The following is a 40,912-nucleotide window of genomic DNA, read 5'->3' on the forward strand; positions in this document are numbered from 1 at the left end:
TATATTCATTATTACAACAACAAACGTATCAAACAGAAATTGGCTGGCATGAGTCCGGTACAATACCGTCTACACACCAGCCAACTAGCTGCGTAATATAAAACTCTAACTTTTAGGGGTCACTACATTGGAGACCTTTTTTATTTATTTTCAAATCGACAAACTTTTTGCAGACCAATTACGAATATACTTAAGAGACAATGATATGTGGAAAGCATGTGGTGAATCATGGACAGAGAAAAACGCTGGATAAAACAAATACAGACGAACGCTAGTGAATCAGCAGCGAATGAACTCGTTTCCAAGTATTACAAAGAAATCTATGCATTTAGCTATAAACAAACGTTGGACAAGGATCTCTCACTTGATTTGACGCAGGAGATATTCATTAGTGCTTTGCAATCCATTCATACATATGATCGAAAAAAAGCTTCGTTTCGCACATGGCTTTACAGGTTGGCGTCTAATAAAATCGTTGATTACTATCGGTCTAAATCTTATCGATACACGCAAATGGCTAGACAAATTGATGACTATGAGATTATGGACGAGGAAGATATGGTAATTTCATTTGAATACAAAGAGGATGTTAAAAAAGTAACTGCAATTGTAAATGAGTTAGAATCCAGCGCACAATAGATTATCCGACTTAAACTGTTCGGAGAGTACACATTGAGAGAAATTGCTACGATGGAATCCATTCCTTTGTCGACAGTGAAAACAAGATACTATTCATCTTTAAAAAAGATACGTGCAGAAATGGAGGAGAGGAACGATGAATAAGGAAAGATTTAGCGTCCCTGATTTGGATGAACAAACAATTCGGATTCAAATAGATAAGATTGTATCTGTAGGCGTGAAACCTAAACAAAATTTCCCATCGTATTTGAAGTCAATGATGCAGCAAGTCGGCTTACGGCATATATTCTCTGATCGTTTGGAAATCACATTCATTACATTACTAGTTACGATGATGATCGGATTGATTGTCTTTCTTCCATACTATAATGAAATTCATGATATGTATGGCTATATCTTTTTGCTATCACCAATTCTGTTTCTGGTCTTGTCGATCTTCACGTATGTACGGAAAACGCAAAATCATACGTATGACGTGGAAATGTCTTGTAAATATAACGTCTATCAAATTATCGCATTTAGGATGCTCGTTTTCAGTGTGTTTTCCAGTGTGCTAAATACGATTGTCGTAGCAATTCTAGCTATACAATATGAAGAAATTCAATTCATGCGGGCGTTTCTACTTTCGATTACTGCTTTATTTTTGTTTTCCATTATTTTACTATTTGCTTTGATGAAGCGAAGAACGACAGTAATTGTTGTCGGCACAGTTATAGGATGGACAATCGCAAATCTCGTTTTACAGTCGATAAATGTCAACTTATATAATGATTTGCTTATGAAAACACCCATTGTTGTCAATGCAGTAGTTTTACTCGTAATTGTATTTATGTATGTACGGTATTTGAAAAAATTAATACAGTTCAAGCAGACGGAAGGGGTATTTGAATGATTGTTGTAAAAGATGTAAGCAAGCAATATGGGGACTTTACTGCACTACAAAATGTGAATCTCGAGTTCAGTAATGGTCTATATGGTTTACTAGCACCGAATGGGGCTGGAAAGACAACGTTAATAAAAATGTTGGCGACATTGATATCCCCGACCAAAGGAGAAATCTTATATAACGGAAAGAATATTAACGATATGGATGATCAATATCGTGAAATGCTCGGCTATTTACCACAGCAATTCGGCTACTACAAAAACTATTCACCTAAGCAATACTTGCTCTACTTGGCGGCGCTAAAAGGAATTGGTAAAAAAGAAGCCCTTAGTAAGATTGACGAGTTATTACAGAAAGTAGCCTTAAGCGATGTCGTGAATAAAAAGATGAAGAAGTTTTCCGGTGGGATGATTCAACGTGTCGGCATTGCACAAGCGTTACTGAATGATCCGGAAATTCTTATTTTGGACGAGCCGACAGCGGGACTCGACCCGAAAGAACGCGCGCGTTTCAGGCACTTGCTAACGGATTTAGCACGTGAACGACTCGTCATCATCTCAACACATATCGTATCGGATATTGAATCGATTGCAAATGAAATAATTATGATTAGAAATAAACAGTTACTCTATAAAGATTCGGTTGAAGACATATGTGCGACGTTAAATGGGAGTGTTTTTGAAACAACCATCGACTTTGACCAGTTGGAATACTTTCGACAAAAATACATCTTACTTTCCGAAAAGCAGGAATACGGACAAATGACCGTCCGTTTCATTCATAAAGTCCATTCGGAAGATGAATGGACATCTGTTCCTCCGCAACTAGAGGATGTATTCTTATACGAATACCGGGATGAGTTAGAAGGGGAAAACTAATGCGCATTTTCCTTCATGAATGTAAAAAGGCACTAACATCGCCTATTTTAATCACATTACTTATCGTTTTCTCTGCTTTTAATATCTTCATCATCGTCAGTTCATCCGACCATAAAGAAGAATTGAAAATGGTGAATGAAATTATTGATCGATACGGTAGAGAAATAACTGACGAATCGCTGAAGCAGTTCGAAAAAGACATTCAAAGTGACCTCTCGGAGTTAACAGAAATCACCGGTAAGCAATTTGAGAGTATTTATGATTTTTTGGATGGATTACGATTTGAGGAGCAGGAACAATATAGCGACAGAGACTGGGAATTCTTCAATAGCTTACAACTAAAGGAAATGTACTTTGGTATGGCAAATTCGATTGACGCAAGTTATGCGGAAATTGATGTGCAAGATGGGGCACGTGGTGATCTAAATGGTTATGGGATAAGCGGAAAAGCCGCTGAAACTTATTTACGAGAAAATGAAGAATTTGCGAAACGTTTTAAGGAAATGATCAAAAATGAAGAGCATAAAGAGTGGTTTTTTGCAGGTAAGCCGTATTTCATGCATAGTTTTCTCTTCAAGACGGTATTCATGCACATCATAATTGAGTCACTGCTGTTGATTGTCTTGATGACCGCGCTAATTACTTCGTATGAGTTTGAGAACAGGACACAGCTGCTTACATACTCGACACGCCGTGGCAGAAAGTTGATGAAGGACAAGTTGGCTGCATCATTGACAGTTTCTACAGTTATTTCACTATTTTTATTCACGATTACGCTCGGAACATATTTCTTCCTATTCGATTACTCACATGTTTGGAAAACGTCGATTAGCAGTGCGTTGAATTGGGAAAAACCTTTTCCTTATGTCTCCTGGTGGGATCTATCCGTAGGTGAATTTTTAGTGGGAGTACTTGTACTTGTTTTCATCATCCAACTGCTATTTTCAGGTTTGACTTTTGCCTTAGCTGTCATAGTGAAAAACAGTTACATTACATTCTTTCTCGTTGCAACGTTATTTATCCTAGCATGGCTTTTACCAACCTTCATGCCGAAGTCCTCCAACCTGTTTTTCGTATCTTCATATACATTATCAACACTAACGATGGCAATATCGCAATCGTTCATGGGAAGCAGCGGATTGATCCTGTTCAAGAACTTTGAATGGATGACAATTAGCTGCTGGACGATTATTACGATTGTTTTTTGTACCATAACGTATAAACGCTTTAGAAAAATGGACATTCAGTAAGGGGGTAGGGACAATGCGTGTATTATGGAATGAATTGAAAAAGATATTAACGTGGAAGATGCTTGTATTTCTTATTTTTATTAATAGTGTTCTGTATTTTCTGCTCATTGAGTTTGATATTAAATATTTTCCGAATGGTTTGGATGACAGTTCATCTTATACGATAGGAATTGAAATGATCGATAAATATGGAATAACAATGGATGAAGACGAGTTTATTGACTTTAAAAAGACGTATTCTGACCTAGTCGAGGAAGCAGATCATTATTTGCAGTCTAGAGAAGAATTCGTTAATGAAGGACTAGAATCTTATGAAAAGTTTCAGTCCTATGATTGGTGGAATTCTCCGGAAAAAATAAGCAAGCTTCATGATGATTTGTTTTTTCACCAATCAGTTAATCTTTTTTGGGAGTTACAGGAGCGAGAGCAATTGCTTAGTTTTTTTGAGTATAAAGAAATCATCACAGACGAATTCAATAAACAACAGAAAAAACGTTGGGAAGAATTTATTGAACAAGAAAAATTTGGTGTCTATACGGATGTGGCCATTAAGAATTTTAAAACGTTCATTGCTAATGTTGGCATTGCCATACTTTTCAGCGTCGTACTAGTCATCTCTCCAACTATCTTGAAAGATCGTTCGAGACAACTTGTGCCACTACAATATACAACAAAAAAAGGACGAAATCTTTTCAAAACAAAAATTCTCGCAGGTGTCATTGCGACATTCATAGTAATCACAGCATCGTTGTCTGTTTATCTTAGTTTATATTCTTTGAATAACACATCCATGTTTTTTGACGTACGAGTTAATACCTTTATTGGAAATGTATCCTGGTTCGACCCGACATTCTTCCAATTCATATTGCTGTGCATTGCTGGAATCTATACTATCGGGCTAGTCTTTGCATTACTTTCCATGGCATTCTCAAGTCTCGTTCCGAATATGGTTTCATTGATAGGTATTCAAATTCCATTTGTTGTCGGGTTTCTAATCGTTGGGTTATATCCATTGTTGCCTGAGATGATTTCCATATGGAATCCGAAGTGGCTGTCACTGATTTCTTATTGTGCGATGATTATCATTGTGATTATATTTACCGCGATTTTATGGAAACGGGAAAAGAAGTTGGATATTTTATAATGAAAAAACGAGATCCCACAAAGGGTTCTCGTTTTTTGTTTTGATAAAAAATCATTTTTTTAATCGATTCGACTAATTCGTTTAAGAGTTTGATACAATTAACATGAAATGATAATTTATTTAGTTCATCAATCGGGGGCATTTGTTTAATAGTATAAGTCTAATTACTCATTTAAATTAAATGGATTAGGCTTTTATTTTTAATATTCTAAGCGTCGCACCACTGGTAAACTATTTCGACAAGTGGTGAAATCCTTGGCAAAAAGGAAGAGTCCTAATTCATATACACGAATTAGGACTCTTTTGGTGTTTATTTGATTTCTATACCGGTGAACTGAACGGTTTACGCTTTTATAGACGTACGCTTTCTTTATTCCCACTGTTCACGCTGTAAATCCTCAGCAATCAGCTGCAGATCATCAGCGGTAATAGTTAAAAGTTCATAATCTGTTGTTTCAGCTAATTGTGCAGCTATCTGCTTAATGAATTTTGGAGAACCTTCATTCTCTTCATCGTATACAAGCAGCAAAGCATCAGAGTTGCGCAGAAGAAATTTATTCTTCTCTACGAATTGCCAGGGTGCCTCGTAGGGTTTGTTTGTTAGACTCACGGAGTAGTCTGCCATTGCGATGATCTGTTCATACATTTCTTTCTTCTCATCATTCCAGTTGGCCTGCTGATCGAGGAAAGGAGTGATGACTGCATATTGCAGCTCCGGATAATCTTCCTGCAGTTCCCATACGCACTCGACCGCCCAAGTTTCAATTCCGAGCTGTCCACTGACGATCACCCATTCCAATCCTTGATCAAGCAAGGCGAGAAGGTGATCGGTCAATGCTTTTTTTATAATAGCGATACCGGGATGCTGTTCATTGAAAATGCCTAATTCATGAGCTTTGTAGCCGCTGATCAACAGTCGTTTGATCATTGCCGACCGCTGATTGCTGCGTGAGCTAATTTAGTGATTGTCATATCATCCATTGGAGGATTATGAAGACCTGCACGCACATCGCGGTAATAGCGCTGAAGTGGATTTGACAGCTCAAGGCTTTTAGCGCCTACAATGCGCATGGCAAGATTAACGATTTCAATTGCACTGTTCGTGACAATCGACTTCGCAACACCCAACTCATTCTGTAAATGAATCCGGCGCTCCGGGTTATCGTATATACCTGCAATATCATAAAGCAAATGGCGTGCTTTGATCAGTTCTAGATCCATTTTGCCGATTTGTGTCTGGATATTGAAGAGGGAAGAAATCGGTTCATTCATACTGTTTGGCTGATAAGTAGCTGCAAAATGAACCGCATAATCACGTGCTGCCTGTGCAATTCCCAGATAACAGGCTGGGATATGAAGCAGCCAGCCATTTTGAGTGTTTCTAGAGCTACCTGCTTGATCCAATTCAACGAGTTGTTCCGGATCCACATGTACCTGTTCCAAAACTAATGTCTGACTCTCAGTTCCGCGCATGGAAATCGTATGCCAGGTTTCTTTAATGGAAAGTCCAACTGATTCACGCGGAATCAAAAAGAAGCCAGTAGATTGTTTATCCTCCACCCATGCTAAAACTAAAAAGTGGGTGAGAGCAGGAGCCATAGTAGTGAAAGTCTTCTCGCCCGTTATAATCCAGCCGTTTTCTGAACGTTCTGCAGTTGTGTGCGGACGGCCGCCGCGTGTAGGGCTTCCTGTCTGAGCTTCAGTTGCAGAGCGATTGACCAGGGCGCCATTTTGGATAACTTCGCTGAAATGATCGAGTTGTTCAGGAGACCATAATGATTTTTCGAAAATGTTGCCGACAGTTGCCTGATGCCAACCGATTGCCAGTGCACTAGAACTGTCGAATTTTGCAATTGTCTCTTGGAAGAGCACCATATCCGTCACCTTGATTCCGGCTCCGCCGTACTGTTCGGGTAAGATTAACGAAGTATAGCCCATTTCAACAAGTTTTTGTATATTCTCTTTTGGAAATTTGGATAGTCTGTCAGACGGCTCTGAAAAGCTGCTGAAAAACGGACCTGCCTCAGTCAATTCATTGACCCATCGGCGTTGAAAGTCCGTTGTGATAAAAAGTTCTGTTGACAAGAGTAACACGTCCTAACTGCTTCAGTCTTCATTCATTCATTGATTATTTCTATATAGCATGTATGTATAAAAACAAGAAATCCTTGAGCATCTCCGTCAAGGTCATGAAATTATAGTATACTAGAAAATTAAATAAAATACCATTCAGAAGAACAAAAAACTAGCAGGAATTACAGATTACATCATGACTAAATAGAGCACGATCGGTATAGTCACCAGGCTCAATAACGTAGTAGCAAGGGTAGTGAATGATACCAAATCAGGTTCGGTTCCAAACTGCACGGCAAACATCGTCGTATTCGCTGATCCGGGCATTGCCGCCTGGATAATGAGCACAGCTTTCAGCAAATTATCGACTGGAAGGAAAAACAAAATAACAACCGCTAGTAAAGGAGAGAAAACCATCCGGATTAGTGTAGCAGCTGTAACGTAGCGATAAGCAACCCGCTTACGAACAATCATGGCTAACTGCATGCCGAGAACGAGCATCACCACGGGAATGGAAGCGTCTGCTATCAAATCAACCCCCTGCATCATGGAGTCCGACAGGTTAATAGAAGTGTATTGAAAAATAACACCTAGAATGGCAGCATAGATCAACGGCATTCGAATGACGCGCTGCATTGAATCCCGCCATGTTGCCTGTGCTTCTCCGCCCATAGAAGCGAAGAAAATGCCTATGGAATTCATGAGGATCGATTGAAATACCATCATGATGACTCCGTAATCAAAAGCATCAGTACCGAAAGCGAATAATACAACTGGTACACCGTAATTTCCGCTGTTCATAAAAGCCGCACTCAGTATCATTGCTGAACGTTCTGATCGGGAAGCTTTCATTGCGCTAGCTGTCAACCACACTGTTATAAATAGCACAGCCAGCAATATGATAGCGAATGCAGCAATATAGAGATACGTGCTGTCCAACTCATTCTTATAAAATGTACGAAAAGCTAGAAATGGTGACATTAAGTAAAGTGCTGCTGTGGAGAGGGTCTTAATATCGAATGAAAGAAGCTTCTGACCAATGAAGCCGATTAAAAAGATAAATAGTACAGGTGCGATAATACCGATAAGTTCCAAGAAGATTCCGCCCTTTCTGAGCTGTCAATCTATTATAAACATTTTAAGTGAACGGAATCTAGAGATTTACAAGGAAAAGAAAAAAAGGGATCTACTCTTATATAAAACCACATGTATAAGAATGCATGTTACTGTATAGTTAAGTTGCACAGAGTAATGAAGTGGCAATGAAATGGAAGAATATTTTTGATGTGAGTGCAGGTATAATGGAACTAGTTTTAATATGATAAATATTTATATGTGTAGTCTAATTACCTAATTTTAACTACAAATCGATATTAACAGACAAACAATGAGTGTTTGGTTTCATTTTTATGCGTAGAATATACCACACTATATACGCATGTAACATATTACGGTATAATTACGTATAAATGAATGCTTCCGCATAAGTATTCAATTGATTGAATAAAGGGGATGAAATCTTGAAATTCACGGTGGGCAGGAAAATATGGGTTGGATTTTTAAGTGTCAGTATTATATTGATTATTGTTGGAGTTTTAGGATATTTGTCTTTAAAAAATGTTAGTGAAAAGTATCAGTTTTTAATCGACGACAGCATGTATAAAGTAGTTTTACTAGAACAGCAATTGAGTGATCAAAACTATTTGTCGAGCAATATACGAGGCTACATGCTGTATGAAGATAAGACATATATAACTGAAATTGAAGAAAAGCAAGAAAGTAGTCGAGTGCGTTTAGATGAGTTAGATGAGATTATTCACAATAAAGATATGAAAAACGCTATTTTAGAAATTCGTGCAGCAGCAACGAATTACGATGGAGTTATCAAAAATATTATTTCTCAAATAGAAATGGGCGACAATGACAGAGCTTTGCAGACGGGAACTAATGGTGCTATCTATCAAGATATTATCGCCACTAATATTCGAACCATAATTGACTATCAAAATAAGCAGAAGGAAAAAGTGGAGGGGGAAGTAGAAAGCTATACCAATTCCGCCACCTTGCTTTCGGCTGGACTCATAGCCTTTGGAGTAATTGGAAGTATCATCATTACTATCATCATCAGCCGATTAATCAGCAGACCGGTTCAACAAATGACAGAAGCACTTAACGAAGTGTCAGCCGGGAATTTTGCTCTTGAAGAAGTAACAATTAAAAACCGTGATGAAATAGGGGATATGGCAAGTACCTTGAATTCAATGGTTGTAGATTTACGGGGAATCATACAACGGGCAAAAGACTCAGCGATTCAGCTGGCAGTTCAATCAGAAGAATTATCTGCCAGTGCAGAAGAAAGCCTGGCTGCTTCAGAAATGGTAGCAGAAATTTCAGAGAAAAATCTGCAGACAAGTGAGACGCAGGCGCAAATCGTCAATCAGTCAACTGCATCTATGGAAGAAATGATAACGGCAATTGACCAGATCACACAGGATAATGAAGAAATGCTTGGCTCTTCGGAAGATGTCTCCCGTTTGGTGAAGGAAGGTTCTTCACTAATGACCGAAACGACTGATCAAATGAACAATATCAGTCAGACGATTGGTGATTCGATGGTAACGATCAATGAATTGGCCGCGCGTTCAGAAAATATTAGAAATGTAACCGCAATGATCACAAACATAGCAGAACAGACAAATCTTTTGGCATTAAATGCGGCGATTGAAGCGGCTCGTGCAGGTGAGCACGGTAAAGGATTTGCTGTGGTTGCGGATGAAGTGCGAAATTTGGCGGAACAGTCCAAGCAATCTACACAGGAAATCGGGCGGATGATTGATACGATTATCGAAGATGTGACAAAAGTTGTCGCAAGTACCGATGAAGGCCATAGACGTGTAGAAGAAGGTTTAGCATCAACTGAAAAAACCAATGCGATTTTTGCGGATATCGAGCTTGCCACATCAGATGTAAGCGAGAAAGTTTCTACTGTTTCTGCAGCGATTGAAGAGATTCGCGCGATGACAGATGAAGTAGCAGTTGGATCAAAGCGGGTAGAGGAATTAGCAATCCAGGCATCCGCTGAGGCTCAATCAACAAGTGCTGCAACAGAAGAACAGCTGGCAGCAAACGAAGAGATTACATCCAGTTCTCAGACATTAGCAGAGTTGGCTGAACAGCTTCAAAGCGATATGGGACGATTTACTGTGTAACAACATATAAAAAGAGCTGATTTGCGAATAGGCAAATCAGCTCTTTTTTAATGGAAAGTATTCTATCGGCTCGTATGAAGGCTTGATGTTTGGATGGATTTTAAACAGAGTGAAGCCGTTTATTTGAATGTTGACTGGTGTGATCTTTTCTGTTGTCAGCTCCATTTTATCGGTCGTTTTGCGTTTTTTGGCAATCGTTATATGCGGAACAAACGGGTGATCTTTTTCTAATCCAAGTATCTTTTCTGTCCGTCTGGCAATCTGTATTTGCAGATTGCAGAGCGCGTTTACCTTATCAACTGAAAGATAGACGACGCGCGGTCCGGAAGATGATCCAAAAAACTTTAATCCAGTAATAGACGTATTAAAGTTGGTATGATCATTCGCGATTTTATGCAGTGAAGAGATGAGGGTGTCAGTTCGGTTTTCATCCATCTCTCCAATATACCGCATAGTGATATGCAAATCATCTTTATTCGGAAGAACTTTGTATTTTTCATACAGCATATACTTGGCGCGGAACTGTTCTGCCAGTTTAAAAGCAGGGGCGGCAATCGAGATGCCGATAAAATAATGTTGTGCCACTTTCAGTTCACCTCCTGCTTATTAGATTCCCTTCTTCATGATAACTATGCATAGAAGGCAGAACATTTGCATTTACATGATAAAGATGAAGAGCAAACTGACAAACTAGCAGGGGAATGTGTATAATTAGAGATGTATCTAACACAAAAGATAATAAATGAAAGGGGCGGGCGATATGATCAAAACATTGATATTTGATTTGGATGATACGCTAATTTGGGATGCAAAGAGTATTGCCATGGCATTTCAGAAAACATGCGAGTATGCTACGAAAAAAACAGGCGTTAATCCGGTGGAGCTTGAGAAAGCAGTGCGCCAAAAAGCAAGAGAACTGTATGCAGCTTATGAAACGTATCCTCATACACAAAATATTGGCATCAATCCATTTGAAGGACTTTGGGGTGTATTTGATGATCCGGGCGAAGAGTTTCAAAAGATGAAAGAGATTGTTCCAGTTTATCAGCGGGATGCTTGGGTCAAAGGATTGAAGAAGTTAGGCGTGAATAATGAAGCTTTTGGAAGAGAGTTGGCGGAAGTATTTCCTAAAGAAAGGAAAAATCATCCGTATATTTACGAGGAGACTTTTGAAGTGCTCGATCGCTTAAAAGGTAACTATCAGTTGATCTTGCTGACAAATGGTTCTCCGAGTCTGCAGCAGATCAAGTTGACAATCTCTCCGGAGATACCGCCGTATTTCGATCACATCATCGTGTCCGGGGCTTTTGGTAAAGGTAAACCTGATGCGACAATCTTCCAGCATGTCCTAGATACTTGCGGCATAACTGCGGATGAAGGACTGATGATTGGTGATAATCTGATGACTGATATTTTAGGTTCAAGCAGAGTGGGCATGAAAAATGTATGGATCAACCGTGAGAATAAGCCGCCTAGTGACGAAGTGAAACCGACATTTGAAATTGATCATTTAGAAGGTCTGTTTCCTATACTGGCTGAATTTAATAAGTGAATCAAAAGAAAACCAGCTGACTACAATCAGCTGGTTTTTGAGTTCTTATAGATCAATCGCTTTTGCATCGTGTATATTTTGAACTTCTTTAATTCGAGTAATAGATCCAGACTCTACATGGTGATCGACGATAAGCATCATGATTGCATCTCCGCCTTCAGTAGAACGTCCCACTTGCATCGCAGCAATGTTGATGTTTTCTTCCGCAAGCAATGTACCGACACGGCCGATTGCACCTGGCTGGTCCATGTGGCGGATGAACAGCAAATGCCCTTTAGGAATTGCATCCACAACGTAGTCATCAACTTTTACGATACGTGGCCCAAGACCATTCAGGAGGGTACCCGCTACTTTGCGAACGCCTTTTTTTGTAACGATTTCTACAGTGATTAAGTTAAGGAAACCTTTAGCAGTAGTTGTTTTTTGCTCGTTTACTTTGATGCCGTAACGATCAGCCAAAAGCTTCGCATTGACATCGTTGACTGTTTCGCCAAGGTTACGTTTAAGCAATCCCTTTACCGTATTACGTGTTAACGCACGTACATCATAGTTAGCCAATTCGCCTGCATACTGAATGTTAATTTCTTCAATAACAGAGTTTTGAATTTGTGACAAGAACATACCGAGTTTTTCTGTAAGATCGAAGAAAGGCTCAATTTTAGCTAATACGTCACGAGAAACGGACGGCAAGTTTACCGGGTTGCGAACAGAACCGATAGTAAGGAAGTTCACAACGTCACGGCTGACGTCTACAGCAACAGACTCTTGTGCTTCAATTGTGCTTGCACCTAAGTGAGGTGTAGCGATCACTTGCGGCAATGTCAGCAATTTGTGGTCAAGGAACGGCTCTTCTTCAAATACGTCAAGTGCTGCTCCCGCAACTTTACCGGAAACGATTGCATCATATAAAGCTTCTTCGTCAATGATGCCGCCGCGTGCACAGTTGATGATCTGAACGCCGTCTTTCATTTTTTCGAATGCTTCTTTATTAATCATTCTGCGTGTTTCTTTCAGTAATGGTGTGTGGACTGTGATGAAATCTGAAGCAGCTAATACTTCATCTACTGTGCCGATTTCAATCCCTAATTTTTTCGCAATGTCTTCTGTTAGGTAAGGGTCAAATGCAATGACATTCATACGCTGACCTTTCGCACGGCGCGCAACTTCTGCTCCGATTCGGCCAAGCCCGACAATACCCAATGTTTTATTCTTCAGTTCGACCCCAAGGAAAGACTTACGGTCCCATTTATTGTTCTTCAAAGAATTGAATGCCTGAGGAATTTTGCGTGCCATTGCCATCATCATCGCAACAGTGTGCTCAGCTGCTGAGTTTGTATTACCGTCAGGAGCATTAACAACAATGATTCCTTTTTCAGTTGCTGCATCTAAATCAATATTATCCACACCTACACCTGCACGGCCGATAATTTTTAATTGATCTGCAGACTCTAATAATTCTTTAGTTACGGTAGTTTGACTGCGGACTAGAAGAGCGTCGAAACCTTTAATTCGGTCTTTTAGCTGATCTGGAGTCAAATCAGTATCGATTACAATTTCAAAACCTTCTGCTTGTCGTAATGGGAAAATACCGTCCTCGCTAAGTGGGTCACTAATTAATACTTTAAAAGCCATGATTATCATTCTCTCCTTCAGTAATTTGTTTTAGTCTTGCATTTAAGTAATGAGCATTCATTCGGCTGATCGTCTATGTAAGCTGCGCTAACCTCCTTTTGGGAAAAATAAAAAAGCCTTCCACCCCTTACAATTTGTAAGGGGCGAAAAGCTCGATTAACTAACGCGGTACCACCCTTGTTTTGCTGCCGAGGCAGCCTTCATTCAGCATGCGTAACGTGCATGTAACGGATCGGCCTACTGAGAGTTCAGCCCATCAATTCGGAAGTGCCGCCATCCTAAGAATTTGCTGACTCTCACCACTACATCAGCTCTCTAAGAAATTCTTTTACGGGAAGGTATGTCTTCGTCAAAATTGTTTTGCGTGTATTAAATTTAGAACTAATCATAACACGTCCAAAACAATTGTCAATTACTTTAAAGTAAAAAATCAAAAAGTATTAAATGCGAACGTATAATAGTGAATTAATTGTGAACGTTCGTGTTTGGGTGGATTAAATGAAGAAAAGATTCATTATATGAAGAATCATACAGAATCTCATAAGTTGTCTCAAGAGAAAAAGAGGATCAAGCGGTGGTATACTATTAGCTGATATTGTTTGAAAGGGAGTTTTATTCATGAAAAAATTAACGTCTTTAGAACAGTTCGATGTATTAAAGAAGCAAGAACGTGCGATTTTTTTATTTTCTGCAGACTGGTGTCCTGACTGCAAAGTAATTGAACCGTTTTTGCCAGAACTGGAAACGAAATTCGCGGAGTATGAATTCATTTATGTCGACCGTGACGAATTTATCGATCTGTGCAGTCAACTGGATATCTTTGGAATTCCAAGCTTTATAGCCTACAGTGAAGGACGCGAGCTTGGCCGATTTGTCAGTAAAAACCGTAAAACGAAAGAAGAAATTGAGGAATTCATCAATAGTTTATGAGTGTGAACAGAAAACCATCTCGCGGATTGTGAGATGGTTTTTCTGTTACATCATATTTTCTAACTGCCTAAGCAGTATTTTGGCGCCCTCAGGACTAATAAATAATCCGTTTGACAGTTCCTTGTTATCATCTGTTATATCTCCCGTAATGAAGCAGGCTCTATTTGCCTGATATTTCCTAAGAATGATTTGTTCATCTTCTGAAAATATTTCTATAGGATCACCTTTGACAATTTGTAGAGATTGACGAAGTTCCTTTGGAATGACGATTCTTCCGAGATGGTCGACTTTTCGAACAATGCCCAAAGATTTCATGAGTGCCTCCTCTGAAATAATAGTTAGTACTCTCATTATACGGAAAACTTTGGTTTTTACAATGTACGTGAGTGGAATGCGCAGAACTATTTGATAATTCCGCTATACATTTCATTTATTAATGTTATAATAGTCTGTAATTACATACAACTTATCAAGAGAAGCTGAGGGAACTGGCCTGATGACGCTTCAGCAACCTCTGTGCAAACAGGAAGGTGCTAACTCCAACAAGATTTTTTTCTTGAGAGATAAGAATGATGAACCAAACCCTCATTTTCTTATCCATATGAAAATGAAGGTTTTTTTCATTGAAAAATAACTGGCCGAAAGAATAGCCAAGGAGGAAGAAACATGCCGATTAATATACCACAGCAGTTACCAGCAGGGGAGTTACTGAAGGAAGAGAAAATATTTGTAATGGATGAGAACCGGGCGATTGCACAGGATATCCGTCCGTTAAATATATTGATACTTAATTTGATGCCTGAAAAAGAAAAGACTGAACTGCAGCTGCTGAGACTGCTTGGCAACACGCCGCTTCAAGTAAATGTGACATTTTTAAATACAGCATCTTACACGTCAAAAAATGTCAGTCAGACGCATTTAGAAACATTTTATACTACATTTGAGCACGTGAAAGACCGACGTTTTGACGGCATGATCATAACGGGCGCACCGATTGAACTGATGCAGTTTGAAGATGTAGTTTATTGGGAAGAGCTGGAAGAGATTATGGATTGGACTAAGACGAATGTCACGTCTGTCCTTCATATCTGCTGGGGAGCGCAGGCTGCTCTTTATCATCACTATGGTATAGATAAGTTTGAGTTGCCTGAAAAATGTTTTGGTGTGTTTGCACATGAAGTATATGATCAGACTGTAAATCTTTCACGAGGGTTCAATGACGTATTTGTAGCGCCGCACTCAAGACATACCGGTGTATCCATCGAAGAAATTTAAAAGCATCCTGATCTCACGTTGCTTTCTGTTTCTGAAGACGCAGGGGCATTTATCATCATCTCCAATGATGAAAAACATATTATGGTGACAGGTCACTTAGAGTATGACGCACACACATTAGACAGTGAATATAAACGGGATGTTGAAAAGGGAATGGAGATCGACGTGCCTGAAAATTATTATCCTAATGATGATCCGTCACAAGAACCAATGAATACCTGGCGTTCACATACACATCTACTATTTTCTAATTGGTTGAATTACTATGTCTACCAAGCGACACCGTATGTTTGGAATTGAGAGCGACAGAATCTATTGACACAATGAGTGTATAAGTTCATTCGTTTCACACATACTCCCCTCAATGGAGGTGTTTGCTGTGAATATAGATGAATTTTGGGAATTGGCTTTCTGGGAAATGACACTGCGGACAGTGATTTCCTTTGTTGTACTTTTAATTCTGGCTCGCTTCATGGGCAAAAAACAAATCTCACAATTAACGTTCTTTCATTATGTAACCGGAATTACGATTGGTTCAATTGCTGCTGACCTGGCAGGAGAGTCCGAAACACCTTTTTTAAATGGTTTATATGGAATGGTATTATGGGCCGTTTTAACGATTATCGCGAACTACTTATCCTTCAAATCAATTAAACTGCGTGTTTTACTGGACGATAAGCCGATGATTGTTATAGAAAATGGTGAAATCATTGAAGGTTCTCTTCGTAAATTAAGACTGAGTTTTAACGATCTGAACATGATGCTTCGCGAACAGTCCGTCTTTTCCATGAAAGAAGTAAATTATGCCATTTTCGAAACAAACGGAAATCTCAGTGTGATGCTAAAACCGGGTGAACAACCTGCGACCAAGAAGGATATACAGGTATCATCTCCTCTGCCAAAATATATCCCTACTGAAATTATCACTAACGGTAAAGTGGAAGAGAAAAATATGCGTGAATTGAAGCTTACGGATGTATGGTTGACAAGGCAGCTTGAACAGCAAGGGATTGCAAGGCCTGAGCAGGTGCTGTATGCGGAAGTTCAGACAGATGGCAGTCTGTATGTTAATACATTGAAGAACGTCGGTACTAAATAAGGATGTCTCTGCAAGTCAGGTTACTGACGTACGGGGATATCTTTTTTTATAATATTTCCCAGTTGCGTTGCTCGGCAATCGCGGCAAGTTTTACATCAGGTCTGACAGCAACGGGGTGACCCACTTGTTCCAATACTGGCAGATCTGAAATGCTGTCTCCATATGCAAAGCTTTTTTCCCATTTTATTGATTTCCCTTTTAGGGCACGGTCGATCATTTCATTTTTACGCTGACCTTGAATATGGAAGAAAGGCTGTTCCATCGCAATCTGTTCGCCGCGAGTAGGTATTTCAGTGCCTATAATTTTATCAAAAGATAAATGGCTTGTCACTGCAGTTAAAAATGGCGTGTAGGCACCTGAAACCAGCAGTACATGATAACCTTCTTCCTGGTGTTTAGTGAGTCTGTTGACGACATCCTTATTAAAATCATTTGACATCTCGTCATGCATTTCCTCAAAGTACGTCCTTAGCTGCGGTATTGTCAGCGTTTCCAACGCCTTCAAATAAAGAATCATGGACCGTTCTTTCATGACCCGTTCAGGAAGCATTTTTAACTTGTATCGAATATATAACGGCAGGATAGAGCGATAAAATTTGCCATAAAATTGCTTATAGACCGGATGTTTTTGTAAATGTCCCATCAGAAGTTTAAACGTCTCTTTCGTATATAACGTGCCGTCAAAATCAAAAATTGCTACTTTCATTCAGACACCCCTCAGTTCATTCATTTCCTTACAGTATACAAATATAATGAGGGGAAAAGCAAAAAGCAGGCGGAGAAAAAAATCTCCGTCTGCAATCGAGGTGAATTACTGAAGGTTTTTTGGCATGCTTGGCTGTCCTTGTGAAGGAGCAAAAGAGTTCAGCAGCATATTCATATCCTGACTGTTCAGCTGCGGTACTTGATAATAATGATGCTTGTTTTGATAAATCGCTAACTCATAGGCCATTTCAATGCAGTTTGGAATCGAGTCTGCTATAACTCGGCGTACAACTGGGTTACATACTTCCAGAGCAGCTCCGGTTTTGCCCATCGCGCCTTCTTTAGCTGCGCCAAGCAAGAATCCTGATATCATTTCATCTGTGATTTCTGCTGTGGATTGAATCGGCTTGGAAGGTGCTTTTTCTTTCATACCATAAATGAAATCACTTTTTTCCTGCATTTGATACCGCTGTGTTGGGTGTGATGGATCTTTCCCGCTTTTGAAGCATTCCACTGTAATGTTGTACTCGTCGAGCATAAAACGATACTGACGGTCCAGAATATCTAAGAGTTCCGGATCCTTTACATGCGGACGCAATAACATCGATTGATTCAAAGCACCTACTGCTGCATTTAATACCTCATGCACATCAAAAAGTTCATGGCCGCCATGATTCATTGAGGGTGGTACGGGGCCATCATGCATGTTTTGAGATGTCTCGTATTGATTTGTCAAATACATTTCCTCCTTCAATTATAATTCACATCAACGGTAGTATGAGAAGGAAATGATGAATTATTCATCATGCATATTTTGACTGTCTCGACAATATCTTAGGTAGAGACAAGAAGAAAGGTGTGGTGGAATATGCAAATTCATATAGTCCAGCCGGGAGAAAGCTTATATATGATTGGCAAAATGTATGGTGTACCTTACGAACTAATAGCTCAAGCCAATGAACTCGCTAGCGAAACACGTCTGGCAATAGGACAGGCATTAGTGATCCCGATTATTGGTTCTTATTATTGGGTGCGTCCAGGCGATAGTCTTTATAAAATTGCGCAAGCTTACGGGTTGTCGGTTGAAGAACTTGCAAAGATTAATGCCATTAATCCTGCTGGTATACTGAGAATAGGGCAGCGCTTATATATACCGCAAGAAAAAAAGACACCTATTGATGCTTTGCTTTATGTGGAACCGCGTAATCCTGTAAGTCAGGATATGCTTGCGGAAGTGAGAGAGCGTGTTGAACAGCTTACATATTTAGCAATGTTCAGCTATGAAGTGCAGCGCGACGGATCTTTAAAAGCACCTAACACAGCGGATATTCTGTCGATAGCAAAAGATGCCGGAGTTGTGAATATGCTGGTGCTGACGAATTTGGAAAACTACGGGTTCAGTGCAGAGCTCGGGCATGTTCTATTTACAGATCAAGCCGCACAAAATAATATGATTAAAAACGCCATCGACACAGCAAAGGCTTCAGGATATGCAGATATTCATTTTGATTTTGAGTTATTATTGCCTGAAGACCGTGAGTTATATAATCAAATGCTACGTAATGCACGCGACCAAATTCATAAAGCAGGATTGACGCTCTCTACTGCCCTTGCACCAAAAGCAGGTAACGTTACAACAGGAATCTATGGTGCGCATGACTATAAAGCGCATGGAGAAATTTGTGATTTTGTGGTGTTGATGACGTATGAATGGGGTTACACATACAGTGCTCCACAGGCTGTCAGTCCAATTGGTCCTGTCACAAAAGTAGTGGAATACGCTGTTAGTCAAATTCCAAGAGACAAGATATTCTTGGGTCAAAATTTATATGGCTACGATTGGACAGCGCCATTCGGACAGGCGGACAGTAAGCCGGCAAGAGCATTCAGTCCAAGAGCTGCAACAAACCTCGCGATAGAACAAAATGCATCGATTGATTATGATACCCTTGCGCAGGCTCCTCATTATACGTATTATGACCAGTCTGGTATAGAACATGAAGTGTGGTTTGAAGATGCAAGAAGCATCAATGCGAAGTTTAGGCTGCTGAAGGATTTCAAGCTGCGCGGCATCATGTATTGGAAGCTCGGATTGTCGTTTCCACAAAACTGGTTGTTGCTGGAAGACCAGTTTACTATTCGCAAACGATAAAAATAGAGCCTTCCGCAGAGGGAAGGCTCTTTCGTATCAATTTTAGTCGTTAGTCAGAGCTTTGATAGCGCTTTGGAAAAGATCCATGTCTGGATTTATGAGTAAGGCGGGTAAGAAAGCAAAAGTCATGATGAGCAGCAGATTGGCTCCTATAATTGAGCGGATTGGGTTGTTTTTCTTTCTCATATTGATTCGCCTCTTTCTTTTCGTTTTGGTTCTCCCGCTCAGGCCAAAGCCGCTGTTCTGCTAGCTTCGCGCAGATTGTTTGAATAGATTAATAATACTCTATATTCAATCTATTGTAAATGGAAAAGTTCTGATTAATACATAAAATTGACACAAAAAATAAGTGAAACTGAATAAATAATAAAAAAATCTTGTAACTTACTGTGAATTCAGTGATAATATTGGAATACACAGAAATATTTCGAACAATTAAAATTCAGTTTATTCAGTAGAATTCATCCTTTACGAGAGGTATTTCGTGTAGATTCATAGTTTTAGGATAACTTCTACTGAGTAAAGTGAGCGACTAGTCGGTCGTCAGATTTTACTACCAACAAGGAAAGGGATGGTCGCATATGACAAAGATTGATGAAGTGCAATTCAACAACCGCAAACGGGCAAATGATTACGTACATGAAGTATATGAGCTGGTAAAGAAACGGAATCCGGACGAAAGGGAATTCTTGCAAGCTACCAGAGAAATCTTTGATTCCTTACGTCCTGTCTTTGCAAAGCATCCCGAGTTTATTTCAAATGGAATTCTTGAGCGCATTACAGAACCGGAACGTATCATCTCATTCCGTGTGGCTTGGGAAGATGATCAGGGGAAAGTTCATGTAAACCGAGGTTTCCGTGTTCAGTTCAACAGTGATTTAGGTCCATATAAAGGGGGACTTCGTTTCCACCCTTCTGTCAATAACAGTATCATGAAATTTTTAGCTTTTGAGCAAATCTTCAAAAATGCTCTTACTGGACAGCCAATCGGTGCAGGTAAAGGAGGTTCAGACTTTGATCCTAAAGGAAAGTCAGACCGTGAAATCATGCGTTTTACTCAAAGTTTCATGACGGAACTGAGCCGTCATATCGGTCCGGACATTGACGTACCAGCTGGAGATATCGGAGTCGGCAAGCGTGAAATCGGCTATCTGTTTGGGCAATATAACCGAATTAAAGGCGGTTACGAAGCGGGCATTCTGACAGGGAAAAATCCTGATCACGGAGGTAGCTTAGGAAGAAAAGAAGCTACAGGATACGGAACAGTCTATTTTGTAGATGAAATGTTAAAAGAGAATGATCTTTCATTGGAAGGTCAGACAGTCATCGTATCCGGTTCTGGTAATGTTTCCACCTATGCGATGGAAAAGTCGATGCAGCTTGGCGCCAAAGTCGTGGCGTGCAGTGACTCAGACGGTTATATTTACGACAAGAATGGCATTGATCTTGAACTGATTAAAGAATTGAAGGAATATGGTAATAAACGAATCTGGGAATATACGAAAGAACGTCCTGAAGCAGAATACCATGCAGACTGTGGTGCTATTTGGTCAGTTCCTTGCGATATTGCACTTCCTTGTGCGACGCAAAATGAAATTGACGAGATTGCAGCGCATATGCTCATTGCGAACGGCGTCAAAGCAGTAGGCGAAGGGGCGAACATGCCTTGTACAATTGAGGCCATCGAAATTTTTCAGGAGCATAAAATATTATTTGCTCCGGCAAAAGCTGCCAATGCAGGCGGTGTCGCAGTATCTGCAATGGAAATGTCTCAAAACAGTCAGCGCCTATCTTGGTCAGCTGAGCAAGTGGATGAGCATTTAAAAGAAGTTATGAAAAATATTTACAATGACTGTAAAAATGCGGCTGACGACTATGGTAAGCCGGGGAATCTTGTAATGGGTGCGAATGTTGCAGGTTTCTTACGGGTAGCAGATGCCATGGTGGCTCACGGAATTAGATAATTGATAGAAAACAGACACATTATGTAAAAAAATGTGTCTGTTTTTTTGTGTTTTCTATTGCGTTTCAAGTAAATCATGATATTATAAAAATACATTAATTTGAATAAACATACACTCGGTTGCGAGGAAGGGGATTTACCCATGGAAAAGAAAAAAGTCGTTTTAGCATACTCAGGCGGATTAGATACATCAGTTGCCATTCAATGGCTTACAGATCAAGGTTATAGCGTAGTGGCAGTTTGTTTGGATGTCGGGGAAGGAAAAGATCTTGACTTCATTAAGCAGAAGGCCATTCAGGTCGGCGCAGCAAGCAGCTATGTCATTGATGCCAAAGAGGAATTTGCACAGGACTTTGTTCTTCTTTCCTTGCAGGCTCAAACATATTATGAAAATAAGTATCCGTTGGTTTCCGCATTATCTCGTCCGTTGATTTCAAAAAAACTGGTAGAGATTGCACATCAGGAAAATGCAACAGCTGTTGCACACGGCTGTACCGGCAAAGGAAATGATCAGGTCCGTTTTGAAGTGGCGATTAAATCACTCGACCCAACACTCGAAGTGGTCGCTCCTGTTCGTTCGTGGAGCTGGTCCCGTGAAGAAGAAATTCATTATGCGAAAGAGCATAATATTCCTATACCGATAGACTTAGATAATCCGTATTCAGTTGACCAAAATCTGTGGGGCCGTGCAAATGAATGTGGAATTCTCGAAGATCCTTGGGCTACGCCTCCTGAAGAAGCTTATGGATTAACTGTTTCTATTGAAAATGCACCGGATACGGCAGATATTATTGAAATTGAATTTGAACAGGGGGTACCTGTTAGCATTAACGGGCAGAAGTATCTGCTGAATGAGCTAATTACCGAGCTTAATAAAGTTGCAGGGAAGCACGGTGTTGGCAGAATCGATCACGTGGAAAATCGTCTGGTTGGTATCAAATCCCGTGAAGTTTATGAAGCACCGGGTGCGATTACTTTATTGAAAGCGCACAAAGAATTGGAAGATTTAACGCTTGTGAAAGAACTAGCTCATTTTAAACCAATCATTTCACAAAAACTTGGAGAACTTATTTATAACGGGCTTTGGTTCTCACCCCTTCGTAATGCACTTGAAGCGTTCATTAAAGAGACGCAACAATATGTCAATGGAACGGTTCGGGTAAAGCTGTTTAAAGGGCATGCATTAGTAGAAGGGCGTACTTCTCCGAATTCACTGTACAGTGAAAAACTGGCTACTTACACTGCCGACGATTCGTTCGATCAATCAGCAGCAGTTGGTTTTATCAAGCTGTGGGGATTGCCGACTGAAGTACACAGCATGGTAAATAAAAAGCAAATTGTAAAGAAAAATCAATAAAATAGTAGTTTATGAGCGGTGTAGCGTGAAAGCTTCGCCGCTTTTTTGAAACTAAACACCATTCTGTTCCGTCTTACTGAACAAGAAGTGAGGCGAGCGGATGAAAAAACTGGCAGTCGTAGGCGCTTTTATAGTAGTTTTGGCAATGCTATTTTGGCTCATCCCAAAAGAAAGGATGGATGCAGCGCAAAAACATAAAGCAGACGGCTCATATGAATATGCAGTCGTATTAGGAGCGAAAGTTAATGGAGAGACGCCTTCTCTATCATTGCGGTACCGGCTTGAGTCAGCAGCTGTTTATGCGAAACGCTACCCTCATGTGACATTAGTGTTGTCAGGCGGACAGGGGAAAGACGAAGAAATTAGTGAAGCGCAGGCGATGTTTCAATATTTGATCGATCAGGGAATAGCTAAAGAGCGGCTCATCCAGGAAGATCGGTCCACATCAACATATGAAAATCTGCAGTTTTCAAAAGAACTGCTGCCTGAAGTAGCTGGCGTGACAATTATCAGCAGTGATTTTCATTTGGCCAGAGCTCGATTTTTAGCTAGACAATTGGGTTGGCAGTCAGATGTAGTAGCAGCAAAGACTCCTGAAATTGTAAAAACGAAAGTATCGATTCGTGAGCGGCTGGCTTTATTGAAGACGTGGATCTTTCGAAAATAAATTCAATCTAGAAAAAGTGACGAAATCAATTGATTACGTCACTTTTCGTTTATAAAGAAGAGATAGCGTGGAATTTGGGCTCGCCATTGCTGAATGTAGCAACGTAACGGAAGCCGATTGATTGGAATAGTTCCAGGGATTCCTTGAACTCATGCGCAATATCTGCAGGGCGGTGTGCGTCGGATCCGAGAGTGATAATTTCGCCACCACATTGTTTATAAAGGCGCAGGATGTCTTCGCTTGGCATGTTGTGCGGGAGGCCGTAGCGTGTGCCGGATGTATTGAGTTCGATTCCTTTGCCTTCAGGAATGATGGTCTGAAATATTTTTTCCAAGTAATCATGGAATAAATGAGCGGGGGGCTGGTCCGTATAGCGCTTGATCAGATCGGCATGGCCAAGCACGCTGTAACGTTTGTAGTTCTGAACGCAATACAGCAGCTCTTTATAGTAGGTCTCGAACGCATCTTCGACTGACCGATCTGCAAACAGTTCCTTATAATGAAGTGATTTATTTTCAACCGTATGCAGTGAACAGATGACAAAGTCGAAGCTGTGCTCGTCCATAAGCTTTTCGTAGCGATCAAGCAAGTGGGGCTGCAAGCCAATTTCTACACCTTTTTTGATAACCAGCTGTCCGTTAAATTGCTGATTGAGCTGTTGGATTTTGTTAGCATGAGCGATCTTATCGAAATCAAATTGAATGGTTTCATCCGGATATTCATAATCGATATGATCGGTGAAGCAAATTTCATTTAGTCCCTTTGCTATAGAAGCTTTCGCCATCTCTTCCATCGGGATTTCGCAGTCTGCAGAAAACGCACTGTGCATATGATAATCAAACATAGGATCAGGTCTCCTTTTCTATAGTACATATTGTAGCAGATGAATAACCATAGATACAGTTGACAATCTTTGAATTACCCATTATGATAGTAATAACTTTAGTGTAGTAAAGCGATAAAGTATTTTAAAGAAAGAAAGGCGGTAGAAAGCATCTTGTATTCTGAAATTCTGGCAAATGAACATGAAAAACACGAAAAGATTATTGGAACATTAAGCAAACGTTTCACTACATATGGCTATAAGCGAATTAAAACATCGGCATTTGAAAAGTACGATTTATATTCAAATGTCCGCACATCGATCAATCAGAATGAAATGATCAAAGTGATTGATTATACAGGTGAAGTATTGGTATTGCGCCCGGACGTGACAATTCCTTTGACACAGGAACTTGTTCAGATGAATGGCAGTCTGCCTGAAGAGATGCGCTATTATTATGTGCAGGAAGTATTCCGACAGACCTTCCAGGAAAATGAAAAGATCGGAAAAACGCAAGCTGGTGTTGAGTATTTCTGTAAAAGCTCACCAGAAGCGGACGCCGAGACAATTATGCTGGCCTGTCATGCATTGAGAGACGTCGGATTTTCCGATGTCAAAATCGAAATTGGCTATGCAGGGTTCTTCACCGAATTAATAGCAGACCTATCGTTGACAATTCAACAGACTGCTGAGCTAAAAATATTAATTCAAGCGAAAAATGTTGTGGAGATCGGTCCTTTCTTAGAAAGTCTGCAGATTAATCCGTCAGTTAAAAAAGTACTCGAGCAACTGCCATTTTTATACGGTGCTCCTGAAACGGTTTTTGAAAGGCTTGAGAATCTGCAGGTAAGTGATTCTGTACAGCTGGCCATCGACTATTTACAGCAGACTTATCAGATTGTTGAACTATATGGCTTGAAGAAACATATCGTGATTGATCTCGGATTGATCAACCATATGGGTTATTACTCCGGAATCATTTTTCAAGGCTATGTAGAGAAGTTCGGAAAGCCGGTCCTGATGGGCGGACGCTATGATTCGTTAAGTGAAGAATTCGGCATCAAACGCCCAGCTATCGGCTTTGCCTGTGAGGTTGATTCACTCGTGAAAGCTGCTGCACATAAAGAAATGAAAGAGCGGTACAGCATAGATATCACGGTTACTTATGAAGAAAGCCGAATGAAATATGCATTAGACATCACCAATGAGTTGAGAGAACGTGATTATCGTGTGCTGTCAAAGCCACTGAATAGAGCATTTCATGCGCAAGACAGTCAGTATACGATCCAGCTGACAGATAATCGAAATACATTGACAGATGAAAAAGAAACGAATGAATTTACAGATTTCAAGGAATTACTGGACTTGATTGTGAGCAAGAAAGGGGTACCTGAATGGACTATTTAACGGTCGCCATGGCCAAAGGACGCACGGCTGAGCGGGCGATGAAATTTCTGGAGAAGTCAGATGTCCGATTTTCTGACTTTACAGATGAAAGCAGGAAGCTTGTCATCTATGATGATCAGCAGAAAATTAAACTCATCTTTGTCAAAGCGGTAGATGTACCGGTGTATGTGGAGAAAGGTGCAGCGGACGTAGGAATTGTGGGTAAAGACGTCATGATGGAAGACCCACGTGATGTCTATGAATTGCTTGACCTGGGAATCGGACGATGCAAATTAGCGGTAGCAGGATTTCCTGAAACACCAATAGACCATATTCCATTCCTGACAGTTGCATCAAAATATCCACTTGTTGCGAAGGAGTATTTTGACAAAAAAGGTGTACGTACAGAAATGATCAAGTTGAATGGCTCGATCGAACTGGCCCCGCTGATCGGCATGTCGGATGTCATTGTAGATATTGTAGAAACTGGAACCACATTAAAAGAAAATGGACTGGTTGTGCTGCAGGAAATTGCAGAAGTCAGTGCCCGTTTAATTGTGAATAAAGCGAGCTATGCAACGAAAACTGAAGACATACAGCAGTTCATTCGGGATATGAAAGAAGGATTGGAGGTACGTTCATGAAAACGATTCGCGGAAAAGAATTCAGGGAGGAACTGCTGCAGCGCAATGATTCAAGCCAGCCCGATTTGGAATTCGACCGAAATGTCCTGTCCATTATCGATTGTGTGCGGTCCAAGGGAGATCAGGCTGTTCTCAATTACACCGAGCGTTTTGACGGTGTAAAGCTCGAGCGGATGCTGGTAACGAGAGCTGAAATTCAAGAAGCTAAAAAGCAGGTAACAGAAGAATTTCTCCGTTCACTGCGTGCAGCTAAACAGAGAATTACAAGTTACCACGAAGCACAAAAAGAACAATCCTGGTTTTTGAATCAGAATGAAGGCATCATGCTTGGCCAGAAAGTAACTCCGATCGACAGCGTAGGAATTTACGTGCCGGGCGGAAAAGCAGCCTATCCTTCAACAGTGCTGATGAACGCACTACCTGCCAAAATAGCAGGAGTTTCACAGATTTCCATGGTAACACCGCCTCAGCGCGATGGTAAAATCAATCCTCACGTACTCGTGGCAGCAAATGAAGCAGGTGTGGACCGAATTTACAAAGTCGGCGGCGCGCAGGCGATTGCGGCACTTGCTTACGGAACGGAAACGATTGAAAAAGTCGTCAAAATTACTGGCCCTGGCAATGCATATGTTGCACGTGCGAAAAAATGGGTATTTGGGGATGTAGCGATTGATATGATTGCTGGCCCTAGTGAAATCTGTGTAGTAGCGGATGAAAATACCAATCCTATTTATGCTGCAGCCGATTTGCTGTCGCAAGCAGAACATGATGAACGGGCGGCAGCTGTATGTGTCACAACAAGCGAGACGTTTGCAAAAGCTCTGTCAGAAGAAGTAGACCGACAGCTTGAGGAACTTGACCGCAAAGAAATTGCAGCGCAGTCTATTGAACAATATGGACGCATCATTGTGGTTGACACATTGAAAGAAGCGTTCGATATCGTCAATCGACTGGCACCCGAACACTTGGAGCTCATGATCAATAATCCAATGGAACATTTGGCTTCAGTTAGAAATGCCGGAGCGATTTTCCTTGGGGAGCACGCCCCTGAAGCATTAGGGGATTATATGGCGGGACCGAATCATACCTTGCCAACAAGCGGAACAGCAGCATTTTCTTCTCCGCTTGGCGTTTATGATTTCATGAAAAAATCGAGTGTCATTTATTATTCTGAAGAAGCACTGGCGGAAGTGGCGGAAGATGTCATGGTTCTGGCTGAAGCAGAACAGCTGACAGGGCACGCCAACTCGATCAGAGTACGAAAGGCAGGAAAGTAAATGCGTAAAGAGCAGATTACACGACAAACAGGCGAGACAAATATTAACATGGATTTTTCTTTGGACGGCACAGGGAAAACGGAGATTCAGACAGGCGTCGGATTCTTCGATCATATGCTAACTGCTTTCACGAAGCACGGAAGATTTGATTTAGCAGTGAAGTGCGACGGTGATATTGAAGTGGACCAGCACCACTCCGTGGAAGATGTAGGGATTGTCTTAGGACAGGCTTTCAATAAATGCATCGGAACAAAAGAAGGAATCGAACGTTTTGCAACGGTCTCGACGCCAATGGATGAAGCGTTGTCCACCGCATCAATCGATATCAGTGGCAGATCATTCCTCGTTTTCAATGTAGAAGGAATGAAAGACAAAGTAGGTGATTTCGACACAGAACTGGTGGAAGAATTCTTCATCGCATTCACCAGTCACGCTAAAGTCACGCTACATATTAACCTGGACTACGGAAAAAACACGCACCATATCATCGAATCCGTCTTCAAAAGTTTCGGCCGTGCCCTGCGCGTTGCCAGCACCATCAACCCGGACATTCAGGGGGTTCCTTCTACTAAGGGGACGTTGTGAAATATTATGACTTTATAAAACTGAGTTTTTATTCAACATAAGTAGCTCTAATTATACTCTTTAACTTTCATACGATTTCTAGTTGATTGTAGTGAGAGCCGTCACGAAGAACGGCTTTTGCGAGTAAAAGCGAAGCGTTAGGAGCACATCTTTGCACTTCCAAGTCGGCTTACCACGGGCCCGCAAGACACGCGTCCACCCGCAGCGGAAATCAACGGTGCCTTAACTGCAATATATTTCATAAGGGGGAAGCAGAGAATGATTTTATTTCCGGCAATTGATATAAGAGGCGGCAAATGTGTGCGCCTGATTCAAGGGGACTACGACCAGGAAGTCATTTATAACGACTCACCGACTGATATGGCACAAGAATGGCAGCGTCAAGGAGCTGAATACATTCACGTCGTGGACCTCGACGGCGCCAAGACAGGTGATTCATTAAACAAACAAGCAATAGAAGCAATCGCAAAAGCTGTTACAGTACCCGTTCAAGTCGGCGGCGGTATTCGCAGCATGGACATCGTGGACTCGCATATATCAAATGGTGTGGCACGTGTCATCATTGGGACTGCAGCAATTCAAGATCCTAAATTTCTCAAGCAGGCAGTCGATAAATACGGCGATAAAATTGCAGTCTCCATCGATGCACGTAATGGTCTTGTCGCAACTGACGGCTGGACCGAAACAAGCGATGTCAAAGCAGTGGACTTACTGCAAGATTTGGCAAAAATCGGCGTCGCAACGGTTGTCTACACAGATATCATGAAAGACGGCATGCTGCAAGGTCCGAATTTTGAAGATCTGCAGACGATGAATGAGGCTTCTTCCATCGACATCATCGCGTCAGGTGGCGTCTCTACAGAACGAGATATTCAAAAATTGGCAGCGAAAGACATGTATGGCGCTATTATCGGCAAAGCATTGTATGAAGGCAAACTATCCTTAGAAAAACTACTGGAGGACGACAGTCATGTCAACAACTAAAAAAATCATTCCATGTTTAGACGTAGACAACCGCAAAGTTGTAAAAGGAAAGAAGTTTCTAGATGTTCAGGAAGTAGCAGATCCATTGACGCTGGCAAAAAAATATGTGGCTGACGGTGCAGATGAACTGGTGTTTTATGATATTTCCGCTTCTACGAAAAACCGTGGAATGTTTCTGGACTTAATAGAAGAAATCGCCAAAGAAGTACCGGTACCGTTCATTGTAGGCGGCGGGATCCGTACACTTGAAGATGTGGATAAAGTATTTGCACTCGGCGGCAATAAAGTTTCGATTAACAGCGCTGCACTGACAAATCCGGAACTCATTAAAGAAGTGGCAGATAAATACGGTTCAGAACGGGTCATGCTGTCGATGGATGTCCGTCAGACAGGCGAAGGGAAATGGACAGTATTCGCAAAAGGCGGTATGGAAGAAACCGACATCGATGCGATCGAGTGGGCAAAGAAAATGGAGAAGCTCGGTGCTGGTGAATTAGTCGTCAACAGCATCGATGAAGACGGAATTAAGGACGGTTACAGCATCGAGTTGAATAGAGCGATGGCTGAAGCTGTCAGCATCCCGATTATCGCAAGCGGCGGTGCAGGAAAACCTGAACACTTTAAAGAAGTGCTGACAGAAGGCAGAGCTGACGCGGCACTCGCAGCTTCTGTATTTCATTTCAATGAAATTAATATCCGAGATTTGAAAGAGTATTTGGCAGGAGAAAATATCCCAGTTAGGAATGACTAATATGACACTAGACATCAACTTACTTACATTCGACGACAAAGGTCTAATTCCGGCGATCGTCCAGGACGATCGTACGGGAGAGGTCCTTATGCTTGCCTATATGAATAAAGAATCGATTGAAAAAACCATAGAAACCAAGGAAACCTGGTTCTACAGCCGTTCTAGAAAGGAGCTGTGGAACAAAGGGGCAACTTCCGGCAATCGCCAGCAGGTAAAACGTATTTCAGCTGACTGCGATTCAGATACATTACTTATTCAGGTGACACCGCAAGGGCCAGCATGCCACACAGGAGAAAAAACCTGCTTCTTTACGACAGCTTTAGAGCTAGAAGAATCACTGCGTGAAGTAGTCTATGAAGTAATCGATGAAATTGCTGATCGCAAAAAGAATCCAATAGAAGGATCTTACACCACATATCTATTCAAAGAAGGTATTGATAAAGTTCTGAAGAAGGTAGGAGAGGAATCAACGGAAGTTGTCATTGGAGCGAAAAATGCGGATAAAGAAGAAGTGTCCAATGAAATCGCGGACCTGATCTATCACACGCTAGTCTTGATGAACATTCTCGATGTCGATTTGAAAGATGTTCAGCAAGTTTTGCGCGAAAGAAGACCGAAAAAGGAAGTGCTGCGCAATGAGTAGATTTCTGAGCACAGTTGCGAAGCGGACGGAACCTTATATTCCGGGTGAGCAGTTGAATCAGCCAGATATCATTAAGCTGAATACGAATGAAAATCCGTATCCGCCGAGTCCGGAAGTACTGACGGCGATTCAAAAGGCGCTTGAAGAAAATACTTTGCAGCGCTATCCGTCACCGACAGCAGACCCTTTACGTCATGCCATCGCAGATACTTACGGACTGAATGCCGACCAGGTATTTGTTGGCAACGGCTCTGATGAAGTGTTGGCATTCTCATTCATGGCATTTTTTGAACCCGGAAAAACGATTCGATTCCCGGAAATCAGCTACAGCTTTTATCCGGTATATTCAAAGATTTTTGATATTTCATTTGAAAAAGTCCCTTTGAATGAAGATTATACTTTACAGGCAGAGAAATTTTATGATTCAGAAGGCGGCGTTATTCTGCCGAATCCGAATGCACCTACAAGTTTGTATGCTGAACTGGATGTTATTGAAGGGATTCTCAAGAGAAATCCTGATCAAGTAGTCATCATAGATGAAGCTTATATTGATTTTGCAGGTCCTTCTGCGATGAAGCTGATTAGCCGTTATGATAATCTGCTGGTCATTCAGACGACTTCTAAGTCACGTGCGCTGGCAGGGTTGCGTGTAGGGTTTGCCCTTGGACATCCCGACCTGATTGCTGGACTGAATCGAATTAAAGATTCATTCAACTCCTATACAATCGATCGTTTAGCAATGGCAGGGGCTACAGCTGCATTTAAAGATCATGCGTATTTTTCGGAGAGTACAAAGAAAATCATCCGCACAAGAGAGCGTTCTGCCCAGCAACTTCAGGAGATGGGGTTTGATGTACTCCCTTCTGACGCAAACTTCTTGTTTGCCAAGCCCCTAAAACAAGATGCCAAGAAGCTTTATGAGCAGTTAAGAAGTCGGGGTATTCTAGTCCGTCACTTTGATCAAGCGGACATACGCGATTATCTGCGGATCACAATCGGTACAGAAGAGCAGATGGAAGTACTGTTTACTGTTTTAAAAGATTTGGAAAAGTGAATAGACTAAATAAAAAATCATTCACTATTGAATGGTTTTTTATTTATGTGTAATTACTAATATATATGACGAATGCCTGTAAAACAGCGTTTTAAGGTGGGTGTCATTAAACTGAATGTGCATATGTATACGAAACTATGTATTTTTTCGCATTATCTATTGTATTATTATACATTATGACTTATAATAATAAAAACGAAGCACGATTGGAGAGAATAATTCATGAAAACTAAAAATATAATCATCATTGGCGCGGCAGGAAGAGATTTCCATAACTTTAATACATACTACCGTAATAAAGAAGAGTACAATGTAGTTGCTTTTACAGCCACTCAGATTCCTGATATCGACGGTCGTAAATATCCCGCAGAACTTGCCGGCGAATTGTATCCTGAAGGTATTCCAATTTATTCACAGGATCAACTGCCTGAACTGATTAAAGACTTGAAGGCGGATGAATGTGTCTTCTCTTACAGTGATCTCAGCTACGAAAAAGTGATGGGTATTGGCGCAATTGTAAACTCAGCAGGCGCGAATTTCACATTGCTTGGCTCAAAAGCGACGATGATCAAGAGTAATAAGCCGGTCATTTCCGTTTGCGCAGTTAGAACAGGAACAGGAAAAAGCCAGACATCACGTAAAGTTATTGAAACATTACTCGAGCATGATTTGAAAGTAGTGGCGATCCGTCACCCAATGCCATACGGCGATCTGGCTGCACAGCGTGTTCAGCGTTATGCGACGGTTTCAGATTTCCAAAAGCACAACTGTACGATCGAAGAAATGGAAGAATACGAGCCGCACGTGGACCGCGGAAACATCATCTATGCAGGCGTAGATTACCAGGATATCTTGGATGCTGCAGAAAATGATCCAGACGGCTGTGACGTCATTCTATGGGATGGCGGAAATAACGACTTTTCATTCTATGAGCCGGACTTGGCAATTACCGTTTTAGATCCTCACCGCCCAGGACATGAATTGAAATATTATCCGGGTGAAGTATGCCTGCGTACAACGGATGTATCGATCATCAATAAAATCGACAGTGCACCTGAAGAAGCTATTCAGACAGTCGAAAATAATATTAAATTTGCAGCTCCGAATAGCACGATCATCAAAGCGGAGTCAAAAATTTCAGTAGATAACCCTGAAATTATCAAGGGTAAACGTGTATTGATCGTAGAAGACGGACCGACGCTGACACACGGCGAAATGAAATTAGGAGCAGGCGTAATTGCTGCCCAGCGTTTAGGTGCAGCAGAAATCATCGATCCTCGTCCATTTGCAGTCGGCAGCCTGATCACGACATTCGACAAATACACACATATCGACAGCATCTTGCCGGCAATGGGCTACGGCGAGCAACAGCTGAAAGATTTGGAAGCGACGATCAACGCAACTGACTGTGACGCAGTAATCATCGGAACACCGATGGATCTGTCACGTGTCATCAACATCAACAAACCATGCACGCGTGTTTATTATGATCTGGAGGAAGTCGGAAGTCCGAACCTCGAGACAGTCCTTAGCGATTTCATTGTAAAACATAACTTAGCTGCAACAAATGTATAATGTAAAATAAAAACTACCGCACCAGTGCCGAATGAAACTTCGGTTGCTGGTGCATTTTTCTGCTATACTAAAAGGTAACTAAGGGGGATCTGCTATGTTGAAATCAAAAATGATTGATCTCGTCATCGGGCTTGTGATGGCGTACTTTGCCTATGATCGAATCGCTGCAGGATCTACAGGAATGGGAATCTTCTTCATCGTACTTGCTGCGCTGAACCTTCTGGCATTCTTCATTAAGCTCAAAACCGACAGGGAACTGCGTGAGAAACACTCCACTACAACTACTCGTGACTGAGTCAAAATTCATATAAAACGAATCGGTTGTTCCTTTTTATGCAATCTTGTAGTATAATAACAGGATTGCAATTTTTGAAATGAGGCTAGAATCTAAATGAAAAAATCCATATACGGTTTGACAATCGAACAACTGACAAACTTCTTCATAGAAAACAAGCAGCAAAAGTTCCGTGCTGCACAAGTGTGGGACTGGCTTTACAAAAAGCGTGTGCTGTCATTTGATGAAATGAAAAACATCAGTAAAGAGACACGTGACTTGCTCGACGAACACTTCACGATCCAAACACTTGAGCAGAACGTCAAGCAAGTATCACAAGACGGCACAGTAAAATTCCTTTTCAAAATGACCGACGGGAACTTAATTGAAACCGTTCTGATGAAATTTCCTTACGGCTATTCTGTCTGCGTGACCACACAGGTCGGCTGTAATATCGGCTGCAGTTTCTGCGCGAGTGGATTGTTGCGTAAAAATCGTGACCTGGACGCTGGCGAAATTGTCGGTCAAATCATGAAAGTACAGGAACATCTGGATGGGAAAGGCGAAGACGAGCGTGTCAGTCACATCGTCGTCATGGGAATCGGCGAACCATTCGACAACTATACGAATCTGATGAACTTCCTTTACATCGTCAACGATCAAAAGGGACTATCAATCGGAGCGCGTCACATCACCGTATCGACAAGTGGTCTGACAGAAAAGATCAAGGAATTCGCAGAAGAAAATATCCAGATTAACTTAGCGGTTTCATTACACGCTCCAAACAATGAATTGCGTTCGAAGATCATGAAAATCAACAAAGCATTCCCGATTGAGAAATTGATGGACGCAATCAATTATTATTTGGAAACAACAAATCGCCGGATTACGTTTGAATATATTTTATTGCGCGATGTCAATGACCATGTAAAAGAAGCAGAAGAACTCGGAAGATTATTGGCGGATAAACGTCATTTATCTTACGTTAACTTGATTCCTTACAATCCTGTTGATGAACACGGTCAATATCAGCGAAGTGAACCGCAAGCTATTAAATCATTTTATGAAGCACTGAAACGCAAAGGCATTAACTGTGGTGTTCGTCTGGAAAACGGAACGGATATTGATGCAGCATGTGGACAATTGCGAAGTAAACAAATTAAAACAGCAAAAAAACAGCCGGCCGGAGAATAATCTCCAGCCGGCTTTTCCTATTTCTTCAGTAATTTGACCAGGAATTGAACGATGACAGAAATCGCCAGTCCAAATGAAGAAATGATGAACAGAGACAAGATACCGATCGCTTCCGAAAATTCATTGTCCATCATAATGAAGCTTCGGAACATTTCAGCAAACGCGAGTACCAGTACGACCATGAACATCTTGAAGGCAATATGTAATTGATAAAAAAGTAATAGGGAACTGACGATACCGACAATCAGCCCGAACACCGCGAATGATAAGTAATTGTTGACGACCAAATCATGCCCGAGAACAGTCCGCACACCCAAAATGAGCAGAACAAACGAAATCAATCCGGTAAAAAAACCGACTTTCCAATAACGAGAATCCAACACGTACACCTGCTTTCCTTTCCTAGTATAGCGGAATCAGCGCCGGTCGTCATGTCTTTCGTCACCGGCTGCCGATCATTTTAACCGCTTCAGATCCTTCAGTAATTCATCTTGGTATGTTTCATTGGAGAAACTATACTCCTTCATTATATAGCCTTCGGAATCCATCAAATAAAAGTTCGTGCCGTGCACCACCTGTGTTGAAGCATCATGCTTTAGAACGAACGTCTGAAACTCTTCACGGGCAAAGGCCTCTAGCTCTTGCTGGGAATAGCCGGTGAGCAGATGCCAGTTGGTCTCGTCGGTAGTAAAATTGGCTATATAGCTCTTCAAAGTTGCTGGATCATCCACTTCGGAATCAACAGAGAACGAAACCAATTGTACGTCAATGCCTTCTTTTTTCAGCAAATTTTGAAGACTGGCGAACTCACTCGTCAACGTCGGACAGATCGTCGTACAGGAAGTGAATACGAAATCAGCGATCCATGGTTTGCCCTTTAGCTGTTCAGTGCCGAATGCATCTCCGTTCTGATCAGTGAAAGAGAAGGAACGAACTTGTTTTCCGCGTTCAAGCGGCTCACTGCAACTGGCTAAGAGTAGTATCGATAGCAATAAAATAGGGAGCAGCCGTTTCATTTACTTTTCACTCCTTTGCCCTAGTTCTGTAGGAAGAGGCAGCTCGATTATGACAGAAGTATGGGTTGATTCATTCGACACGTCCAATGTACCTTGATGTAATCTGATAATTTCTTTGACGATTGATAGACCCAGCCCTGATCCGCCAGTAGTACGGTTGCGAGCTTTGTCGGTGCGGAAAAACCGTTCGCCGATACGGGCTACATCTTCATCACCGATCGTTACACCGTCATTGGAAATCTGATATGTCACACCTGACTCACTTGCCACCAAACGAATCATGATTTCCTGCTGAGCGTATTTCACTGCGTTGTCAATCGTATTATAGAAGACTTGCTGCAGGCGCTTCGGATCACCTAGTAGAATCAATTCCTCATCAATTGCTGTCTGTATATGGATGCCTTTTTCTTTCATCCGGATTTCAAAAAGCTCAAGTGTATCGAACAGCAGCTGGGCAATTGCAATCGGTTCATTTTCGAGCGTATATAAATCCTGTTCAAGATGATTTAGCTCAACTAAATCATGAATCAGCTTTTTCAGCCGTTCAGTTTCCTTTTCGATCGTCGACAGATATTGTTTAACGTCTTCAGGCGAACGGTCGATTTTATCTCTTGATAGCTGTGCATAGCCGCTAATATACGTTAGAGGCGTGCGCAGTTCATGCACAATGTTCGAAGTGAAATCTTTTTTTCGCTGATCCTGTTCTTCTAATGAACGGCTCATGGAATTAAAGGCCGATGCCAATTTTCCGATTTCATCCGTTCGTCCGGTTTCCAGCCGATTGGAATAATCACCTTTTGAGACGCTTTCAGAGTATGTCTGCAAGGTCTGCAATGGCTCAAATAATGAGCGCCAAACACGCTTTAGGATGAAGAAGAGCAGAAGGAAAAAGACGGCTCCGACCACCAACATAATCGGGAGGCTGTCACGGAAAACATCCTGGATGGCTGCAAGCGGTACGTAAATGTATATGAACCCGATAAGTCCGTTTTCGCCTTTTATCGGAAAAATTCCGCCGAAGATTTCCCTGTTTAATTCCTTAACATAGCCTTCCTTCATAACAGGTTGCCCTGTTTCCAGTGTTTCCTCATCGCTTTCATTGACTAATGATTGGTAATCCAGCTGATAGGGGAAGAAGGAAGTCAGATCATCCAGCCGATCGACGACGATGATTTCATATTCCGAGACGATATTGTACCATTGGATTTTTTCAATAATAGTATCGCTTAATTCGCCGTAATGATAATGCGACGCAGTGCGGTTTCCTTGATAGATAATTGATTCTTTAATGCGTTCTTTATAAAGATCTGTGTACAAATAATGAATGAAGAAAAACGAGAAAAGAATGGTGCAGGCGATACTCCCTATGAATACCAGCAGCATTTTTTTGCTGAGGTTCAGGTTGTTCATTGAGGATCCTCAAGCTTATAGCCAATGCCCCAGACCGTTTCGATCATTTTTCCTGCGTCACCAAGCTTTAGGCGAAGCGTCTTAATATGCGTATCGATGGTCCGTTCACTGCTCTGATGGTCATCTCCCCAAATCAATTCGAGCAGCTGTTCACGGGAATAGGCCCGTCCTTTATGCTTTGTTAGCAGCTGTAATAAGCTGAATTCCTTCAATGTTAAATTCAATGGCCTGCCGTCTAGCTGAGCTGTATAAGAATCTTCATTGATAGTTAAAGGACCTACCTGCAAAATAAACGGATCTGGGTTCTGCCGGTAGGTCCGCCTCAATACCGCTTCAATGCGTGCTACTAGCTCGCCGGGCATGAAGGGCTTGACGATATAATCATCTCCGCCGAGTTTCAGCCCTTGTACTTTATCCCATTCTTCACCCCTGGCAGATAGAAAGATCAGCGGCACTTCAGCTATTCGTTTGACTTCCTGGGCAAAAGTAAAGCCATCCATATAGGGCATCATGACATCAACGATGCATAAATCAATATCATGCTTTTTAACGGCTGCCAATGCCTGAATACCATCTCCTGCTTCCTCAACCTTATAACCTGCATCTTCCAAAATCATCCGAATCAAATCCCGCATTTGCGGTTCGTCGTCTATAACTAAAATGTGGTAACTCATTATAATTCTCCTCACTTCACTTGTTCGATAGTGTAATTTTCCAGAAAACTTGTGAACTCTGAATGAAGTTTCAAGAAGTTGTTGAAACTTCATTAAAATTTCGCAATCGTATCTTATAATCATAACAGCTAAAACATTTGAAGGAGAATGAAAAAATGAAACGTTTCGGAATTTTATTTATGGCGGTTGCAATGACAGGTGCGCTGGCGGCCTGCAGTCAGGAAGAGGATGTGCCGACGGATGCAGAACTGCCGGAAATACTGGAAGTAGAACTGACTGTACCTGAACAGGCTGAAGCGGGCGAATCCGTTGAACTGTCTGCGCTTGTTACACAAGGTGATGAAAAAGTCGATGATGCATCTGAAGTATCATATGAAGTATGGGAAGACGGAAAGAAAGACACTAGCATTCATATAGAATCAACAAATGAAAATGACGGAAGATATACGGCAATCATGACGTTTGACCATGACGCGCTGTACACTGTCCAAGTTCACGTAACTGCACGGGAAATGCATATCATGCCTGAAAAGCAGATTCAGATCGGTGAAGCTTCTGCACATCATGACGCCGAGAACGAGCACCATGATTCTAAAGGCGAACACCATGAACACGGCCAGACTGCAGGCCTCGCTATTCACTTTATGCAGCCTGAAGATACTAAGGTAAAAACGGATACTGAATTGATGACACATGTTGCCCTTGAAGGAGCACCGTTAGAAAACACACACGTTCGCTACGAAATTGCTGATCCCGATAATGAAATCAAGTGGGTGGAGACAGACGAATCAAAGCCGGGCGAATATATTGCCAGTTATCAATTTCCTAAAGCAGGAAAATACAATGTAACTATTCACATCAAAAGTGATACGCTTCATGAACATGAAAAACATGTAATTGAAGTGAAATAATAATTCCGCACCTGCCAATCTTCTCATTGGCGGGTTTTTAATGTTAACACTCGAAATTAGCGCAGAAAAGCGGTACACTGGGTAGAGTGATAAATTATACAATTTAGAGGAGCGTTAACATGACAAACTACCCTAAAAAAACATGTTCAATTGAACGCCTGGTAACTATTCCTGAAGACGTGCAAAAGGTACTTGAAGGTGAAAAGTGGGCAACAAGACGTAATGGAGTCTACGCATATCCTGGTGAAGTGATGACCCTTGAAGGCAAAGACTACAGTATCGATAAATTGTATGTACAGACGCTTGGAGAACTGACAGATGAAGATGCCAAATCTGAAGGTCACAAGACCGTTGAGGAATACAAACATGCAATGCTTTCGATTCACGATAAAATGCCTTGGCTTCCTCAAATGAAAGTATGGGTGCACGAATACAGCCCTATTCAGAAATGATGTAATTTATGAGTCTCTATTACGGAGCAGTTGTTTTTGCGCACGTAGTATCGGCTGTCATTTCAGTAGGACCATTATTCCTATTGTTGCCGCTGATCCGTCGGCTGCGCACTGCCAAAGGAGAAGCAGAAGATATCTATCTGTCATTCATCCGGGTAATTATCCGGCTAGTCATGCATGCAGGTCACGTTCTAGTTGGGACAGGCATATTGTTGATCCTATTTGGTCCTTGGCCATGGCACAGTTCTTGGGTGATTCTCACATTAGGGATCATGTTGCTGTCTGCTTTCTTCCTGGCTACAGGTTTTTCATCTGTTTTGAAGAAATTTCATGAGTCAGGTACGGACAGACAATCGACCCTTGATAAATTGCATCGCACAGCCTGGGTTTACATTGGATTGCTGATAATCATGCTCTGGCTGATGGTACAAAAACCATCAATCTGGTAAATTACATAACGATCAAAAAGATGTGTACAGAGCTGCACATCTTTTTTTATGGAAGATAGTGTTTGACAGTGAAAAACACAACGAATAAGATGGAGTTAGCTGCATTTGTGAAAGGAAAGATTAGATATTATGAAAATGAGAACACTCGGATTGCTGACAGTTCTAAGCCTTCTACTTACAGGCTGCAATGGGAACCAAAGTAGCCAAATCATTAAAATTGGAACAACAGAAGGAATATATGCACAAGTAATCGATAAAGCACTTGTGCCAGCATTAAAAGAGCAAGGCTACAAAGCGGACGTAGTGAAATACAGTGATTTGATCGAGCCTAATACTGAATTGGCAGAAGGTGAAATTGATGCAAATCTGTTTCAGCAATCAATCTATCTGGAACAATTCAAAGAAGAATACGACTTGGACATTACGGCGTTGACGGAAGTGCCAAGCGTTGGTCTTGGGTTATATTCCAATTCCATTACTTCACTTGAAGATATTCCTGACGGTGCACTCATTACCATCCCAAACGACGAACTGGGTACAGCCAGAGCACTGCGCTTTCTGGAACAACAGGACATGCTGACACTTGATCCGGATGCATCTCCATACAGTGTCAATGAACAGCAAATCGCAAGCAACCCTAAAAAACTGCAAATCCAGCCTGTCATTACGTCTCAACTGATCGCGTCACTTGCGAGCGGACATGCGGCAGTCATTCCCGATAACTATATCCTGGTGAATGAAATGGAGTTGGAAGACGCACTTGCTGAAGAACAGCTGAGTGATGATTTGAAATATATCATTGCAGTGAAAGATACTGACATAGAAGAAGATTTCGCCAAAGCACTGGAGAAAGCCGTTCAGTCTGATTCGTTTAAGAAAGCAATGCAAAAAGAATTTCAGGGATTTGGCGAGTGAACTAGGTTCCTGTAAATATCGTCTCCACTAACGTAGGGACGTTTTTATTCATACTATAAAGAGGTGACAATGTTGGGAGAATTGTTAATTATATTCATCGTATTGGCGATACTGGTAATCCTCGTACAAACACTGCTCTATCATCATCGTTTTGGTAGGAATACAGGCATCTGGATATTTAACATAGTGATCGTTGCGGTCGTCTGTTTCATTGCATACACTTCATTGCCTGAAAATGAAACGGGTAAGAAAATGATTGCACTTATACTTGGCGGAGTCGGGGCAGCCGGTTTTATACTCGGGATAGTGGGCAAGAAAAACACTATCATTGCAAAAATTCTTCTGTCGGTTTCAATGATTGGACTATCATTGTTTTTATTTTTCGGAATGTAAAAATGTACGGCTTCCATCTGTTATGGAGCCGTACATTTTTTTAGTTATCGGACGAACTGTCGATTCTGAAAGTCGACATCCTGATAATACG

45 protein-coding genes, 1 pseudogene and 1 riboswitch are annotated in these 40,912 nt (G+C 41.3%); of the genes and pseudogenes, 32 read left to right on the forward strand and 14 right to left on the reverse strand.

Features of this window, described 5'->3' with window-relative positions; all coding sequences use genetic code 11:
• From Q1J64_RS08735 to Q1J64_RS08760, 7 genes are all read left to right on the forward strand, one after another.
• A partial coding sequence (locus Q1J64_RS08735; protein WP_301108439.1) for an IS3 family transposase occupies positions 1-96 on the forward strand: 96 nt, incomplete at its 5' end.
• Positions 97-228: 132 nt separating this feature from the next.
• The gene (locus Q1J64_RS08740; protein WP_301108683.1) at positions 229-639 is read left to right on the forward strand and encodes an RNA polymerase sigma factor; all 411 of its coding nucleotides are present in this window, start codon (positions 229-231) and stop codon (positions 637-639) included.
• A gap of 3 nt (positions 640-642) precedes the next feature.
• A complete protein-coding gene (locus Q1J64_RS16705) occupies positions 643-783 on the forward strand; it encodes a hypothetical protein (RefSeq protein ID WP_367183445.1) in 141 nt (46 codons plus the stop codon).
• Complete coding sequence (locus Q1J64_RS08745) at positions 776-1,531, forward strand: hypothetical protein (protein ID WP_301108684.1); 756 nt, start codon at positions 776-778, stop codon at positions 1,529-1,531. The genes Q1J64_RS16705 and Q1J64_RS08745 overlap by 8 nt, the downstream gene beginning before the upstream one ends.
• Positions 1,528-2,403, forward strand: a complete 876-nt coding sequence (locus Q1J64_RS08750) for an ABC transporter ATP-binding protein (RefSeq protein WP_301108685.1) — start codon at positions 1,528-1,530, stop codon at positions 2,401-2,403. The genes Q1J64_RS08745 and Q1J64_RS08750 overlap by 4 nt, the downstream gene beginning before the upstream one ends.
• A complete protein-coding gene (locus Q1J64_RS08755; RefSeq protein ID WP_301108686.1) occupies positions 2,403-3,653 on the forward strand; it encodes an ABC-2 transporter permease in 1,251 nt (416 codons plus the stop codon). Before Q1J64_RS08750 ends, Q1J64_RS08755 begins: the two co-directional genes overlap by 1 nt.
• A 13-nt stretch (positions 3,654-3,666) precedes the next feature.
• On the forward strand, positions 3,667-4,797 hold the full coding sequence (locus Q1J64_RS08760; protein ID WP_301108687.1) for a hypothetical protein: 1,131 nt from the start codon (positions 3,667-3,669) through the stop codon (positions 4,795-4,797).
• Between the two features lie 370 nt (positions 4,798-5,167).
• Here the strand turns inward: Q1J64_RS08760 and Q1J64_RS08765 are convergent, their stop codons facing one another.
• The 3 genes from Q1J64_RS08765 to Q1J64_RS08775 form a co-directional block, all read right to left on the reverse strand.
• Positions 5,168-5,725 carry an SLOG family protein gene (locus Q1J64_RS08765; RefSeq protein WP_301108688.1) on the reverse strand — a complete coding sequence of 186 codons (558 nt, stop codon included), beginning with the start codon at positions 5,723-5,725 and terminating at the stop codon, positions 5,168-5,170.
• Positions 5,722-6,882 carry an acyl-CoA dehydrogenase family protein gene (locus Q1J64_RS08770; RefSeq protein WP_301108689.1) on the reverse strand — a complete coding sequence of 387 codons (1,161 nt, stop codon included), beginning with the start codon at positions 6,880-6,882 and terminating at the stop codon, positions 5,722-5,724. Before Q1J64_RS08770 ends, Q1J64_RS08765 begins: the two co-directional genes overlap by 4 nt.
• A 177-nt stretch (positions 6,883-7,059) precedes the next feature.
• Positions 7,060-7,965: an AEC family transporter gene (locus tag Q1J64_RS08775; protein ID WP_301108690.1), complete on the reverse strand. Its 906-nt coding sequence runs from the start codon at positions 7,963-7,965 to the stop codon at positions 7,060-7,062.
• Positions 7,966-8,390: 425 nt separating this feature from the next.
• On the opposite strand from Q1J64_RS08775, the gene Q1J64_RS08780 reads away from it, so the two are divergent.
• Positions 8,391-10,079, forward strand: coding sequence for a methyl-accepting chemotaxis protein (locus Q1J64_RS08780; RefSeq protein ID WP_301108691.1), 1,689 nt, complete (start codon positions 8,391-8,393; stop codon positions 10,077-10,079).
• Positions 10,080-10,115: 36 nt separating this feature from the next.
• On the opposite strand, the gene thpR is transcribed toward Q1J64_RS08780, so the two are convergent.
• The gene (thpR, locus tag Q1J64_RS08785; RefSeq protein ID WP_301108692.1) at positions 10,116-10,664 is read right to left on the reverse strand and encodes an RNA 2',3'-cyclic phosphodiesterase; all 549 of its coding nucleotides are present in this window, start codon (positions 10,662-10,664) and stop codon (positions 10,116-10,118) included.
• Positions 10,665-10,839: 175 nt separating this feature from the next.
• On the opposite strand from thpR, the gene Q1J64_RS08790 reads away from it, so the two are divergent.
• Positions 10,840-11,631, forward strand: a complete 792-nt coding sequence (locus Q1J64_RS08790; protein ID WP_301108693.1) for an HAD family hydrolase — start codon at positions 10,840-10,842, stop codon at positions 11,629-11,631.
• 45 nt (positions 11,632-11,676) lie between these two features.
• Here Q1J64_RS08790 and serA read toward each other — a convergent pair whose 3' ends face one another.
• Complete coding sequence (gene serA / locus Q1J64_RS08795; protein WP_301108694.1) at positions 11,677-13,263, reverse strand: phosphoglycerate dehydrogenase; 1,587 nt, start codon at positions 13,261-13,263, stop codon at positions 11,677-11,679.
• Positions 13,264-13,881: 618 nt separating this feature from the next.
• Between serA and Q1J64_RS08800 the strand changes: the two genes are divergently transcribed.
• Positions 13,882-14,193: a thioredoxin family protein gene (locus Q1J64_RS08800; protein WP_301108695.1), complete on the forward strand. Its 312-nt coding sequence runs from the start codon at positions 13,882-13,884 to the stop codon at positions 14,191-14,193.
• Positions 14,194-14,238: 45 nt separating this feature from the next.
• Here the strand turns inward: Q1J64_RS08800 and Q1J64_RS08805 are convergent, their stop codons facing one another.
• Positions 14,239-14,508, reverse strand: a complete 270-nt coding sequence (locus Q1J64_RS08805; protein WP_301108696.1) for an AbrB/MazE/SpoVT family DNA-binding domain-containing protein — start codon at positions 14,506-14,508, stop codon at positions 14,239-14,241.
• Positions 14,509-14,656: 148 nt separating this feature from the next.
• Positions 14,657-14,763, forward strand: a riboswitch (SAM riboswitch).
• A gap of 96 nt (positions 14,764-14,859) precedes the next feature.
• Between Q1J64_RS08805 and metA the strand changes: the two are divergent.
• Together metA and Q1J64_RS08815 are read left to right on the forward strand one after the other, a co-directional pair.
• Positions 14,860-15,768: pseudogene (gene metA / locus Q1J64_RS08810) on the forward strand (homoserine O-acetyltransferase MetA).
• 79 nt (positions 15,769-15,847) lie between these two features.
• Entirely contained in the window at positions 15,848-16,567 is a 720-nt protein-coding gene (locus tag Q1J64_RS08815; RefSeq protein ID WP_367183443.1) for a YetF domain-containing protein, read from the forward strand.
• A gap of 46 nt (positions 16,568-16,613) precedes the next feature.
• Here the strand turns inward: Q1J64_RS08815 and Q1J64_RS08820 are convergent, their stop codons facing one another.
• On the reverse strand, positions 16,614-17,273 hold the full coding sequence (locus Q1J64_RS08820; protein ID WP_301108698.1) for an HAD family hydrolase: 660 nt from the start codon (positions 17,271-17,273) through the stop codon (positions 16,614-16,616).
• A 105-nt stretch (positions 17,274-17,378) separates the two neighbouring features.
• Positions 17,379-18,014 (reverse strand): spore coat protein, encoded by a 636-nt coding sequence (locus Q1J64_RS08825; protein WP_301108699.1) that lies wholly within the window; start codon positions 18,012-18,014, stop codon positions 17,379-17,381.
• A 126-nt stretch (positions 18,015-18,140) separates the two neighbouring features.
• On the opposite strand from Q1J64_RS08825, the gene Q1J64_RS08830 reads away from it, so the two are divergent.
• Complete coding sequence (locus Q1J64_RS08830) at positions 18,141-19,424, forward strand: glycoside hydrolase family 18 protein (protein ID WP_301108700.1); 1,284 nt, start codon at positions 18,141-18,143, stop codon at positions 19,422-19,424.
• 42 nt (positions 19,425-19,466) lie between these two features.
• Here the strand turns inward: Q1J64_RS08830 and Q1J64_RS08835 are convergent, their stop codons facing one another.
• Entirely contained in the window at positions 19,467-19,610 is a 144-nt protein-coding gene (locus Q1J64_RS08835; RefSeq protein ID WP_301108701.1) for a hypothetical protein, read from the reverse strand.
• A 395-nt stretch (positions 19,611-20,005) separates the two neighbouring features.
• Between Q1J64_RS08835 and gdhA the strand changes: the two genes are divergently transcribed.
• The 3 genes from gdhA to Q1J64_RS08850 all read left to right on the forward strand — a co-directional run bounded on the left by gdhA (position 20,006) and on the right by Q1J64_RS08850 (position 23,411).
• Positions 20,006-21,388: an NADP-specific glutamate dehydrogenase gene (gdhA, locus tag Q1J64_RS08840; protein ID WP_301108702.1), complete on the forward strand. Its 1,383-nt coding sequence runs from the start codon at positions 20,006-20,008 to the stop codon at positions 21,386-21,388.
• 141 nt (positions 21,389-21,529) lie between these two features.
• Entirely contained in the window at positions 21,530-22,744 is a 1,215-nt protein-coding gene (locus Q1J64_RS08845) for an argininosuccinate synthase (RefSeq protein ID WP_301108703.1), read from the forward strand.
• A 100-nt stretch (positions 22,745-22,844) separates the two neighbouring features.
• Entirely contained in the window at positions 22,845-23,411 is a 567-nt protein-coding gene (locus tag Q1J64_RS08850) for a YdcF family protein (protein WP_301108704.1), read from the forward strand.
• A 49-nt stretch (positions 23,412-23,460) separates the two neighbouring features.
• On the opposite strand, the gene Q1J64_RS08855 is transcribed toward Q1J64_RS08850, so the two are convergent.
• Complete coding sequence (locus Q1J64_RS08855; protein WP_301108705.1) at positions 23,461-24,255, reverse strand: histidinol-phosphatase HisJ family protein; 795 nt, start codon at positions 24,253-24,255, stop codon at positions 23,461-23,463.
• 153 nt (positions 24,256-24,408) lie between these two features.
• On the opposite strand from Q1J64_RS08855, the gene hisZ reads away from it, so the two are divergent.
• The 11 genes from hisZ to rlmN all read left to right on the forward strand — a co-directional run bounded on the left by hisZ (position 24,409) and on the right by rlmN (position 34,601).
• Positions 24,409-25,641 carry an ATP phosphoribosyltransferase regulatory subunit gene (gene hisZ, locus Q1J64_RS08860; protein WP_301108706.1) on the forward strand — a complete coding sequence of 411 codons (1,233 nt, stop codon included), beginning with the start codon at positions 24,409-24,411 and terminating at the stop codon, positions 25,639-25,641.
• On the forward strand, positions 25,629-26,264 hold the full coding sequence (gene hisG / locus Q1J64_RS08865; RefSeq protein WP_301108707.1) for an ATP phosphoribosyltransferase: 636 nt from the start codon (positions 25,629-25,631) through the stop codon (positions 26,262-26,264). Before hisZ ends, hisG begins: the two co-directional genes overlap by 13 nt.
• The gene (gene hisD / locus Q1J64_RS08870) at positions 26,261-27,541 is read left to right on the forward strand and encodes a histidinol dehydrogenase (RefSeq protein ID WP_301108708.1); all 1,281 of its coding nucleotides are present in this window, start codon (positions 26,261-26,263) and stop codon (positions 27,539-27,541) included. The genes hisG and hisD overlap by 4 nt, the downstream gene beginning before the upstream one ends.
• Positions 27,542-28,126: an imidazoleglycerol-phosphate dehydratase HisB gene (hisB, locus tag Q1J64_RS08875; protein ID WP_301108709.1), complete on the forward strand. Its 585-nt coding sequence runs from the start codon at positions 27,542-27,544 to the stop codon at positions 28,124-28,126.
• Between the two features lie 258 nt (positions 28,127-28,384).
• Positions 28,385-29,110, forward strand: a complete 726-nt coding sequence (gene hisA, locus Q1J64_RS08880) for a 1-(5-phosphoribosyl)-5-[(5-phosphoribosylamino)methylideneamino]imidazole-4-carboxamide isomerase (protein WP_301108710.1) — start codon at positions 28,385-28,387, stop codon at positions 29,108-29,110.
• Complete coding sequence (gene hisF, locus Q1J64_RS08885; protein WP_301108711.1) at positions 29,097-29,861, forward strand: imidazole glycerol phosphate synthase subunit HisF; 765 nt, start codon at positions 29,097-29,099, stop codon at positions 29,859-29,861. The genes hisA and hisF overlap by 14 nt, the downstream gene beginning before the upstream one ends.
• Positions 29,854-30,504 carry a bifunctional phosphoribosyl-AMP cyclohydrolase/phosphoribosyl-ATP diphosphatase HisIE gene (hisIE, locus tag Q1J64_RS08890; protein WP_301108712.1) on the forward strand — a complete coding sequence of 217 codons (651 nt, stop codon included), beginning with the start codon at positions 29,854-29,856 and terminating at the stop codon, positions 30,502-30,504. Before hisF ends, hisIE begins: the two co-directional genes overlap by 8 nt.
• Complete coding sequence (hisC, locus tag Q1J64_RS08895) at positions 30,497-31,558, forward strand: histidinol-phosphate transaminase (protein ID WP_301108713.1); 1,062 nt, start codon at positions 30,497-30,499, stop codon at positions 31,556-31,558. Before hisIE ends, hisC begins: the two co-directional genes overlap by 8 nt.
• A 222-nt stretch (positions 31,559-31,780) precedes the next feature.
• Positions 31,781-33,133, forward strand: a complete 1,353-nt coding sequence (locus Q1J64_RS08900) for a cyclic 2,3-diphosphoglycerate synthase (protein WP_301108714.1) — start codon at positions 31,781-31,783, stop codon at positions 33,131-33,133.
• A 94-nt stretch (positions 33,134-33,227) separates the two neighbouring features.
• A complete protein-coding gene (locus tag Q1J64_RS08905; RefSeq protein WP_301108715.1) occupies positions 33,228-33,428 on the forward strand; it encodes a hypothetical protein in 201 nt (66 codons plus the stop codon).
• 96 nt (positions 33,429-33,524) lie between these two features.
• Positions 33,525-34,601: a dual-specificity RNA methyltransferase RlmN gene (gene rlmN, locus Q1J64_RS08910; RefSeq protein WP_301108716.1), complete on the forward strand. Its 1,077-nt coding sequence runs from the start codon at positions 33,525-33,527 to the stop codon at positions 34,599-34,601.
• A gap of 17 nt (positions 34,602-34,618) precedes the next feature.
• Here rlmN and Q1J64_RS08915 read toward each other — a convergent pair whose 3' ends face one another.
• The 4 genes from Q1J64_RS08915 to Q1J64_RS08930 all read right to left on the reverse strand — a co-directional run bounded on the left by Q1J64_RS08915 (position 34,619) and on the right by Q1J64_RS08930 (position 37,701).
• A complete protein-coding gene (locus Q1J64_RS08915; RefSeq protein WP_301108717.1) occupies positions 34,619-34,981 on the reverse strand; it encodes a hypothetical protein in 363 nt (120 codons plus the stop codon).
• A 75-nt stretch (positions 34,982-35,056) separates the two neighbouring features.
• The gene (locus Q1J64_RS08920; RefSeq protein WP_301108718.1) at positions 35,057-35,617 is read right to left on the reverse strand and encodes an SCO family protein; all 561 of its coding nucleotides are present in this window, start codon (positions 35,615-35,617) and stop codon (positions 35,057-35,059) included.
• Positions 35,618-37,027 (reverse strand): sensor histidine kinase, encoded by a 1,410-nt coding sequence (locus tag Q1J64_RS08925; protein WP_301108719.1) that lies wholly within the window; start codon positions 37,025-37,027, stop codon positions 35,618-35,620.
• Entirely contained in the window at positions 37,024-37,701 is a 678-nt protein-coding gene (locus Q1J64_RS08930) for a response regulator transcription factor (RefSeq protein ID WP_301108720.1), read from the reverse strand. The genes Q1J64_RS08925 and Q1J64_RS08930 overlap by 4 nt, the downstream gene beginning before the upstream one ends.
• A gap of 155 nt (positions 37,702-37,856) precedes the next feature.
• Between Q1J64_RS08930 and Q1J64_RS08935 the strand changes: the two genes are divergently transcribed.
• The 5 genes from Q1J64_RS08935 to Q1J64_RS08955 all read left to right on the forward strand — a co-directional run bounded on the left by Q1J64_RS08935 (position 37,857) and on the right by Q1J64_RS08955 (position 40,821).
• Positions 37,857-38,612: a FixH family protein gene (locus Q1J64_RS08935; protein ID WP_301108721.1), complete on the forward strand. Its 756-nt coding sequence runs from the start codon at positions 37,857-37,859 to the stop codon at positions 38,610-38,612.
• A gap of 119 nt (positions 38,613-38,731) precedes the next feature.
• Positions 38,732-39,064 (forward strand): ASCH domain-containing protein, encoded by a 333-nt coding sequence (locus Q1J64_RS08940; RefSeq protein ID WP_301108722.1) that lies wholly within the window; start codon positions 38,732-38,734, stop codon positions 39,062-39,064.
• Positions 39,065-39,072: 8 nt separating this feature from the next.
• On the forward strand, positions 39,073-39,513 hold the full coding sequence (locus tag Q1J64_RS08945) for a hypothetical protein (protein ID WP_301108723.1): 441 nt from the start codon (positions 39,073-39,075) through the stop codon (positions 39,511-39,513).
• A 129-nt stretch (positions 39,514-39,642) separates the two neighbouring features.
• Positions 39,643-40,428: a MetQ/NlpA family ABC transporter substrate-binding protein gene (locus Q1J64_RS08950; protein WP_301108724.1), complete on the forward strand. Its 786-nt coding sequence runs from the start codon at positions 39,643-39,645 to the stop codon at positions 40,426-40,428.
• A gap of 69 nt (positions 40,429-40,497) precedes the next feature.
• Positions 40,498-40,821, forward strand: coding sequence for a hypothetical protein (locus Q1J64_RS08955; protein ID WP_301108725.1), 324 nt, complete (start codon positions 40,498-40,500; stop codon positions 40,819-40,821).
• Positions 40,822-40,912: the final 91 nt, after the last annotated feature.

This window comes from Sporosarcina sp. (assembly GCF_029257255.1).
Lineage (GTDB): Bacteria > Bacillota > Bacilli > Bacillales_A > Planococcaceae > Sporosarcina.

Excerpts from the sequence above, each read along its gene's own strand:
- Q1J64_RS08850 (WP_301108704.1), top strand. The coding sequence starts at position 22,845 with ATGAAAAAACTGGCAGTCGTAGGCGCTTTTATAGTAGTTTTGGCAATG.
- Q1J64_RS08905 (WP_301108715.1), top strand. The coding sequence starts at position 33,228 with ATGTTGAAATCAAAAATGATTGATCTCGTCATCGGGCTTGTGATGGCG.
- Q1J64_RS08760 (WP_301108687.1), top strand. The coding sequence starts at position 3,667 with ATGCGTGTATTATGGAATGAATTGAAAAAGATATTAACGTGGAAGATG.
- Q1J64_RS08900 (WP_301108714.1), top strand. The coding sequence starts at position 31,781 with ATGAAAACTAAAAATATAATCATCATTGGCGCGGCAGGAAGAGATTTC.
- Q1J64_RS08825 (WP_301108699.1), bottom strand. The coding sequence starts at position 18,014 with ATGTATTTGACAAATCAATACGAGACATCTCAAAACATGCATGATGGC.
- hisD (WP_301108708.1), top strand. The coding sequence starts at position 26,261 with ATGAAAACGATTCGCGGAAAAGAATTCAGGGAGGAACTGCTGCAGCGC.
- hisIE (WP_301108712.1), top strand. The coding sequence starts at position 29,854 with ATGACTAATATGACACTAGACATCAACTTACTTACATTCGACGACAAA.
- Q1J64_RS08955 (WP_301108725.1), top strand. The coding sequence starts at position 40,498 with ATGTTGGGAGAATTGTTAATTATATTCATCGTATTGGCGATACTGGTA.
- Q1J64_RS08845 (WP_301108703.1), top strand. The coding sequence starts at position 21,530 with ATGGAAAAGAAAAAAGTCGTTTTAGCATACTCAGGCGGATTAGATACA.
- Q1J64_RS08790 (WP_301108693.1), top strand. The coding sequence starts at position 10,840 with ATGATCAAAACATTGATATTTGATTTGGATGATACGCTAATTTGGGAT.
- hisC (WP_301108713.1), top strand. The coding sequence starts at position 30,497 with ATGAGTAGATTTCTGAGCACAGTTGCGAAGCGGACGGAACCTTATATT.
- rlmN (WP_301108716.1), top strand. The coding sequence starts at position 33,525 with ATGAAAAAATCCATATACGGTTTGACAATCGAACAACTGACAAACTTC.
- Q1J64_RS08835 (WP_301108701.1), bottom strand. The coding sequence starts at position 19,610 with ATGAGAAAGAAAAACAACCCAATCCGCTCAATTATAGGAGCCAATCTG.
- Q1J64_RS08930 (WP_301108720.1), bottom strand. The coding sequence starts at position 37,701 with ATGAGTTACCACATTTTAGTTATAGACGACGAACCGCAAATGCGGGAT.
- Q1J64_RS08945 (WP_301108723.1), top strand. The coding sequence starts at position 39,073 with ATGAGTCTCTATTACGGAGCAGTTGTTTTTGCGCACGTAGTATCGGCT.
- Q1J64_RS08765 (WP_301108688.1), bottom strand. The coding sequence starts at position 5,725 with ATGATCAAACGACTGTTGATCAGCGGCTACAAAGCTCATGAATTAGGC.
- serA (WP_301108694.1), bottom strand. The coding sequence starts at position 13,263 with ATGGCTTTTAAAGTATTAATTAGTGACCCACTTAGCGAGGACGGTATT.
- Q1J64_RS08950 (WP_301108724.1), top strand. The coding sequence starts at position 39,643 with ATGAAAATGAGAACACTCGGATTGCTGACAGTTCTAAGCCTTCTACTT.
- Q1J64_RS08750 (WP_301108685.1), top strand. The coding sequence starts at position 1,528 with ATGATTGTTGTAAAAGATGTAAGCAAGCAATATGGGGACTTTACTGCA.
- Q1J64_RS08925 (WP_301108719.1), bottom strand. The coding sequence starts at position 37,027 with ATGAACAACCTGAACCTCAGCAAAAAAATGCTGCTGGTATTCATAGGG.
- gdhA (WP_301108702.1), top strand. The coding sequence starts at position 20,006 with ATGACAAAGATTGATGAAGTGCAATTCAACAACCGCAAACGGGCAAAT.
- Q1J64_RS08805 (WP_301108696.1), bottom strand. The coding sequence starts at position 14,508 with ATGAAATCTTTGGGCATTGTTCGAAAAGTCGACCATCTCGGAAGAATC.
- Q1J64_RS08800 (WP_301108695.1), top strand. The coding sequence starts at position 13,882 with ATGAAAAAATTAACGTCTTTAGAACAGTTCGATGTATTAAAGAAGCAA.
- Q1J64_RS08855 (WP_301108705.1), bottom strand. The coding sequence starts at position 24,255 with ATGTTTGATTATCATATGCACAGTGCGTTTTCTGCAGACTGCGAAATC.
- Q1J64_RS08755 (WP_301108686.1), top strand. The coding sequence starts at position 2,403 with ATGCGCATTTTCCTTCATGAATGTAAAAAGGCACTAACATCGCCTATT.
- Q1J64_RS08830 (WP_301108700.1), top strand. The coding sequence starts at position 18,141 with ATGCAAATTCATATAGTCCAGCCGGGAGAAAGCTTATATATGATTGGC.
- Q1J64_RS08820 (WP_301108698.1), bottom strand. The coding sequence starts at position 17,273 with ATGAAAGTAGCAATTTTTGATTTTGACGGCACGTTATATACGAAAGAG.
- Q1J64_RS08940 (WP_301108722.1), top strand. The coding sequence starts at position 38,732 with ATGACAAACTACCCTAAAAAAACATGTTCAATTGAACGCCTGGTAACT.
- Q1J64_RS08920 (WP_301108718.1), bottom strand. The coding sequence starts at position 35,617 with ATGAAACGGCTGCTCCCTATTTTATTGCTATCGATACTACTCTTAGCC.
- hisA (WP_301108710.1), top strand. The coding sequence starts at position 28,385 with ATGATTTTATTTCCGGCAATTGATATAAGAGGCGGCAAATGTGTGCGC.
- hisF (WP_301108711.1), top strand. The coding sequence starts at position 29,097 with ATGTCAACAACTAAAAAAATCATTCCATGTTTAGACGTAGACAACCGC.
- hisG (WP_301108707.1), top strand. The coding sequence starts at position 25,629 with ATGGACTATTTAACGGTCGCCATGGCCAAAGGACGCACGGCTGAGCGG.
- hisB (WP_301108709.1), top strand. The coding sequence starts at position 27,542 with ATGCGTAAAGAGCAGATTACACGACAAACAGGCGAGACAAATATTAAC.
- Q1J64_RS08740 (WP_301108683.1), top strand. The coding sequence starts at position 229 with ATGGACAGAGAAAAACGCTGGATAAAACAAATACAGACGAACGCTAGT.
- Q1J64_RS08935 (WP_301108721.1), top strand. The coding sequence starts at position 37,857 with ATGAAACGTTTCGGAATTTTATTTATGGCGGTTGCAATGACAGGTGCG.
- Q1J64_RS08745 (WP_301108684.1), top strand. The coding sequence starts at position 776 with ATGAATAAGGAAAGATTTAGCGTCCCTGATTTGGATGAACAAACAATT.